The 57,671-nt window shown below is 66.8% G+C and carries 43 protein-coding genes, 2 tRNA genes and 3 rRNA genes (2 of these 48 only partly in view); 39 read left to right on the top strand and 9 right to left on the bottom strand.

Translation table 11 applies throughout. From position 1 onward, the window contains the following. The 5 genes from ACO07H_RS06165 to rrf form a co-directional block, all read left to right on the top strand. Positions 1-588: ribosomal RNA gene (locus ACO07H_RS06165) — 16S ribosomal RNA — on the top strand; it begins 936 nt to the left of the window's first position. A 190-nt stretch (positions 589-778) separates the two neighbouring features. Then, positions 779-855 (top strand) — tRNA-Ile (locus ACO07H_RS06170). Between the two features lie 28 nt (positions 856-883). Further along, a tRNA-Ala gene (locus ACO07H_RS06175) sits at positions 884-959 on the top strand. Between the two features lie 326 nt (positions 960-1,285). Then, positions 1,286-4,164: ribosomal RNA gene (locus tag ACO07H_RS06180) — 23S ribosomal RNA — on the top strand. A 214-nt stretch (positions 4,165-4,378) separates the two neighbouring features. Further along, a 5S ribosomal RNA gene (gene rrf, locus ACO07H_RS06185) occupies positions 4,379-4,491 on the top strand. The 16S, 23S and 5S rRNA genes sit together here with 2 tRNA genes alongside, the layout of an rRNA operon. A gap of 90 nt (positions 4,492-4,581) precedes the next feature. On the opposite strand, the gene ACO07H_RS06190 is transcribed toward rrf, so the two are convergent. Further along, on the bottom strand, positions 4,582-5,121 hold the full coding sequence (locus tag ACO07H_RS06190; RefSeq protein ID WP_422012203.1) for a hypothetical protein: 540 nt from the start codon (positions 5,119-5,121) through the stop codon (positions 4,582-4,584). Between ACO07H_RS06190 and ACO07H_RS06195 the strand changes: the two genes are divergently transcribed. The 4 genes from ACO07H_RS06195 to ACO07H_RS06210 all read left to right on the top strand — a co-directional run bounded on the left by ACO07H_RS06195 (position 5,120) and on the right by ACO07H_RS06210 (position 16,344). Next, complete coding sequence (locus ACO07H_RS06195) at positions 5,120-5,647, top strand: hypothetical protein (protein ID WP_422012205.1); 528 nt, start codon at positions 5,120-5,122, stop codon at positions 5,645-5,647. The two genes, ACO07H_RS06190 and ACO07H_RS06195, sit on opposite strands and share 2 nt — an antisense overlap. A 23-nt stretch (positions 5,648-5,670) precedes the next feature. Then, a complete protein-coding gene (locus ACO07H_RS06200) occupies positions 5,671-8,286 on the top strand; it encodes a beta strand repeat-containing protein (protein WP_422012207.1) in 2,616 nt (871 codons plus the stop codon). A 352-nt stretch (positions 8,287-8,638) separates the two neighbouring features. Further along, on the top strand, positions 8,639-13,636 hold the full coding sequence (locus tag ACO07H_RS06205; protein ID WP_422012209.1) for an SdrD B-like domain-containing protein: 4,998 nt from the start codon (positions 8,639-8,641) through the stop codon (positions 13,634-13,636). Beyond that, positions 13,633-16,344, top strand: coding sequence for a hypothetical protein (locus ACO07H_RS06210; protein WP_422012211.1), 2,712 nt, complete (start codon positions 13,633-13,635; stop codon positions 16,342-16,344). The genes ACO07H_RS06205 and ACO07H_RS06210 overlap by 4 nt, the downstream gene beginning before the upstream one ends. 43 nt (positions 16,345-16,387) lie before the next feature. Here the strand turns inward: ACO07H_RS06210 and ychF are convergent, their stop codons facing one another. Next, a complete protein-coding gene (gene ychF / locus ACO07H_RS06215) occupies positions 16,388-17,482 on the bottom strand; it encodes a redox-regulated ATPase YchF (RefSeq protein ID WP_422012213.1) in 1,095 nt (364 codons plus the stop codon). 137 nt (positions 17,483-17,619) lie between these two features. Between ychF and ACO07H_RS06220 the strand changes: the two genes are divergently transcribed. From ACO07H_RS06220 to ACO07H_RS06265, 10 genes are all read left to right on the top strand, one after another. After that, a complete protein-coding gene (locus ACO07H_RS06220) occupies positions 17,620-18,741 on the top strand; it encodes an FAD-dependent monooxygenase (RefSeq protein ID WP_422012215.1) in 1,122 nt (373 codons plus the stop codon). 24 nt (positions 18,742-18,765) lie between these two features. Continuing rightward, the gene (locus ACO07H_RS06225) at positions 18,766-19,503 is read left to right on the top strand and encodes a DsbC family protein (protein WP_422012217.1); all 738 of its coding nucleotides are present in this window, start codon (positions 18,766-18,768) and stop codon (positions 19,501-19,503) included. 4 nt (positions 19,504-19,507) lie between these two features. Then, positions 19,508-19,948, top strand: a complete 441-nt coding sequence (locus ACO07H_RS06230) for a DUF3429 domain-containing protein (protein ID WP_422012219.1) — start codon at positions 19,508-19,510, stop codon at positions 19,946-19,948. A gap of 162 nt (positions 19,949-20,110) precedes the next feature. Further along, complete coding sequence (locus ACO07H_RS06235; RefSeq protein ID WP_422012221.1) at positions 20,111-21,832, top strand: M61 family metallopeptidase; 1,722 nt, start codon at positions 20,111-20,113, stop codon at positions 21,830-21,832. Positions 21,833-21,839: 7 nt separating this feature from the next. After that, entirely contained in the window at positions 21,840-22,958 is a 1,119-nt protein-coding gene (locus ACO07H_RS06240) for a DUF3108 domain-containing protein (RefSeq protein WP_422012223.1), read from the top strand. Beyond that, positions 22,955-23,743 carry an enoyl-CoA hydratase gene (locus ACO07H_RS06245; RefSeq protein ID WP_422012225.1) on the top strand — a complete coding sequence of 263 codons (789 nt, stop codon included), beginning with the start codon at positions 22,955-22,957 and terminating at the stop codon, positions 23,741-23,743. Before ACO07H_RS06240 ends, ACO07H_RS06245 begins: the two co-directional genes overlap by 4 nt. A gap of 338 nt (positions 23,744-24,081) precedes the next feature. Beyond that, a complete protein-coding gene (locus ACO07H_RS06250; RefSeq protein WP_422012227.1) occupies positions 24,082-24,450 on the top strand; it encodes a DUF4148 domain-containing protein in 369 nt (122 codons plus the stop codon). 173 nt (positions 24,451-24,623) lie between these two features. Continuing rightward, positions 24,624-25,601: a substrate-binding domain-containing protein gene (locus ACO07H_RS06255; RefSeq protein WP_422012229.1), complete on the top strand. Its 978-nt coding sequence runs from the start codon at positions 24,624-24,626 to the stop codon at positions 25,599-25,601. Further along, positions 25,598-26,740 (top strand): sugar ABC transporter permease, encoded by a 1,143-nt coding sequence (locus ACO07H_RS06260; protein ID WP_422012231.1) that lies wholly within the window; start codon positions 25,598-25,600, stop codon positions 26,738-26,740. Before ACO07H_RS06255 ends, ACO07H_RS06260 begins: the two co-directional genes overlap by 4 nt. Further along, positions 26,737-27,483 (top strand): ATP-binding cassette domain-containing protein, encoded by a 747-nt coding sequence (locus ACO07H_RS06265; protein ID WP_422012233.1) that lies wholly within the window; start codon positions 26,737-26,739, stop codon positions 27,481-27,483. Before ACO07H_RS06260 ends, ACO07H_RS06265 begins: the two co-directional genes overlap by 4 nt. A gap of 27 nt (positions 27,484-27,510) precedes the next feature. Here ACO07H_RS06265 and lysS read toward each other — a convergent pair whose 3' ends face one another. Then, on the bottom strand, positions 27,511-29,028 hold the full coding sequence (gene lysS, locus ACO07H_RS06270; RefSeq protein WP_422012235.1) for a lysine--tRNA ligase: 1,518 nt from the start codon (positions 29,026-29,028) through the stop codon (positions 27,511-27,513). Between the two features lie 42 nt (positions 29,029-29,070). Between lysS and ACO07H_RS06275 the strand changes: the two genes are divergently transcribed. The 20 genes from ACO07H_RS06275 to ACO07H_RS06370 all read left to right on the top strand — a co-directional run bounded on the left by ACO07H_RS06275 (position 29,071) and on the right by ACO07H_RS06370 (position 50,146). Next, positions 29,071-30,300 carry a lipopolysaccharide biosynthesis protein gene (locus ACO07H_RS06275; protein WP_422012237.1) on the top strand — a complete coding sequence of 410 codons (1,230 nt, stop codon included), beginning with the start codon at positions 29,071-29,073 and terminating at the stop codon, positions 30,298-30,300. Then, a complete protein-coding gene (locus tag ACO07H_RS06280; RefSeq protein WP_422012239.1) occupies positions 30,297-30,893 on the top strand; it encodes an acyltransferase in 597 nt (198 codons plus the stop codon). The genes ACO07H_RS06275 and ACO07H_RS06280 overlap by 4 nt, the downstream gene beginning before the upstream one ends. Continuing rightward, on the top strand, positions 30,890-31,972 hold the full coding sequence (locus tag ACO07H_RS06285) for a glycosyltransferase (RefSeq protein WP_422012241.1): 1,083 nt from the start codon (positions 30,890-30,892) through the stop codon (positions 31,970-31,972). Before ACO07H_RS06280 ends, ACO07H_RS06285 begins: the two co-directional genes overlap by 4 nt. Further along, positions 31,969-33,231, top strand: a complete 1,263-nt coding sequence (locus ACO07H_RS06290) for a glycosyltransferase family 4 protein (RefSeq protein ID WP_422012243.1) — start codon at positions 31,969-31,971, stop codon at positions 33,229-33,231. Before ACO07H_RS06285 ends, ACO07H_RS06290 begins: the two co-directional genes overlap by 4 nt. After that, complete coding sequence (locus ACO07H_RS06295; RefSeq protein WP_422012245.1) at positions 33,231-33,938, top strand: class I SAM-dependent methyltransferase; 708 nt, start codon at positions 33,231-33,233, stop codon at positions 33,936-33,938. Before ACO07H_RS06290 ends, ACO07H_RS06295 begins: the two co-directional genes overlap by 1 nt. Beyond that, the gene (locus ACO07H_RS06300; RefSeq protein ID WP_422012247.1) at positions 33,935-35,104 is read left to right on the top strand and encodes a DegT/DnrJ/EryC1/StrS family aminotransferase; all 1,170 of its coding nucleotides are present in this window, start codon (positions 33,935-33,937) and stop codon (positions 35,102-35,104) included. Before ACO07H_RS06295 ends, ACO07H_RS06300 begins: the two co-directional genes overlap by 4 nt. 21 nt (positions 35,105-35,125) lie before the next feature. Continuing rightward, on the top strand, positions 35,126-35,713 hold the full coding sequence (locus tag ACO07H_RS06305) for a sugar transferase (protein ID WP_422012249.1): 588 nt from the start codon (positions 35,126-35,128) through the stop codon (positions 35,711-35,713). A gap of 13 nt (positions 35,714-35,726) precedes the next feature. Further along, complete coding sequence (locus ACO07H_RS06310) at positions 35,727-37,598, top strand: polysaccharide biosynthesis protein (protein WP_422012251.1); 1,872 nt, start codon at positions 35,727-35,729, stop codon at positions 37,596-37,598. A gap of 344 nt (positions 37,599-37,942) precedes the next feature. Further along, the gene (locus ACO07H_RS06315) at positions 37,943-39,409 is read left to right on the top strand and encodes a hypothetical protein (protein ID WP_422012253.1); all 1,467 of its coding nucleotides are present in this window, start codon (positions 37,943-37,945) and stop codon (positions 39,407-39,409) included. 562 nt (positions 39,410-39,971) lie between these two features. Next, positions 39,972-40,421, top strand: coding sequence for a type II secretion system major pseudopilin GspG (gene gspG / locus ACO07H_RS06320; RefSeq protein ID WP_422012255.1), 450 nt, complete (start codon positions 39,972-39,974; stop codon positions 40,419-40,421). An 11-nt stretch (positions 40,422-40,432) separates the two neighbouring features. Further along, the gene (locus tag ACO07H_RS06325; protein WP_422012257.1) at positions 40,433-40,867 is read left to right on the top strand and encodes a prepilin-type N-terminal cleavage/methylation domain-containing protein; all 435 of its coding nucleotides are present in this window, start codon (positions 40,433-40,435) and stop codon (positions 40,865-40,867) included. Next, positions 40,864-41,310: a hypothetical protein gene (locus ACO07H_RS06330; protein WP_422012259.1), complete on the top strand. Its 447-nt coding sequence runs from the start codon at positions 40,864-40,866 to the stop codon at positions 41,308-41,310. The genes ACO07H_RS06325 and ACO07H_RS06330 overlap by 4 nt, the downstream gene beginning before the upstream one ends. 16 nt (positions 41,311-41,326) lie before the next feature. Further along, positions 41,327-41,947 carry a type II secretion system protein gene (locus ACO07H_RS06335; RefSeq protein WP_422012261.1) on the top strand — a complete coding sequence of 207 codons (621 nt, stop codon included), beginning with the start codon at positions 41,327-41,329 and terminating at the stop codon, positions 41,945-41,947. Positions 41,948-42,087: 140 nt separating this feature from the next. Then, a complete protein-coding gene (locus ACO07H_RS06340) occupies positions 42,088-42,984 on the top strand; it encodes a hypothetical protein (protein WP_422012263.1) in 897 nt (298 codons plus the stop codon). 4 nt (positions 42,985-42,988) lie between these two features. After that, positions 42,989-44,050, top strand: coding sequence for a hypothetical protein (locus ACO07H_RS06345; RefSeq protein WP_422012265.1), 1,062 nt, complete (start codon positions 42,989-42,991; stop codon positions 44,048-44,050). Further along, the gene (locus tag ACO07H_RS06350; protein ID WP_422012267.1) at positions 44,050-44,670 is read left to right on the top strand and encodes a GspMb/PilO family protein; all 621 of its coding nucleotides are present in this window, start codon (positions 44,050-44,052) and stop codon (positions 44,668-44,670) included. Before ACO07H_RS06345 ends, ACO07H_RS06350 begins: the two co-directional genes overlap by 1 nt. Next, positions 44,667-45,116: a hypothetical protein gene (locus ACO07H_RS06355; protein WP_422012269.1), complete on the top strand. Its 450-nt coding sequence runs from the start codon at positions 44,667-44,669 to the stop codon at positions 45,114-45,116. The genes ACO07H_RS06350 and ACO07H_RS06355 overlap by 4 nt, the downstream gene beginning before the upstream one ends. Further along, positions 45,052-47,265 (top strand): secretin N-terminal domain-containing protein, encoded by a 2,214-nt coding sequence (locus ACO07H_RS06360; protein ID WP_422012271.1) that lies wholly within the window; start codon positions 45,052-45,054, stop codon positions 47,263-47,265. Before ACO07H_RS06355 ends, ACO07H_RS06360 begins: the two co-directional genes overlap by 65 nt. A 3-nt stretch (positions 47,266-47,268) precedes the next feature. Further along, positions 47,269-48,933: a GspE/PulE family protein gene (locus tag ACO07H_RS06365; protein WP_422012273.1), complete on the top strand. Its 1,665-nt coding sequence runs from the start codon at positions 47,269-47,271 to the stop codon at positions 48,931-48,933. A 7-nt stretch (positions 48,934-48,940) separates the two neighbouring features. Then, positions 48,941-50,146, top strand: a complete 1,206-nt coding sequence (locus ACO07H_RS06370) for a type II secretion system F family protein (RefSeq protein WP_422012275.1) — start codon at positions 48,941-48,943, stop codon at positions 50,144-50,146. On the opposite strand, the gene ACO07H_RS06375 is transcribed toward ACO07H_RS06370, so the two are convergent. The 6 genes in view from ACO07H_RS06375 to ACO07H_RS06400 are tightly spaced (at most 23 nt apart) and all read right to left on the bottom strand, a layout consistent with a single transcriptional unit that may run on beyond the window. After that, positions 50,123-51,610 carry a sulfatase-like hydrolase/transferase gene (locus ACO07H_RS06375; protein WP_422012277.1) on the bottom strand — a complete coding sequence of 496 codons (1,488 nt, stop codon included), beginning with the start codon at positions 51,608-51,610 and terminating at the stop codon, positions 50,123-50,125. The genes ACO07H_RS06370 and ACO07H_RS06375 overlap by 24 nt on opposite strands. Continuing rightward, positions 51,607-52,980: a class I SAM-dependent methyltransferase gene (locus tag ACO07H_RS06380; protein ID WP_422012279.1), complete on the bottom strand. Its 1,374-nt coding sequence runs from the start codon at positions 52,978-52,980 to the stop codon at positions 51,607-51,609. Before ACO07H_RS06380 ends, ACO07H_RS06375 begins: the two co-directional genes overlap by 4 nt. Next, entirely contained in the window at positions 52,980-53,186 is a 207-nt protein-coding gene (locus ACO07H_RS06385) for a hypothetical protein (protein ID WP_422012281.1), read from the bottom strand. Before ACO07H_RS06385 ends, ACO07H_RS06380 begins: the two co-directional genes overlap by 1 nt. Before the next feature lie 10 nt (positions 53,187-53,196). Then, the gene (locus ACO07H_RS06390) at positions 53,197-55,101 is read right to left on the bottom strand and encodes a glycosyltransferase family 4 protein (protein WP_422012283.1); all 1,905 of its coding nucleotides are present in this window, start codon (positions 55,099-55,101) and stop codon (positions 53,197-53,199) included. Beyond that, positions 55,098-57,038, bottom strand: a complete 1,941-nt coding sequence (asnB, locus tag ACO07H_RS06395; RefSeq protein WP_422012285.1) for an asparagine synthase (glutamine-hydrolyzing) — start codon at positions 57,036-57,038, stop codon at positions 55,098-55,100. The genes ACO07H_RS06390 and asnB overlap by 4 nt, the downstream gene beginning before the upstream one ends. A gap of 23 nt (positions 57,039-57,061) precedes the next feature. Beyond that, a protein-coding gene (locus ACO07H_RS06400) for a glycosyltransferase (RefSeq protein ID WP_422012287.1) crosses the window boundary here: on the bottom strand, positions 57,062-57,671 show its 3' portion. Its footprint extends 512 nt past the window's final position; the window shows 610 of its 1,122 coding nt (coding positions 513-1,122); its start codon lies off the right edge, out of view; the stop codon is at positions 57,062-57,064.

Here is a 57,671-nt window from a genome sequence, read left to right on the forward strand (position 1 = left end):
GTGGTTTAATTCGATGCAACGCGAAAAACCTTACCTACCCTTGACATGTCTGGAATCCTGAAGAGATTTGGGAGTGCTCGAAAGAGAGCCAGAACACAGGTGCTGCATGGCCGTCGTCAGCTCGTGTCGTGAGATGTTGGGTTAAGTCCCGCAACGAGCGCAACCCTTGTCATTAGTTGCTACGAAAGGGCACTCTAATGAGACTGCCGGTGACAAACCGGAGGAAGGTGGGGATGACGTCAGGTCATCATGGCCCTTATGGGTAGGGCTACACACGTCATACAATGGCCGGGACAGAGGGCTGCCAACCCGCGAGGGGGAGCTAATCCCAGAAACCCGGTCGTAGTCCGGATCGTAGTCTGCAACTCGACTGCGTGAAGTCGGAATCGCTAGTAATCGCGGATCAGCTTGCCGCGGTGAATACGTTCCCGGGTCTTGTACACACCGCCCGTCACACCATGGGAGCGGGTTCTGCCAGAAGTAGTTAGCCTAACCGCAAGGAGGGCGATTACCACGGCAGGGTTCGTGACTGGGGTGAAGTCGTAACAAGGTAGCCGTATCGGAAGGTGCGGCTGGATCACCTCCTTTCTAGATAGATCGAGCCTCGTTTGTTCTTCGGGACAGGCAGAGCGAGATCGCTAAGAGCGAAAGCTCAAGCACTTTGCTTTAAGCGCCCACACTTATCGGCTGTCATACAACAGTGAGTGAAATTGCGTGAGCCTGTTGAGCTGGCCTCGACAGGCTGACGATAAACAGAGTTCATGCGCACGGTTCGCGTGGGTCTGTAGCTCAGTCGGTTAGAGCACCGTCTTGATAAGGCGGGGGTCGCTGGTTCGAATCCAGCCAGACCCACCACGGCTTCAAAGCGATTTGAAGGTACCCCGGGGGATTAGCTCAGCTGGGAGAGCACCTGCTTTGCAAGCAGGGGGTCGTCGGTTCGATCCCGTCATCCTCCACCAGTTTCACTCATTCAAGTTGGTAAACCTTAGCGAATAGGAATGTTTGCTGAGGTTTACCAGCTCTTGATCTGCAAAGATCGGCTGTTGTTCTTTAACAATTTGTAGAGTCGAATCAGCGCTGCTAGCGGAAAGCGACGAATCGTAAAGGGTTCGAAGCACCGTGCCGCTAGTAGCATTTTGATTGCGTCAACATAGAACTTCAACTGAGCAAGAAATTGTTTAGGTATGAAGAACGGCGTAACGCGTGAATACTCAAAAACAGTTTGGATCTGCGGATCTGAATTGAGTCCTTGACGACACTGCGGTCAGCGGTGTCAAAGTTATAGGGTCAAGTGACTAAGTGCATGTGGTGGATGCCTTGGCGATTACAGGCGACGAAGGACGTGATAGCCTGCGATAAGCTTCGGGGAGCTGGCAAATTAGCTTTGATCCGGAGATTTCCGAATGGGGAAACCCACTCCGCAAGGAGTAACTCTGACTGAATACATAGGTCATTGTGGCGAACCGGGTGAACTGAAACATCTCAGTAGCTCGAGGAAAAGACATCAACCGAGATTCCGAAAGTAGTGGCGAGCGAAATCGGAGTAGCCCTCGCGTTTTAGCATCATGTATATCAGAACGGAATGGAAAGTCCGGCCACAGCGGGTGATAGCCCCGTATGAGAAATGCAAGGTGTGGAACTAGGCGCGAATAGAGTAGGGCGGGACACGTGAAATCCTGTCTGAATATGGGGGGACCATCCTCCAAGGCTAAATACTCGTAATCGACCGATAGTGAACAAGTACCGTGAGGGAAAGGCGAAAAGAACCCCGGGAGGGGAGTGAAATAGATCCTGAAACCGCATGCATACAAAAAGTAGGAGCCCGCAAGGGTGACTGCGTACCTTTTGTATAATGGGTCAGCGACTTACATTCAGTGGCGAGGTTAACCGAATAGGGAAGCCGTAGAGAAATCGAGTCCGAATAGGGCGAATAGTCGCTGGGTGTAGACCCGAAACCAAGTGATCTATCCATGGCCAGGATGAAGGTACCGTAACAGGTGCTGGAGGTCCGAACCGACTAATGTTGCAAAATTAGCGGATGAGCTGTGGATAGGGGTGAAAGGCTAAACAAACTTGGAAATAGCTGGTTCTCTCCGAAAACTATTTAGGTAGTGCCTCAAGTATTACCATCGGGGGTAGAGCACTGTTTAGGCTAGGGGGTCATGGCGACTTACCAAACCTTGGCAAACTCCGAATACCGATGAGTACAGCTTGGGAGACAGAGCACCGGGTGCTAACGTCCGGACTCAAGAGGGAAACAACCCAGACCGCCAGCTAAGGTCCCTAAAATTGGCTAAGTGGGAAACGAAGTGGGAAGGCTAAAACAGTCAGGATGTTGGCTTAGAAGCAGCCATCATTTAAAGAAAGCGTAATAGCTCACTGATCGAGTCGTCCTGCGCGGAAGATGTAACGGGGCTAAGCCAGTTACCGAAGCTGCGGATGTGCAATTTATTGCGCGTGGTAGGAGAGCGTTCTGTAAGCCTGTGAAGGTGGGTTGTGAAGCCTGCTGGAGGTATCAGAAGTGCGAATGCTGACATGAGTAGCGTTAAAGGGGGTGAAAAGCCCCCTCGCCGAAAGCGCAAGGTTTCCTACGCAACGTTCATCGGCGTAGGGTGAGTCGGCCCCTAAGGCGAGGCAGAGATGCGTAGCTGATGGGAAACAGGTCAATATTCCTGTACCGATCAATAGTGCGATGTGGGGACGGAGAAGGTTAGCTCAGCCAACTGTTGGATATGTTGGTTCAAGCGTGTAGTCGTGCCCCTTAGGCAAATCCGGGGGGATTAGATGAGGCGTGATAACGAGTCTGCTTGCAGACGAAGTGAGTGATACCCTGCTTCCAAGAAAAGCCACTAAGCTTCAGCTATTGACGACCGTACCGCAAACCGACACTGGTGCGCGAGATGAGTATTCTAAGGCGCTTGAGAGAACTCTGGAGAAGGAACTCGGCAAATTGACACCGTAACTTCGGAAGAAGGTGTGCCTTTATTAGGTGATCCATTGACTTGGTGAGCCGAATGAGGCCGCAGAGAATCGGTGGCTGCAACTGTTTATTAAAAACACAGCACTCTGCAAAGACGAAAGTCGACGTATAGGGTGTGACTCCTGCCCGGTGCTGGAAGATTAAATGATGGGGTGCAAGCTCTTGACTGAAGTCCCAGTAAACGGCGGCCGTAACTATAACGGTCCTAAGGTAGCGAAATTCCTTGTCGGGTAAGTTCCGACCTGCACGAATGGAGTAATGATGGCCACACTGTCTCCTCCAGAGACTCAGCGAAGTTGAAATGTTTGTGATGATGCAATCTCCCCGCGGAAAGACGGAAAGACCCCATGAACCTTTACTGTAGCTTTACATTGGACTTTGAACAGATCTGTGTAGGATAGGTGGGAGGCTTTGAAGTAAGGTCGCTAGATCTTATGGAGCCAACGTTGAAATACCACCCTGGTGTGTTTGAGGTTCTAACCTTGGCCCGTTATCCGGGTCGGGGACAGTGTATGGTGGGCAGTTTGACTGGGGCGGTCTCCTCCCAAAGTGTAACGGAGGAGTTCGAAGGTACGCTAGTTACGGTCGGAAATCGTGACGATAGTGCATTGGCATAAGCGTGCTTGACTGCGAGACTGACAAGTCGAGCAGGTACGAAAGTAGGACAAAGTGATCCGGTGGTTCTGTATGGAAGGGCCATCGCTCAACGGATAAAAGGTACTCTGGGGATAACAGGCTGATACCGCCCAAGAGTTCATATCGACGGCGGTGTTTGGCACCTCGATGTCGGCTCATCTCATCCTGGGGCTGTAGCCGGTCCCAAGGGTATGGCTGTTCGCCATTTAAAGAGGTACGTGAGCTGGGTTTAAAACGTCGTGAGACAGTTTGGTCCCTATCTTCCGTGGGCGCTGCAAGATTGAGAGAGCCTGCTCCTAGTACGAGAGGACCGGAGTGGACGCACCTCTGGTGTATCGGTTGTCACGCCAGTGGCATTGCCGAGTAGCTAAGTGCGGAAGAGATAACCGCTGAAAGCATCTAAGCGGGAAACTCGTCTCAAGATGAGTCTTGCCGGGGCCTAGAGCCCCCTGAAGGGTCGTTCGAGACCAGGACGTTGATAGGCTGGGTGTGGAAGCGCAGTAATGCGTTAAGCTAACCAGTACTAATTGCCCGTGAGGCTTGACCCTATAACTTTGACAGCTGTGAGTCACATCAAGTGAACGCAGCAAGTCAAGGTGGGTGTTCAAGTTATGTCGTTCTTCGAAGTGACGAAGACGCAATCAAATAAGCTGATTCCGCTGCAGGTATGATTGACCTGCAGTGTGCAGATTGGGTAAAACCAAGTTCTGCTGACTCTACGAATTGGGTTTGTTGACCTCGTCAACAAGCCAACCAGTCAAGTCTGACGACCATAGCGACTTGGTCCCACTCCTTCCCATCCCGAACAGGACAGTGAAACGAGTCAGCGCCGATGATAGTGCGGATTCCCGTGTGAAAGTAGGTCATCGTCAGGCTATTTATTGAAGCCCAGCGCCCAATCTCGAAAGAGATTGGGCGTTTTGCTTTGCGCGACGTCAATTGCGCGCCACCGAAACTCCGGAGAGTCACGGCCGGTGTCGATCTGCCATCAAGATCACCTCTGAACGCATATGCGGTCCGGTATCGAAACTGCGCACTCGTGGTGAGGCAGGCGTAATCGCAACCAGTATTGCGCCCGAACTTGCGCCGGTAGCCAGTTTGAGTATCGGAACTGCTGACAGCGCACGAAGCCTCATCAGATGTTCAAGAGATCGGCGAATCGCCGACAGGTTTCGCCTTACCGGGGGTGAACCTGAATTCGCCGGCTGGCTGTTGAGGAGAGGCTCGCGGCGCAATATCTCTTGCAACGCCCTCAAACAGACGATGCCGTGGTCGATGCGCCACCGCACGGCAGCGACCGTCAAGTTGATGCGGCCGTCCGTTCGCCGGTCATCGCCGCGTACACCCGCAAAGGCTGTAGGCAATTCCCCTTCAGCAACTTCGGGAGTTTGACGGCACGCTGCGCCTCGATCGCCTGATTTCCCACCAAGGCGGCCTTTTCTATTCTTCGCTCGCTGAATCGAGCAGCCCGGTCGGCTGCCGACAACCAGGGAATCGAGCGACATGAAACCCCTCATCATCTTCATGGCTTGGCTGCTGGCCACGCTGTTGCCGGCAGCAGAGGCGCACGCAGCCGATGCGGCATCGTCCGCACAGCCGCAGATCCTGCTTCAGGCTTGGCAGGTTCAGAGCCACGTCGAGGCCGGCATGACCCAGGAGCGGCTGCAGCCGCTGAACCAGGTCCGCCCTGGCGACGTCATCGAGTACGAAGCGCACTACGTCAACGGCAATGCCGGGGCGGCGCGGGGCGTGCAGTTGACGCTCCCCGTGCCCGATGGCGGTTTGCGTTACTTGCCGACCCCGGGCTCCGCCACGCCGGTGCACAGCGCCAGCGTTGACGGCGTGCACTTCGAGGCGGTGCCGCTGCGCCGCGCTGTCCGCACCCCGGACGGTGGCTTGTTGATCAAGGACGTCCCGGTCTCGGAATACCGATTCCTGCGCTGGAACCTGGGTGACCTGCCGGCGGGGGCCAAGCGCGTTGTGCGCGCCCGCATGCAGTTGCCGCCGGTCTCGGTTGCCAGCCGCCCCTAAGCCCCAATGCCAGGTCCATTCGCATGATTCACCTCATCCATTCAGCCGTGCGACGCATCGCGCTGTCGTTCGTTCCGCTGCTCGCCTTGCTGGCCGCATGGCCGGCATGGGCCACGGCGCCTGCGGGCACCGTCATCGGCAATCAGGCGGCCGCCACCTATTCCGATGGCTCCGCCGTCGTGCGCACGGTCACCTCCAACACCGTGGTCACCACGGTGCAGCAGGTGGCCAGCCTGAGCCTGGGCGCCAATGGCGCCAAGACCATCTCCATCGGTGGCCAGGTCTACTACCCGCAGACGCTGACGAACACCGGCAACGGCACCGACACGTTTGCGCTGACCACCGCCAACACCGGCGGCTTCACGTTTGCCAGCACGGCCATCTATGCCGATGCCAACGGCGACGGCGTGCCCGACAACAACGTGCCCATCACCAGCGCCGGGCCACTGGCAAGCGGCCAGATCTTCCGGTTCGTCGTCGCCGGCGTCGTGCCGGCCACGGCCGTTGCGGGCAGCACCAACACGATGACGGTCACAGCCGCGAGCGCCTTCACGCCCGCCACGACAGCCAGCGTGACCGACCAGACCACGATCACCGCGCAAGCCGTGCTGAATGTGACGCAGGTGCTGGACGTCACCAGCGGCCCGTCACCGTCCAGCGGCAGCCGCACGATCACGCTCACCTACACCAACACGGGCAACAGCACCGCGACCAACCTGACGCTGGCCGAGCTGATCCCCGCCGGCATGACCTATGTGGCGGGCAGCGCCCGCTGGAGCGGCAGCGGCGCGACGGTGCTGACCGACGCCGACGCGACCGACAGCCAGAGCGGCATCATCTACGACCAGAACGTCACGGCCACCAACCGGGTGACGGCCGTCATCGCCTCGGTGGCGCCCGGCGCCAGCGGCACGCTGAGCTACAAGGTCAACGTCAACGGCGGCCTGCCCGCGGGCGGCAACGCGGCCACGGCCGCCACTGCGACGTTCAGCTACAACGACGGCGCTGCCAACGTGCCGTCCAGCAACACCAACACGGTGCAGTACACCGTGCAGGCGGCCGCTCAGGTCGGCATGACGGGTGCCACGGTGCCTGCCGCCGCGCAAGGCGGTGTGGTGAGCTTCACCGACACCATCACCAACAACGGCAGTGCCACGGACACCTTCGACCTCAGCACGCTGGCGTCGACCTTCCCGGCCGGCACCACGTTCCAGTTCTTCCTGGCCGATGGCGTGACGCCGATGGTCGACCATAACGGCAACGGCATCCCCGACACGGGTCCGGTCGCCGCGGGTTCGTCGATCAACATCGTCATCAAGGCCATCCTGCCGCCCGACGCGACGGGCGGTCCGTACACCGTGACCGGCAAGGCCACGTCGACCATCGACAGCAGCAAGTCCGCCACTGCCGCCAACACGCTGACGGCCATCACCGCCAACACCGTCGACCTGACCAACGCCATCGCCGGCAATGGCGCGCCGGGCTACGGCCCCGGCCCCGAGGCGCAGCCCGTCAGCACCGCCACCGTCGCGGCCGGAGGCACCACCCGCATCACGCTGGTGGCGGCCAACGGCGCCGGCGTGGCCGACAGCTTCGCGCTGCGCGCCAGCATCGACAGCACCTTCGCCCTGACGGCGCTGCCCAGCGGCTGGTCCGTCGTCTTCCGCGATGCCAATGGCACCGTGCTCGACAACACCGGCGTCATCAATGCCGGTGCCAACAAGACGGTCTACGCCGACGTGACCGCGCCGGCCAATGCCAGCGCAGGCACCCTGCTGCTCTACTTCCGCGCCCAGTCCGCCACCACCGGCGCCAGCGACGTGCTGCACGACGCCGTCACCATTGCCACCGTGCGCAGCCTGGCGCTCACGGCCAGCAACAGCGGCCAGCTCACACCGGGCGGCACGGTGGTCTACACGCACATCCTGACCAACACCGGCAATGTGCCCGAAGGCGACGGCGTGGCCAGCACGGGGGCCATCTCCGCCAGCGACTCCGCAGCCGGCTTCACCTCCGTCGTGTACTGGGACAAGAACAACGACGGCGTGCTCGACGCCAGCGATCCGGTCGTCACCGACCTGTCGCAGCTGACGGGCGGCAGCAACGGCGCCAACACCAGCGCGGGCCTGGCGCCGGGCAAGAATGCCAGGCTGTTCGTCAAGGTCACCGCGCCTGCAGGCGCACCCAACGGCCAGGCCGACGTGACCACGCTGAGCGTCACGCTGTCCGGCACCAATGGCGGCGTCGCGGCGCCGGCCGCCACGACCGCCACAGACACCAGCAGCGTCATTGCCTCGCAGGTCACGCTGGCCAAGACGCAGGCCATCGACGTGGCCTGCGACGGCACGGCCGACACCGCCATGTCGCCGGTCGCCATCACCACCGGCGCGGCTCCGGGCGGCTGCCTGCGTTACGAAATCACGGCCACCAACATCGGCCCCGTGACGGTGACCAACCTGGTCATCAGCGACTCGACGCCGGCCTACACGACGTACAGCGCCGCGGTGCCGGCCGCGGCGACCGCGGGCACCGTCACGGCGCCGGCAGCCGGTGGCCGCGGCACCGTGCAGGTCACCGTGCCGTCGCTGGCGCCCGGTGCCCTCGTCGTGCTGCGCTTCGGCGTCCGTATCGACCCGTGAGCTGAGGCCTGCGCCACCCGTTCCCCGCCCGGCGCGGCGCCTCTGGGCCCGCGCCGGGCGCAGCCTTGTGCGCACGACCTCGGCGTCAGCCCGCACCGAGCGCCCGGGGCGGCGCCCTGCATGGCAGCCCGGCTCCCGGCCTCGCGGTGGGCACGGCAGGCACGGCAGGCGGCAGCCGTGTAGGCAATTCACTGCCAGCACTTTCCCGATTTCCACCGCGCGCGCCGGTGCGATTCCCTGGTTCTGTGCTGCCCGGGCGTTTTTTATTCTTTCGCGGCTGATTCGTGCGGCCGCCGTGGCCGCCCAGCCGCCAGCGCCAACCCGCCCCTCACCCGCTCCGCCCCCTGCGCCCATGATTCGTTGCACCGTCCGTTCACTGCTGCGCCGTTCCACGCTCATCGCGTGCCAGGCCGTGGCGCTGCTCGGTGCGGCTTCGGCGCATGCCGCCGAGGGCGTGTTGACCATCGTGGCCCAGGCGCGTGCCACCTATGTCGGCAGCGTCGACGGGCGCAGCGAGCAGGCGGGCTCCAACATCGTCAGGGCCATGAGCCCCGAAGTGGACGCCTCGATGGCCTTCTACCGCGACGACCAGTACCAGCAGCAGACCCTCACCACCGTCACCGGCCATCGTCTGTTCCCGCTGGTTCGCGCCAGCGGCTGCAACGCCGACCCGCTGCGCGCCGACACCCTCACGGTGCAGTTGCGCGCCGTGCGCTCCGGCCAGAGCGGCGCCTATACCGCCATCGAGACGGCGCCCAACACCGGCGTCTTCGTGTTGCAGCAGCCGCTCACCAACCGTGACTGGCGCGCGTCGGCCCGGGCCATCGCCGGCGCTTTCGACGTGATGCCCGGCGACGTCATCGAAGCCACCGCGTCCGACTGCAAAGGCGGCACGCTGAACGCCAAGCTCCGGCTGGACAGCCGCGCGTTCATCTTCGACACCAGCACCGGCCAGCCGCTGGCCGGTGTGCGGGTCTGGTTGATCGATGTCAGCGGCGACGGCAACGGCGGCCGTGCGGGCGGTGCCGCTGCCGTGTTCGGCCCGGACGGCGTCACCCCCATGCCCAACGTCGTCATGTCCGACGCCGACGGCGGCTACAGCTTCCCCTTCCTGCTCCCCAGCCAGTACCGGCTGATGGTCGCGCCGCCGACCGACTACGCCTACCCGTCCAGCCGCACGGCCGATCTCGCCGCCGGCTGGTCGGGCAGTTTCCCGGTCGATGCCGCGTCCTACGGTGCGGTCTTCCGCGTCACCGCGGCCACCGACAACGCCGTCGTCAACCTGCCGCTGGACCCCATCCCCGGTGCGCTGCTGGTGCAGAAGATGGCCTCGCGCAACACGGTCGAGATCGCCGAGACGCTGGAGTACGCCGTCTCGGTGAAGAACACCGGCCAGGCCGCGCTGTCGCAGGTGCGCCTGCTGGACACGCTGCCGCTGGGCTTTCGCTACGTGCCCGGCAGCACCCGCATCGACGGCCGCGCGGCCGCCGATCCCACCGGTGGCGCCGGCCCGCGCCTGACCTGGACCTTCGCCGGCGCCCTGCAGGGCGCGGCCGAGCACACCGTGCGTTACCGCGTGCGTGTCGGCACCGGTGCGCTGCAGGGCGACGGCGTCAACCGCGCTCAGGCTGTCGCCGACGGCGCGGCCGACGTGCGCAGCAACATCGCCACGGCCAAGGTCAAGGTCGAGGCCGGTGTGTTCGCTGACCGCGCCATCGTCCTGGGCACCGTGTTCGCCGACTGCAACGCCAACGGCCTGAAGGACGAAGGCGAACCCGGCGTGCCCGGCGTGCGCCTGTGGCTGGAGGACGGCACCTCGGTCACCACCGATGGCGCCGGCCGCTACAGCCTGTACGGGTTGACGCCGCGCACCCACGTGCTGAAGCTGGACCCCGTCACGCTGCCCACCGGCGCCCTGCCGCTGGCGATCTCGCAGCGCCATGCCGGCGACGGCGCCAGCCGCTTCGTCGACCCACGCGCAGGCGAACTGCAGCGTGCCGACTTCGCACTGGGCGGCTGCAGCGACGCGATGCGCGCCCAGATCGCCGAGCGCGTGCAGGCCGCCCGCGCCCAGGCCGGCGAGATCACCGGCGCACTGCGCGCTTCGCTCACGCCCACCGCGACGGCGGCGGCACAGGACCTGCGTGCACTGCCGGCCAGCGGCCGCATCGGCGACAAGGCGGGCGATGTCGACGCGGCGCTGCCCGTCGCCGCAGCCCCTGCCGGCCCGGTCGTCCCGCTGCAATCCGACGCCGACGGCGACACCACGCTGCCGCGCTTTCTGCGCGTGACGGACGGCCAGGTGATGGCCGCCACCGACAGCACGCTGCGCGTCATCGGCCACCTGGGTGCGGTGATGTCGCTGCGCGTGAACGGCGAGCCGGTCGGCGACGAGCGCGTCGGCGAGCGCGCCGAGTCCGCCGCCGAGCAGACCGAGACCCGCACCTACATCGGCCTGCCGCTGCGCGCGGGCGACAACCGGCTGACGCTGCAGGAGCGCGACGCGTTCGGCCAGCTGCGCGCCACGCGTGAACTGACCGTGCGCCTGGCCGGCACGCTGGCCCGCATCGTCATCGAGGCCCCTGCCCGCGTGGATGCCGGCGCCTCCGTCCCCGTGCGCCTGCGGCTGGAAGACGCCCGCGGCCTGGCGGTCGATGCGCGCCTGCCGGTCACGCTGAATCTCGCGCCCGGCCGCTGGGCCACGCCCGACCTGGATCCGCGCACGCCCGAGCTGCAGACCTTCATCGAAGGCGGCGAGGCCGTGCTGCAGTGGCAGGCGCCCGATGTGCCCGGCGAGGCCCGGCTGCAGGTCGCCAGCGATGGCATCGCGGCCGATGCCCGCGTGGCCATCGTCGCCGCGCTGCGCCCGCTGATGGCCGTCGGCGTCGTCGATGCCGCCTTCAACCTGCGTCGCCTGAAGCGCAGCCAGGTGCAATCCGCCAGCAGCGCCGACGGTTTCGAGGAGCAGCTGCGCGCCTTCTCCACCGGCGACACGGGCCAGGCCGACACCCGCGCGGCGATGTTCCTGAAGGGCAAGGTCCGCGGCGACGCGCTGCTGACCGTGGCCTACGACTCCGACAAGCGCACCCGCGAACGCCTGTTCCGCGACATCCAGCCCGACGCGTTCTACCCGGTCTACGGCGACTCGTCGGAGCGCGGCTTCGACGCCCAGTCCACCGGCCGCCTGTACGTGCGCATCGACCGCGGCCAGTCCTCGCTGCTGTACGGCGACTTCACGACGCAAGGCGACGACCCGACACGCCAGCTCGGCACCTACCAGCGCAGCCTCAACGGCATCAAGGAGCACCTGCAGGTCGGGGGCCTCAACGCCAACGTCTGGGCCTCGCGCGACAGCACGCGCCAGCAGATCGTCGAGCTGCGTGCCAACGGCACGTCCGGCCCGTTCGCGCTGGCGGGCAACGTGGCCGCCAACAGCGAGAAGGTCGAGATCCTCGTGCGCGACCGCAACCAGCCCGCGCTCATCGTCCGCACGCTGGCCATGACCCGTTTCGCGGACTACGAACTGGAGCCCGTCACCGGCCGCCTGCTGATGCGCGCGCCTGTGGCCAGCCTCGACGCCGACCTCAACCCCTTGTCCATCCGCGTCACCTACGAGGTGGAGCAGGGCGGCGCGGCGTTCTGGGTGGCCGGCGCCGATGCGCAATGGCAGGCCACCGAGGCGCTGCAGGTCGGCGGCACGCTGGTGCGCGACTGGAACCCGCTGGCGACGATGCAGATGGGCAGCGTCAACGCGCGCTACCAGGTCGCCGAGCGCACCGTGCTGAGCGCCGAGGTCGCCCGCATCGAACGCGGCCCGGCGCTCGACGGCGGCGGGGACGGCGCGGCCGCTCACAGCGGCGACGCGCAGCGCGTGGCGCTGACGCACGAAGGCAAGCAACTCAAGGGGCGTGTCTACGCCGCGCGCAGCGACGTCGGCTTCGACAACCGCTCCGCGCAGATCAACAGCGGCCGCAGCGAAGGCGGCGCCCAGGGCACCTACAGACTCGACGAACGCACCCGCCTGACCGGCGAGGCGCTGTCCTCCGGCGACCTCGCCAACCACAGCCGCCGCAACGGCGTGCTGGTGGGCGTGGAGCGCAGCTTCGAGGGGGGCAGCAAGGTCGAGCTGGGCGCGCGCCACGTGCAGCAGCACGGGGCCACGGCCGACGCCGGCGCGGCCGGGCAGACCACCACCACGCTGCGCGCCAAGGCCAGCATGCCGGTGCCCGGCCTGCCCACGGCCTCGGTCTTCGTCGAAGGCGAGCAGGATGTGCGCGACAGCAGCAAGCGTCTCGTTGCCGTCGGCGGCGACTACCAGCTCGCCGGCCGCGGCCGCCTGTATGCGCGACACGAGCTGATCTCCTCGTTGACCGGCCCCTACGCGCTGGACGCCACGCAGCGCCGCAACACCACCGTCGTCGGCCTGGACATGGGCACGGGCCTGGCCGGTGGCGAAGGCCGTGTGTTCAGCGAGTACCGTGGCCGCGAGGCCTTTTCGGGCCGCGAGACCGAGGCGGCCATCGGCCTGCGCAACCAGTGGCTGCTGAGCCCGGGCCTGCGCGTCAACGCCAGCCTGGAGCGCGTGCAGGCGCTGGCCGGTGCCCCCGGCGACGGCAAGGCCAGCAACGACAGCGCCGCCGTGACCGGTGCCATCGAGTACACCGCCGACCCGCGCTGGAAGGGCAGCGCCCGCCTGGAGCTGCGCGAGAGCGCCGGCAGCACCGGCGTGCTGTCCACGCTGGGCCTGGCCGTCAAGCTGGACGAGCGCTGGACGCTGCTCGGCAAGAACGTGCTGGCCGGCACGATCGCCCACGGCACGGGCACCGACCGCTGGCAGGAGCGCTTGCAGCTCGGCGCCGCCTACCGCGACGACGCCCAACGCTTCAACGCGCTGGGCCGCTACGAGTACAAGGACGAGCGCGGCGGCGTGACCGATGCGGACAGCCGCCGGGCGCACATCGTCAGCCTGCACGCCGAACGCCAGGTCGGCCGCGGGCTGGAGGTCACCGGCCGCTACGCCGCCAAGCTGCTGACCGAAGTGGTCGCCGGCCTGCGCAGCCGCACCGCAGCCCAGCTGGTCAGCGGCCGCGTCACGCAGGACATCGGCGACCGCTGGGACGTGGGCGTCAACGCCAGCGTCATGGGCGACGCCCGCCTGCGCAGCCGCCAGACCGCCGTCGGCGCCGAGCTCGGCTACCGCGTGCGGGACAACATGTGGGCGTCGGCCGGCGTCAACCTGCGTGGCTTCAAGGACCGTGACCTGTCGGGCGACGACGCGACGGCGCGTGGCGTTTATGTCCGGCTGCGGTTCAAATTCGACGAGCGCCTGTTCGCGCGCATGAGCTCATGACCCTGCTTCTCCGTCTCATGAAGGCCTGGCTGCTGGCCGCCGTGCTGCTGTCGTGCGCCACCGCCCACGCCGCCTGCAGCGGCCTGGGCTGCGTGTCTGCCGGCCCGCGCCTGGCCAGCGTGGACTCCACGCGCGGCGCGCTGCTGAATGCGCTGCTGGGCAGTCTCACCAACTCCACGCTCAACGTCAGCGTGGCCGACTGGAACACGCTGGCCACCGGCGACGTGAGCCTGCTGCGCACCGTGGGCGCGCTGCAGGCGCAGGTGAACGCCTCCACGCCCGCGTCCACGCTGGCGAGCAACGTCACTGTGCTGGACCTGCTCACCGCGGCCACCACCGGCGCCACGGCCGAAGGCAAGACCCAGCTCGCCGCCGCGCTGAACTCGCTCAGGCTGCCGCTCAGCGGCCTGAGCACGCCCATCCAGCTCGGCCAGCTGCTGCAGAGCAACGGCGTGCTGGGCACCACGCGCGTCAACGCGCTGGAGCTGGTCACCGGCGTGCTGCAGCTCTACAACGGCCGCAACCTGGTCAGCACCCCCAGCGCCATCACGCTGTCGGGCAGCAGCCTCGGCCTGGGCTCGCTGCTGGGTGGCGTGACGCTGCAGGCGCAAGTCATCGAGCCGCCCGTCATCGTCTGCGGCGCGGTGGGCAGCACGTTCCACTCGGCCGCGCTGCGCGTGAAGCTGGGGGTGGACCTGGTGTCGGTCAACCTCGACATCTCCGCGCTCACCGCGCTGCTGGGCGGCGGCGTCTCTGCCAGCATCGGTCATCTCGACGTGTACGTGGAGGTGGCCCGCACCGACGGCGTCATCACCGCGATCAACACGATCAGCAACGCCGTCACCGTGCAGGCCACGCCGGGCGTGGCAGCGCTGTACCTGGGCAGCATCGACGACGCGCTGTTCTTCAACCGCAACCACCCGATCAGCGTCGCCAGCGACCTGGACTGGGGCGTCATCGGCGCGCTGAAGGTCGGCGCGCTGAGCATCGACATCCGGGCCAAGGCCGCGGCCGTCGGCAGTGCCAGCGGCAGCAGCTCGGTGACGCTGACGCCGGGCAGCCCGTCGGCCACGGTCTACGCCAACGCCGGCTTCGCCACCAGCCTGGTCGGCTCACTGGTCGGCAACCTGCAGCTCGACCTCGGGCCGGGGCTGCTGAGCGGCGTGACCAACGCGGTGCTGAACCTGCTCAAACCCGTCATGCAGGGGGCGTTGACCAACACCGTCGGCAACCTCGTCAGCGGCCTCGTCAACCCGGTGCTGAACCTGCTGGGCATCCGGCTGGGGGAGACCGACATCAACACGCAGGGCACGGTGCTGGCTTGCGCCGTCACCGGCACGGTCTACGAGGATGCCAACCACAACGCCAGCCTGGACGGCGGCGAGGCGGGCACCGGGCTGACGCTGTACGCCAAGCTCGTGCCCGCCACGCAGCCCGCCGGCCCGGCCATCGCGGTCGTGGCCGTCACGCCGTCCAGCGGCGCGTTCAGCTTCCCCAGCGTGGCCGCGGCAGGCTATGCGGTGGTCGTCAATGCCAACGCCAGCGCCACCGACGTGTCGCCCGCCGTGCCGGCCGGCTGGCTGGGCACCGAGGCGCCCACGTTGAGCCGCAGCTTCACGCTGGGCGCGGCCGACGTGCCGGGCCAGCGCTTCGGGCTGTTCCACGGCAGCCGGCTCACGGGCCTGGTGTTCAAGGACAACGGCGCCGGCAGCGGCCTGCCCAACAACGGCGTGCGCGACGGCGCGGAGGCGACGCTGGCCGGCATCGCGCTGGTCGTGACCGACGGCAGCGCCACCGTGCTGGACCGCGCCACCACGGCGGACAGCGGCAGCTACACGCTGTGGGTGCCATCCACGGCCACCGGCGTCGTGAAGATCGCGCACGCGTCGGTCGATGCCGCCTGGGTGACGGTCTCCGGCGCGCCGGGCAGCACGGGGGGCAGCTTCGCCGCCGCGGACGGCAGCATCAGCGCGACCCTCACTGCCGGCAACAGCTACACCGGCGTCAACTTCGGCGACGTGCCCGCCAACAGCCTGCAGCCGGACGGCCAGCAGAGCGTGCTCGCCGGTGCCTTCGCGGCCTACCCGCACACCTTCGTGGCTGGCAGCGGCGGCACGGTGACCATCTCGGCCAGCACGCCGCCGCCCAACTGGACGGTGACGGTCTACCGCGACGCCGACTGCAACGGCCGCATCGATGCCACCGACGACGTGATGCCCGCTGCCGTGGTCCTGGCCGCGGACCAGAAGCTGTGCCTCATCGTCAAGGTCGGCGCACCGGCCGGTGCCGCCGATGGCGCCAAGCAGGCGCTGACGCTGACGGCGCACTTCGTCTACGCCAACAGCACGCTGTCGCGCGACCAGCAGCGCAACGACGTCACCACCGTGGGCACCGCCACCGCCGCGGGACTGCAGCTCGTCAAGGCCGTGGACCGCGCCGCCGCGAAAAGCGGCGACCTCATCACCTACACCATCACCTTCGCCAACCTCAGCAGCGACGTGCTGGCGACACTGAAGATCGCGGACGCCACGCCGGCCTACACGGTGTTCGAATCCGCCAGCTGCGGCACCATGCCCAGTGCGCAACTCAGCTGCAGCGTCACGGCGCAGCCGGCGCAGGGCGCCAGTGGCCGCGTCGAATGGAGCTTCGGCGGCACGCTGGGCAGCGGCCTCACGGGCCAGGTCGTGCTGGTGGTGAAGCTGCAATGACAAAGGCGGCCCGCGGCCGCCTTCGGTGCCAGCGCCTGGACGGTCAGGTCGGGCTGAACAGGAAGTGCAGCACGTCGCCGTCCTTGACGACGTACTCCTTGCCTTCCGCGCGCATCTTGCCCGCGTCCTTCGCGCCCTGTTCACCGCGGTGCTTGATGAAGTCGTCGTAGGCGATGGTCTGGGCGCGGATGTAGCCCTTCTCGAAATCGGTGTGGATGACGCCGGCCGCCTGCGGGCCGGTGTCGCCGATGTGGATGGTCCAGGCGCGCACCTCTTTCACACCGGCCGTGAAATAGGTCTGCAGGCCCAGCAGCTTGAAGGCGGCGCGGATCAGCCGGTTCAGGCCCGGCTCGTCCTGGCCCATCTCGGCCAGGAACAGTGCGCGGTCCTCGTCTTCCATCTCGGACAGCTCGGACTCGGTCTTGGCGCAGATCGCCACCACCGGGCCGTTCTGGGCCGCCGCGTACTCCTTCAGGCGGTCCAGGAAGGGGTTGTTCTCGAAACCGTCTTCCGAGACGTTGCCGACGAACATCGCCGGCTTGGCCGTGATCAGGCACAGCGGCTTGAGGATGGCCAGCTCTTCCTTGCTGAAGGCGATGGTGCGCACCGGCTGGGCCTGGTCCAGCGCGGCCTGGCACTTCTCCAGCACCTTGACCAGCGCGATGGCTTCCTTGTCACCCGCGCGGGCGACCTTGTTGTAGCGGTGCAGGCTCTTCTCGACGGTGCCCAGGTCCGCCAGGCACAGCTCGGTCTGGATCACCTCGATGTCGGAGATCGGATCGACCTTGCCGTTGACGTGGATGACGTTCGGGTCCTCGAAGCAGCGCACCACGTTGACGATGGCGTCCGTCTCGCGGATGTGCGACAGGAACTGGTTGCCCAGGCCCTCACCCTTGCTCGCACCGGCCACCAGGCCGGCGATGTCGACAAACTCCACCACGGCCGGCATCACGCGCTCGGGCTTGACGATCTCCGCCAGCGCCGCCAGGCGCGGGTCGGGCAGCTCGACGATGCCCACGTTGGGCTCGATGGTGCAGAACGGGTAGTTCTCGGCGGCGATGCCGGCTTTGGTCAGGGCGTTGAAAAGCGTGGACTTGCCGACGTTGGGCAGGCCCACGATGCCGCATTTGAGGCTCATGGCGGGGCTTTCTGGGGTGGGCGGCGTCCGGCGGCGGGCCGGGGCCGAAGCACGGGATTTTAGTCGGCCGGGCGGACAGCCTCTCACCCGCATCCCGGGGCGGCGTGCGGGCAACCCCCCCTGCCTACAATCGCCGCATGCAAAGTGTGGACGTGTTGGTCAAGGGCCGCGGGGCGGTGGGCAGCAGCCTCGCGCTCAGCCTGGCCGCCCAGGGGCTGTCGGTCGGCCTGGCCGGCGCGCCCGAGGCGGCGCGTGCGGACGACGTGCGCACCTATGCGCTGAACGCCGCCTCCGTCGCGCTGCTGACCGAACTCAAGGTCTGGGACGGCCTGCCCACCGACGCCGTCTGCCCGGTCTACGACATGGTCGTCTGCGGCGACACGGCTGGTGGGCAGGCCGCCGGCCGTCTGAGCTTTTCCGCCTGGCAGCAGGGCGTGCGCGAGCTGGCGGTCATCGTCGACGCCGCGGCACTGGACACCCAGCTGGCGACGGCGCTGCGCTTCTCGCCGCACATCCGCAATGTCGACGCGGCCACGCCGGCCGCGCTGACCGCGCTGTGCGAGGGCCGGGAGTCCGCGGCGCGCCAGGCGCTGGGCGTGGCGTTCCAGCCCAGGCCCTACGGCCATCGAGCGCTGGCGACCCGCCTCGTCGCCGACCGGCGGCACCAGGGCATCGCCCGCCAGTGGTTCGGTGCCGGTGGCGAGGTGCTCGCGCTGCTGCCGTTCGAGCGGCCCAGCCCGGCGCAGTCCTACGGGCTGGTCTGGTCCTGCGCCGACGAGCGCGCGCAGGCGCTGCTGGCGATGGACGCGGCCGACTTCGAACGCGAGCTCCATGCCGCCACCGGTGGCGCGGCCGGCGTGCTGGCGCTGGGTGGCGTGCGCGCCACCTGGCCGCTCGCGCTCGCGCGTGCCGGCGAAGTCAGCGGCCCCGGCTGGGCGCTGCTGGGCGATGCGGCGCACCTGGTGCATCCGCTGGCAGGCCAGGGCCTGAACCTGGGCCTGGCCGACGTGGCCGCGCTGTCCGCCGTCATCGCCGCGCGCGAGCCCTGGCGGCCGCTGGGCGACGAGCGGCTGCTGCGCCGCTATGCCCGTGAACGCCTCGCGCCCACGCTCGCCATGGGCGAGCTGACCGACGCACTGCAACGCCTCTTCGCCCATCCGTCCTCCGCCGCGCAGGGCCTGCGCAACCGCGGGCTGGACGCGTTGAACCAACTCGCTCCCGTCAAGCGCTGGCTGACCCAGCGTGCGCTCGGGCTCTGAACCTCTGCTCCGAGACTGTCCATCGTGCTCAACCGTGCCACCCTGTCCGCCCTCCTGCTCGCCGCGCTGAGCCTGCCCGCCGCGGCCAATGAAGGTGTCATCCGCAAGGCCTTCACCGAGCGCCTGCCCAGCGTGAAGATCGACGAGGTGCGCGCCACGCCCATGCCCGGCCTCTGGGAACTGCGCATGGGCAACGAGATCCGCTACACCGACGCGACGGGCAGCTTCCTCATCGAAGGCGGTGAGCTGCTCGACCTCAAGTCCCGCAAGAACCTCACGGAGGAACGCGTGGCGCAGCTCAACCGCGTGGACTTCGCCAGCCTGCCCTTCAAGGACGCCGTGGTCTGGAAGAACGGCAGCGGCAAGCGCCGCATCGCCGTCTTCGCCGATCCGAACTGCGGCTACTGCAAGCGCTTCGAGAAGGGCCTGCAGGAGATGAAGGACGTGACGGTCTACACCTTCCTCATCCCCATCCTCGGCGGCGACTCGCCCGAGAAGTCGCGCGGCATCGTCTGCGCCAAGGACAACGCCGGCGCATGGCTGAACTGGATGCTCAAGGGCGAGGCGCCGCCCAAGTCGCCGGTCGGCTGCGACGACGGCGTGCTGGAGCGCAACCTGGCGCTGTCGCGCAAGATCCACGTCAACGGCACGCCGGCCATCGTGTTCGAGGACGGCAGCCGCATCCCTGGTGCCGTCGGCCCGGTCGAGCTGGAGAAGCGCCTGCAGGGCCTGACGGTGGCGCCCGCCGCAGCCAAGTCCTGATCCGATGAGCGCCGCAGACCCGCGTGGAGTCGCCCACCGTCTGGCCTATGCCGGCCTGATCCCGTTCGTCGCGGGCTGCGCGCTGATCTGGCTGATCGGTGGCCGCGACCTCGACCAGCATGCCTTCGTCAGCCTGGCGCTGTCGGCCTACGCGGGGCTGGTCATCGCCTTCCTGGGGGGCATCCATTGGGGCCTGTCCTTCGCGCGCGGCCTGCCGGGCCGGCAGCCGTTCGTCTGGGGCGTCAGCGCGGCGCTGCTGGGCTGGCTGGGCGTGCTGATGTCGCCCTACGCCGGCCTGGCCCTGCACGGCGGCGTGCTGATCGCCTGCTACGCGATGGACCGGCGCATCTACCCGCAGCTCGGCGCTGCCGACTGGCTGACGCTGCGCTTTCGGCTCACGGCCGTCTCGTCGTTGAGCTGCTTCCTCGCTGCCGCGGGCAGTTGAAATGAAGCCCCTCGTCCAAGGCGTACCTTGGCCGGTCCCCCGAGGGGACGGCGATGCTTGCGGCATTGAGCCGCAAGCACATCGCCCAAGCGGGCCGGCTCGGGAGCGGCCCAGCGCTCGGCCCGCGATACGGTGCCGCGCAAGCGAAGTGGATCGTTGGGTATGACCGTTCCGCGCTACCGCATCGAGCTGGCCGACCTCGCGGCCCACCGCTACCGCGTCACGCTGACGCTGCCGGCGCCCGCTGCCGAGCAAGAGGTCAGCCTGCCGGTGTGGATCCCCGGCAGCTACCTGGTGCGCGAGTTCGCCAAGCACCTGAGCCGGCTGACGGCCACGCAGGGCGGCCGCGAACTGCCCATCGAGCAACTCGACAAGGCCAGCTGGCGCGTGCGCTGCACCGGCCGCGCCGCGCTGGTGCTGAGCTACGAGGTCTATGCCTTCGACGCCTCGGTGCGCACCGCCTGGCTGGACAGCCAGCGCGCCTTCTTCAACGCCAGCAGCCTGTGCCTGCGCGCGCTCGGCCACGAGGGCGGGGTGCACCGCATCGAGCTGGCGCGTGTGCCCAAGGGCTGGCACGTCGCGACCGAGATGCGTGCCGTCGCGGGCGGCTATGAAGCGGCCGACTACGACGAGCTGCTGGACCACCCCTTCGAGATCGGCCCGCACTGGCAGGGCGAGTTCGTCGCCGCCGGTGTGCCGCACCGTGTCGTCGTGGCGGGCGCCTGGCCCAGCTTCGATGGCACACGGCTGCTGGCCGACGTGCAGCGCATCTGCGAGGCGCAGATCGCCTTCTGGGGTGACGGCAAGCACGGTGCGCCGTTCGAGCGCTACAGCTTCCTGCTGTGGGCGCTGGACGAGGGCCACGGCGGGCTGGAGCACCGCGCCAGCACGGCGCTGATCTGCGCGCGCCGCGAGCTGCCGACGGCCGCGGAAGGCGCGGCGCCCAGCGAACCCTACACGCGGCTGCTGGGTCTGTTCAGCCACGAATACTTCCACGCCTGGAACGTGAAGCGCATGCGCCCGGCCGAGTTCGCGCGCTTCGACTACCAGCGCGAGAACTACACCGAGCTGCTGTGGTTCTTCGAAGGCTTCACCAGCTATTACGACGAACTGATGCTCAAGCGCGCGGGCCTCGTCGACGCGCCGCGCTACCTCAAGCTGCTGGCGGCGTCGGTCAACGGCGTGCTGGCGTCGCCCGGCCGCCGCGTGCAGCCGTTGGCGCAGGCCAGCTTCGAGGCCTGGACCAAGTACTACCGTCCCGACGAGAACAGCGTCAACGCGGCGAGCAACTACTACGCGCAGGGCGCCCTCGTCGCGCTGTGCCTTGACATGGGGCTGAGGGCACGCAAGTCCAGCCTCGACGCACTGATGCAGCGGCTCTGGCAGCGCAGTGCGGGCGGCCCGATCAGCGAGGCCGACATCCTCGCCGCGGTGAAGTCGCTGGGCGATGACGAGCTCGCGGCTCAGCTGCTGGGCTGGGTCCACGGCACCGGTGAGCTGCCGCTGCGCGAGGTGCTGGAGGCCACCGGGGTGGCCTGGCGCGAGGAGGGCCGCGCGACCGTGGCCCAGCGCCTGGGGTTGCGCGTGCGCGAAGGCGCGCTGACGGGTATCGGCGTGACGCATGTGCTCACGGGCGGCGCGGCCGAGGCCGGCGGCGTGAATGCGCGGGACGAGATCCTGGGCTGCAACGGCTGGCGGCTGCGCCGCCTGGACGATGCGCCGGGTCTGCTCGAACCTCGCCAGACGCGGCTGCGCCTGCTCGTCAGCCGCGACCAGCGCCTCGTCGAGCTCGACGTGGACCTGCCCGCGCCGCAGCCTGCAGCCGTCGCCTTGACGCTGGCCGACGGCACCCACGCCGCGCGGCGCCGCTGGCTGGGCGCCTGAGCCCGGCATGAAGGCGCCCCGGCCACCGGCGCTGCTGGTGCTGGCCGTGCTGGCCCTGCACCTGCTGCTGGGCCACGAGGTGCAGCGCATCCACGACGGCTGGGTCAGCGAGGGCCCGCCGCCCATGCCCGAGCGCCTGCAGGTGGCGCTGGTGCGCGAGATGACGCTGCGCGAGCCGCCGGCCGCGCGCGCAGGAACGCGACCTCAGCCACCGGCCAAGGCTGCCGACGCTGCTGTTCGCGTGCCCGACGCACCGGCTTCCTCACCTGAGCCCGCGCCTGAGCCCCCCACTGAACCCGCACCAGCGCCGGCACCGCCGCCCGAGCCCGTGACCATGGCCGACGCCGCGTCGTCCGCCCCCGCCGCCGAGCCGGCATCGGCGGCGCCATCGGCCTCCCAGCCGGCCGACGGCGAGCCCGGCCCCGAATGGCCGCTGTCGACGCGCCTCACCTACGTGCTGACCGGCAACTACCGCGGCCCGGTGAGCGGCCAGGCGCAGGTCGAGTGGCTGCGCCAGGGGACCCGCTACCAGGTCAACCTGGATGTCGGTGTCGGCCCCAGCTTTGCGCCGTTCGTCTCGCGGCGCATGAGCAGCCAGGGCATGTTGACGCTGGAGGGCATCGCGCCGCAGCGCTACGACGAGGAGACCCGCGTGATCTTCGGCGAGCCGCGCCGCGCCAGCGTGCTGTTCCAGCCGGGCGAGGTGCAGCTCGCCAGCGGCCAGCGCGTGCCGGCCGTGCGCGGAGGGCAGGATGCGGCCAGCCAGTTCGTGCAGCTCACCTGGCTGTTCCTGACCGGGCGCGAGCCGCTGCAGGCCGGCCATGTGGTGCGCTTCCCGCTGCTGCTGCCGCGCCGGGCCTACGACTGGCAATACGAGGTGCTCGGGGAGGAGACGCTGGACACGCCGCTCGGTCCCGTGCAGGGCTGGCACCTCAGGCCCAGCCGCCCCGCGGGCAACGGCGACCTGACCGCCGAGGTCTGGCTGGCGCCGGCGCTGCAATACCTGCCGGTACGGCTGGTGATCCGCCAGGACGCGGACACCTGGGTCGACCTGATACTCAAGAGCGCGCCGCTGCAAGCCGCGCCAGAATCCGCCAACAACCTCCCCCGGAGACTGACCCGATGACCTATGAATGCATCCTCACCGCTCAGCACGGCGACGGTCCGCGCAAGACCGGCCTCATCACGCTGAATCGGCCCAAGGCGCTGAACGCGCTCAACGACCAGTTGATGGATGAACTGGGCGAGGCGCTGCTGGCCTTCGACGCCGACGACGGCATCGGCTGCATCGTGCTGACGGGCTCCGAGCGCGCCTTCGCGGCCGGTGCCGACATCCCGACCATGCTGCCCCACACCTTCGCCACGGCGTTCAAGAGCGGCCTGATCTCCAAGAACTGGGAAACCATCCTGCAGGTGCGCAAGCCGGTCATCGCGGCCGTGGGTGGCTTCGCGCTGGGCGGCGGTTGCGAGCTGGCGATGATGTGCGACTTCATCATCGCGGCGGACTCGGCCAAGTTCGGCCAGCCCGAGATCAAGCTGGGCATCGTGCCAGGCGCCGGCGGCACGCAGCGCCTGCCGCGTGCCATCGGCAAGAGCAAGGCCATGGACATGCTGCTGACCGCCCGCATGATGGGCGCGGCCGAGGCCGAGAGCGCGGGGCTGGTGTCGCGGGTGGTGCCGGCGGACAAGCTGCTGGACGAGGCGCTGGCCGCGGCCGAGACCATCAACGGCTTCAGCGGCCCGTCGGTCATGCTCATCAAGGAGCTGGTGAACCTGGCCTACCAGGCGCCGCTGAGCGACGGCGTGCAGGTGGAGCGCCGCTACTTCCACGCGCTGTTTGGCAGCCATGACCAGCATGAAGGCATGGAGGCCTTCCTGGCCAAGCGGGCGCCGAGCTTCGAGCACCGCTGAAGTCGCCGCGGCAGGCCGGCGGCCTGCGTCGGGCGAACGGCCCCGTGTCACCGCCAACGCGCGCACAGGAAGAGCGGCCGGCGCGGCGCAGGGGCCTGGGCGGCGCTGTTTGGTGCGTGACGCACCGGCCCATTCCCGGTTTTGCAACGAATTGCGCTTTTTTCGTGCATGACGAAATTGCATCCGGCTCGATTGTTTTTGATTTCTGAATAGCTCATTGATCTGTAACTAGTGTTTCTACTGAGTCCCCCTGCCTACAGTTCAACCCATGGACACCGCGGTCGCGATGCCCAAGTGAACCAGGCGGCAGAGCCGCCGAGGACTTGAAGGAAATCATCATGAGCAAGCTGTCTACCGTTGTCGCCGCCACCCTGCTGATCGCCGCTGGCGCCGCTTCGGCCCAAACCGCCGCCCCGCTGACCCGCGAAGCCGTCATCGCCGAACTGGTGGCCGCCCGCAACAGCGGCGAACTCGCCGCCATCCAGGGTGAAAAGGGCATCGACGTGACGACATCCGCTTCGGCGAAGGCCAGCGCCGTCGCCACCACCAAGCTGCCCCGCCAGGCCGTGCTGACCGTGAAGCCGACCGAACTGCGCAGCGAGCAGTCCGCCGCGCTGGCCGCCGACCACGGCGAGAACGCCGCCCGCGAACTGGGTGACTTCCCCGCGCCGGTCATCCGCCGCGCTTCCGCGCTGGCCGCCAAGTAAATACCCGAACCGCCTGCAACAAGGCGGTTTCAAACTGACAAAAGGCGACCCGCGAGGGTCGCTTTTTTGTTGCCGGCCTTCCTAGAATCCGCCGCCCGCCACTGATAACGGGCGTTGGAGACACGATGGGAATGCAGGGAACGTGGACGGCCGGCGCATTGTTGTGCCTGTCCTTGAAAGCGCTTGCAGCGGTGCCGGTGGTCGGCGTGAGCTGGTCCAACTTCCAGGAAGAGCGCTGGAAGACCGACGAGACCGCCATGAAGGCCGAACTGGGCCGCCTGGGCGCCGGCTACGTCAGCGCCGACGCGGGCGGCTCGCCCGAGAAGCAGCTGGCCGACATCGAGTCGCTGCTGGCCAAGGGCGCCAAGGTGCTGGTGATCCTGGCGATGGACAAGGACGCCATCGCACCGGCGCTGGCCAAGGCCCGCGCGCGCAAGGTGCCGGTGCTGGCGTACGACCGCCTCATCGAGTCGCCCGAGGTGTTCTACCTCACCTTCGACAACCGCGAGGTGGGCCGCCTGCAGGCGGCCGCCGTGCTGGCCGTCAGGCCGAAGGGCCGCTACGTGATGATCAAGGGCTCGGCCGCCGACCCGAACTCGGATTTCCTGCGCGCCGGCCAGCAGGACGCGCTGGCCGAGGCGGTCAAGCGGGGCGACGTGCAGATCGTGGCCGAGGAGTACACCGACGGCTGGAAGCCCGAGGTGGCGCAGAAGAACCTGGAGCAGATCCTGACCCGCACGAAGGGCCAGGTGGATGCGGTCGTGGCCGCCAACGACGGCACGGCCGGCGGCGCGATCGCCGCGCTGGCCGGGCGCGGCCTCAAGGGCGTGCCCGTCAGCGGCCAGGACGCCGACCATGCCGCGCTGAACCGCATCGCGCTGGGCACGCAGACCGTGTCCGTGTGGAAGGACTCGCGCCTGCTGGCCAGGGAGGCGGCCATCGCCGCCGTGCAACTGGCCAACGGCCAGAAGGTGCAAGGCGCCGCGCCCTGGGCCGGTGGCGAGCGCAAGGTCAGCCTGCCGGCCAAGTTCCTGGCGCCGGTGGCGATCACGCAGGCCAACCTGGACCAAGTCATCACGGCTGGCTGGGTGAGCAAGGCGGTGGTGTGCAAGGGCGTGGACCCGGCCAAGGCGCCGGCCGCCTGCAAGTGAGCGGCGCGACGCAGCGGCTGGCCGTCATGGCGGCCGTGCTGGTGGCCATCGCCACCGGCTTTCACCTGCTGACCGGCAGCTTCCTGACCGCCGAGAACCTGTCCAACCTCGTGCAGCAGACGGCCGTCGTGGGCATCATCGCCAGCGGCATGGCGCTGGTCATCGTCGCGCGCCAGATCGACCTGGCCGTCGGCTCGCTGCTGGGCGCCGTGGGCGTGCTGATGGCCTGGCTGCAGTACACGCACGGCTGGGGCGTGCCGGCGGCGCTGGCGGCGGGCCTGGCCTTCGCGCTCGTGATCGGGCTGTGCCAGGGCGCGCTGTCCGCGGTGGTGGGCCTGCCGTCCTTCGTCGTCACGCTGGGCGGGCTGGTGTCGCTGCGTGGCGTGGCCTTCCTGATCGCCGATGGCAAGACGCAGCCGATCAGCGACCCCGGGCTGCTGGCGCTGGGCGGCGGCATGGACGGCACGCTGGGTGAGGGCTGGAGCTGGGTCGTGGGCCTGCTGCTGGTGGCGGCGTGCCTGGGCTGGCAGGCGGCGCAGCGCCGGGCCCAGCGGCGCGCCGGCCTGGCGCCGCGCAGCCTGTCGCGCGAGGCACTGCAGGCCGCATTGACGGCGCTGGGCGTGCTCGGCGCCGTGGCGGTGTTCAACGCCTACCGCATCGAAGGCCAGGAACAGGGCCAGGGCCTGCCGCTGCCGCTGCTCGTGTGGGGCGCGGTGGTGCTGGCCTTGAGCTTCGTCGCCAGGCACACGCGCTTCGGCCGCTACGTCTATGCGATCGGCGGCAACCCGGACGCCGCCCGGCTGGCCGGCATCCCGGTGCGCCGCGTGCTGATCCAGCTGAACCTGCTGCTCGCGGCGCTGGTCGCGCTGGCGGCGGTCGTCGCCATGGCGCGGCTGAACGCGGGCACGAACTCCATGGGCACCGGCATGGAGCTGACCGTCATCGCCGCAGCCGTCATCGGCGGCGTGAGCCTGGCGGGCGGCAGCGGCAGCGTGGCGGGGACGGTGCTGGGCGCGCTCATCATCCAGAGCATCGACAGCGGGCTGCTGCTGACCGACGTGGGCATCGGCTGGCGCATGGTGGTGCTGGGGCAGGTGCTCGTCGCGGCCGTCGTGTTCGACCGGGTGGTGCAGCGATGAGCGCGACGTCCCTGCTCGAAGTGCGCGATGCCCGCAAGTCGTTCGGCGGCGTGCACGCGGTCGACGGCGTGTCGCTGAGCCTGGCGCCGGGCGAGGTGCTGGCGGTGCTGGGCCACAACGGCGCCGGCAAGTCCACGCTGATGCAGATGCTGGCCGGTGCGCTGCCGTTCGATGGCGGCGAGCTGCGGCTGAACGGCCGGCCGGTGACGTTCGCGAGCCCGGCCGCCTCGCGCGCCGCCGGCATCGAGACCATCCACCAGAAGCTGGCGCTGGCCGACAACCTCGACGCGGTGGCCAACCTCTTCCTCGGCCGCGAGCTGCGCACGCGCTTCGGGCTGCTGGACGACGCGGCCATGCGCGCGGCCGCCGTGCCGCTGTTCGCGCGGCTGAACCCCAACTTCAGGAACCTGGGCGACCCGGTCGCGTCGCTGTCCGGCGGGCAGCGCCAGGTGGTGGCGATCGCCCGGGCGCTGCAGTTCCAGGCCCGCGTGCTCATCATGGACGAGCCCTGCGCCGCGCTGGGCCCCAGCGAGACCGCCCTGGTCCACGACCTGATCCGCCGGCTGCGCGCCGAGGGCGTGGGCATCCTGCTGGTCACGCACGACATGCCCGATGTCTTCGCGCTGTCGGACCGGCTGATGGTGATGAAGAACGGCCGCCTGGTCGGTGTGACGCAGACGGCCGCGGTGACCGAGGACGAGGTGCTGGCGATGATCATCGCGGGCAAGGCACCCGCGCGCTGATCAGGCCCGGGTGCAGCGCCGGCGAGATCAGGATTCCCGGCGCAGCGCCGGGAACAGGATCACGTCGCGGATCGACGGCGAGTCGGTGATCAGCATCATCAGCCGGTCGATGCCGATGCCGCAGCCGCCGGTGGGCGGCATGCCGTACTCCAGCGCGCGGATGAAGTCGGCGTCGTAGTACATCGCCTCCTCGTCACCGTCGTCCTTGTTGGCGACCTGGGCCTGGAAGCGCGCGGCCTGGTCCTCGGCGTCGTTCAGCTCGGAGAAGCCGTTGGCGTACTCGCGGCCGGTGATGAACAGCTCGAAGCGCTCGGTGATCTTGGGGTCGGCGTCCGACGCGCGGGCCAGCGGCGAGACCTCGACGGGGTAGTCGATGATGAAGGTCGGCTCCCAGAGCTTCTCTTCCACGACGGCCTCGAACAGGCCGAATTGCAGCTCGGCCAGGCTCCAGCGGGCCGGGGCCTCTTCGCCGGCGGCCACGATCCGGGCGCGCAGCACCTCGGCGTCGTCGGCCTCGTCACTGCTCAGGCCCGCGAACTGGATCAGCGAGTCGCGCACCGACAGGCGCGTGAACGGCTTGTCCAGCGCCACCGGCTTGCCGGCGTAGGTCAGCGCCGCGCTGCCGGTCGCGGCGATGGCCGCGTGGCGCAGCACGGCTTCGGTGAAGTCCATGATGTCGTGATGCGTCCAGTAGGCCGCATAGAACTCCATCATCGTGAACTCGGGGTTGTGGCGGACCGAGATGCCTTCGTTGCGGAAGTTGCGGTTGATCTCGAACACGCGCTCGAAGCCGCCCACCACCAGGCGCTTGAGGTACAGCTCGGGCGCGATGCGCAGGAACATCTCCTGGTCCAGCGCGTTGTGATGCGTGGTGAACGGCTTGGCGTTGGCGCCGCCGGGGATGGGATGGAGCATGGGCGTCTCCACTTCCAGGAAGCCGTGCTCGACCATGAAGCTGCGGATGGCCGACACGCCGTGGCTGCGCGCGACGAAGCGCTTGCGCGCCTCCTCGTCGGTGATCAGGTCCACATAGCGCTGGCGGTACTTCTGCTCCTGGTCGCTCATGCCGTGGAACTTGTCCGGCAGCGGGCGCAGGCTCTTGGTCAGCAGGCGCAGCGTCGTGACCGCCACCGACAGCTCGCCGGTCTTGGTGCGCATCAGCGTGCCCTCGGCGCCCAGGATGTCGCCCAGGTCCCAGTGCTTGAAGGCGTCGTAGACCTCGGGGCCCACGTTGTCGATGGTCACGCGCAGCTGGATGCGGCCGGTGGCGTCCTGCAGCGTGCAGAAGCTCGCCTTGCCCATCACGCGCTTGAGCATCATGCGGCCGGCCACGCTGACCCGGACGGCCTGCGGCTCCAGCACCTCGTTGGGCACCTCGCCGTACTGGGCCTGCAGCGGCACGGCGCGGTGCTGCGGCTTGAAATCGTTGGGGAACGGCACCGGGTTGGCAGCCCGCAGCGCGGCCAGTTTTTCGCGGCGCTCGGCGATCAGCTGGTTGTCGTCTGCCTGAGCGGGGAGGGCGGGGGTCGTAGGGGCTTGGGTCATTGCGGGCCTTGGTGAATCCGCGATTTTAGAATCGCGCGCCCCATGCCGCCCGTCACCAGCTTCTCCCGCGCCACATTGACCTTGCTGGTCGGCAGCGCGCTGGCCCAGGCGCTGCCCCTGCTGCTGGGGCCGTGGATCGCCCGGCTGTACACGCCGGCCGAGTACGGCCAGTTCTCGCTGGTGTGGACGGTGGCCGGCAACCTGGCCGTGGTGGGCTGTGCGCGCTACGAGTTCGCGCTGGCGCTGCAGACCGACGACCGGCGTGCCGCAGCACTGCTGGCGCTGTGCCTGCGCGTGCTGCTGGCGGTGACGGCCGTGGCCGTGCTGGCGGGCGCGGTCTGGCGGGTCTGGGCCGGGCTGTCCGTCGCCGCTGCGCTGCCGCTGGCCGTGCTGGCGCTGGCGGCGAGCCAGGCGCTGGCCCAATGGGCGGCGCGGGCCGGCCGGTTCGCAGCACTGGCCTGGGCGCGCGTGGTGCAGTGGGGCGGCGGCGCGCTGGCGCAGGTCGGGTTCGGCCTGATGCAGGCGGGCCCGTGGGGCCTGGTCGGCGGCGCGGCACTGGCCGCGGGCGGTGCCGCGCTGCTGCAGGCCCGGCCGGCACCTGCGGGCGGCTGGCGCGGCCTGCTGGCGCCGCAGCCGCTGCGCGAGCTGGCGCACCAGCACCGCGACTTCCCGCTGCTGAACACGCCGCACGCCTTTGCCGGCGCGCTGCAGGACACGCTGGCCATCGCGCTGCTGGCGGCCTGGCTGGGCGAGCCGGCCGCCGGCGTGTGGGCGCTGGCGCTGCGCTACCTGAAGGCGCCCGCCAGCCTTGTGGGCGGCGCGCTATCCCAGGCCCTGTACCCTCAGCTCGCTCGCGCCACCCAGCCTGGCGAAGCGCTCGCGCTGGTGCGCCGTACGCTGGCGCTGCTGACCCTGATCGCCGTGCCGCTGGGCATCGGCATCGCGCTCGCTGGCCCGTGGCTGTTCGAAACCTTCTTCGGCGTGCAGTGGCGCGCTGCCGGCCTGCTGGCTCAGGCGCTATCGCCGTACATTGCGCTGCACTTCGTCGCCGCGCCGCTTTCGGTCGTGACGATGGCCTGGGGCCTGCAGGCCTGGAGCCTGAAGCTGGCCCTTGTCGGCCAGTTGCTCTTTGTTGGCGGCTTGGCTGCTGGGCTCTGGCTCGGTGGGCTGGTCGGTGCAGGCTGGGGCGTCTCGGCCGCCACTGCGTGCTACTTTGGCTATTTTTTTGGGGGGCTGCTGCGGCGCGCCCCGTCTCGGGAGAGCCTACCGTGAAAGCAAGCCTGCCCCGCCGGGCCTGGCAGCCGCTCAAGCGCCTGATCTCGCGGCTGTGGGGGCCGCGCATGGTCTATGGCTTCGTGCGCGGGGACGGCGACTTCCTGCCGAACACGCGCATCAGCAACAGCACCGCGGTGTTCGCGCGCGACCGGCTGGACGTGGCCGACCATGTCTTCATTGGCCATTTCAGCGTGCTGGACGCCACCTACGGTCTGCGCATCGGCGAGGGCTGCCAGATCGGCTTCTTCACCGGCGTGTTCACGCACTCCAGCCATGCCGCGGTGCGCCTGTACGGCCGCGAGTACCTCAACGTGGCCGACAAGCAGGCCTACTTCACCGCACGCGTGGAGATCGGTGCCTACAGCTTCATCGGCGCCCATGCCACGGTGCTGCCCGGCACAAAGCTGGGCAAGGGCAGCCTCGTGTCGGCCTACAGCCTCGTGCAGGGCGAGTTTCCGGACTATGCGATCCTGGCCGGCCAGCCCGCCCGCGTGGTCGGCGACACGCGCATCAAGGACGCCGAGCTGCTGCGCCGGCACCCCGAGCTGGCGGTGCACTACCAAGCCTGGGCCGGGGAGCTGCCGCGATGAGCAAGACGGGCCTGTCCGGCGGCCTCAAGCTCGTGCTGATCGGCGACGGCGAAAGCCCGCACCTGCTGAAGTGGGCGCGGGCGCTGCAGCCGCGCGTGCAACTGCATGCCATTTCCTCGCGCGGCTTCCTGCCCGAGTTCCGCCAGCTGCTGCCCGACGCGCAGCGGCTGGCGCTCAACACCTCGCCCGACCACGGCGGCGGCAACATCGCGCTGCTCAAGCAGCTGCCCAAGGTCGGGGCCTGGCTGGCCGAGACCGACGCCGACTGGCTGCACGCCCACTACCTGACCTCGCACGGCACGCTGGCCTGGGCGTCCAAGGCGGGCTGGCGGCTGCGCGCGCAGATCGCCGGCTCGGCCTGGGGCAGCGACATCCTCGTCACGCCGCAGCGCGGGGCGAGCTGGCGCTGGCTGACCCGCAAGGTGCTGCGCGCCTGTGCCGTGACCACGTCGGACTCCGCCTTCATGGCCCAGCGCATGCGCGAACTCGGCGCGAGCGACGTGATGGTGTTCCCATTCGGCCTGGAGTCGATGCCCAGGCAGAACGCGAAGAAGACGCCCTGGCTGTGCTTCGCGAACCGCGGGCTGGAGCCGATCTACCGGCCGCAATGGGTCATCGATGCATTTGCTCGCATCGCCGCCGCGCAGCCCGAGGCGCGGCTGGTCGTGGCCAACGACGGCTCGCTGCGCGCGGCGCTGGAGGCGGATGTGGCCGCTCGCGGCCTGTCTGCCCAGGTCAGCTTCGTCGGCCGCCTGGATGCGCAGGCCCAGGCCGGCCACTACGCCCGTGCGACCTGGTTCCTCAGCCTGCCGGAGAGCGATTCGGTGTCCGTGTCGGTGCTGGAGGCCATGGCCCATGGCTGCGTGCCGCTGCTGTCCGACCTGCCGGCCAACCGCGAACTGATCGGCGACTCCGCGCGCGGCCTGATCGTCGGTTCGCTGGACGACCTGCCCGCGCGCATGGCCGTGCTGGACACGACCCGCATGGCCGCTGGCAACCGCGACTGGGTCGCCGCAAACGGCCTGTTCGAGCCCGGTGTGCAGCGCTTCCTGACCCGCCTGCGCGAGCTGTCGCCGTGAAGATCCTGCTCGTCAACCACTACGCCGGCTCGCCCGCGCACGGCATGGAGTTCCGGCCCTACTACCTTGCGCGCGAATGGGTGAGGGCGGGGCACGAGGTGCTGATCGTCGCGGCGTCGTACTCGCATGTGCGTGCCGTGCAGCCCGAGGTCGGCAGCGAGCCGCGCGAGGAGCGCATCGACGGCATCCGCTACCGCTGGCTGCCGACGCCGCATTACGCCGGCAACGGCGTGGGCCGGCTGCTCAACATCCTGTCCTTCCTGCGCCAGCTGCGCGCCGATGCGTGGCGGCTGACGCGCGAGTTCCAGCCCGACGCCGTCATCGCCTCCAGCACCTACCCGATGGACGTCTGGGTGGCCAGGAAGCTCGCGCGCCTCGCGAAACCTGAGCGAGCGCCGGGCGCTGTCGCGCCGTCGCGGGCCAAGCTCGTCTACGAGGTGCACGACCTGTGGCCACTGTCGCTGATCGAGCTGTCCGGCATGTCGCCGCGCCACCCGTTCGCGATGCTGTGCGGCAAGGCCGAGGCCGATGCCTACCGGGACGCGAACGTCGTCGTCTCCATGCTCCCCTGCGTTCACGAGCATATGGCGTCCCGGGGCCTGGATCTCGCGCGGCTGCGCATCGTGCCCAACGGCTTCGCGCCCGAGGAGTGGCAGGGCGACTCGGCACCGCTCGAGGCGGCGCTGGCGGACCACCTGGCGGCTGAGCGTGCCGCGGGCCGCGTCGTCGTCGGCTATGCCGGCTCCATGGGCCTGCCCAACGCGCTGGACGTGCTGCTCGACGCCGCCGCCAAGGTGCGGGACAAGCCGCTGAGCTTCGTGCTCGTCGGCAGCGGCCACGAAGCAGCGCGGCTGGCCGGGCGCGTGCAGTCCGAGGGGCTGGCGAACGTGCGCTTCTTCCCGCCCATCCCGAAGGCGCAGATCCCGACACTGCTGGCCCAGTTCGACATCGCTTACATCGGCTGGCAGCGCACGCCCATCTACCGCTTCGGCATCGCGCCCAACAAGCTCATCGACTACCTGATGGCCGGCCGGGCGATCCTGCATTCGGTCGAGGCGGGCAACGACCCGGTCGCCGAGGCCGGCGCGGGCCTGACGGTGCCGCCAGAGGACGCCGAAGCCGTCGCCAAGGGGCTGCTGAAGCTCGCTGCCTTGGCGCCCGACGAGCGCGCCACGATGGGCCAGCGTGGCCGTGCCTTCGCGATGGCCCACCACGCCTACCCCGTGCTGGCCACGCGCTTCATCGAGGCGCTGCGGTGATGGAGCTGGAGCGCATCGCCCAGCGCTACGCGCGCCGCGCGGCCCGGGGCGAGGGCGACCGCTACAGCCTGCTGCGCCCGGAGGTCTGGCAGATGTGGCAGGAGCGCCAGCGCGCGCTGCTGCGCCTGCTGTCCACGCGAGCCGGGCAGCCGGCCGACTGGCGCGCCGCCGAGGTCGGCTGCGGTGCCGGCGGCAACCTGCTGGACCTGCTGCGCCTGGGCCTGATGCCGGCCCACCTGACCGGCATCGAGCTGCTGCCCGACCGCCTGGCTGCGGCGCGCGCGGCGCTGCCCGAGGCTGTGCGGCTGCTGGCGGGCGACGCGTCCACGGCCGACGTTGCGCCCGCCAGCCAGGACCTGGTGCTGCAGTCCACGGTCTTCTCGTCCATCCTCGACGACGGGCTGCAGCAGCGCGTGGCCGAGTCCATGTGGCGCTGGCTCAAGCCGGGCGGCGCGGTCGTCTGGTACGACTTCACCGTGAACAACCCGCGCAACCCAGACGTGCGCGGCGTGCCGCTGGCCCGCGTGCGCGCGCTGTTCCCGCAAGGCGATTTCACGGCCCGCCGCGTGACGCTCGCACCGCCGCTGGCGCGCGCGCTGCCGGCCGCCTACGGCCTCTTCAACCTCGTCCCCTGGCTGCGCACGCACCGCCTGGTGCTGATCGAGAAACCCCAGGATCCCGTGATCCCCGAAAATCCCGCCCGATGAGCGACCAGCCTCCCCTTCCTTTTCTGCCCTTCGCACTCCCGGACCTCGGCGACGACGAGATCGCCGAAGTCGTCGACACGCTGAAATCCGGCTGGATCACGACCGGCCCCAAGGCCAGGCGCTTCGAGCAGGCCTTCGCCGAGTTCCTGGGGGACCCCCAGATCGAGTGCATCGCCGTGAATTCGGCGACCGCCGGCCTGCACCTGGCGCTGGAAGCCATCGGCCTGGGTCCCGGCGACGAGGTCATCACGACGACGCACACCTTCACCGCCACGGCCGAGGTGGTGCGCTACCTGGGCGCCGACGTGGTGCTCGTCGACATCGACCCGGCGACGCTGAACATCGACGTCGCCGCCATCGAGGCCGCCATCACGCCCCGGACCAAGGCCATCCTGCCGGTGCACTATGCCGGCCTGGCGGTGGACATGCTGGCCATCCTCGACATCGCCCGCCGCCACGGCCTGCGGGTCGTGGAAGACGCGGCACATGCGCTGCCGACCACGCTGGAGAAGGAGCTGATCGGCACGCTGGGCAGCGACGCCACGGTCTTCAGCTTCTACGCCAACAAGACCATGACGACCGGCGAGGGCGGCATGCTGGTCACGCGCAACGCCGAGCTGGCCAAGCGCGCCAAGGTCATGCGCCTGCACGGCATGAGCCGCGACGCGTTCGACCGTTTCACGGCCAAGGTGCCGAGCTGGTACTACGAGATCGTGGCGCCAGGCTTCAAGTACAACCTGACCGACATCGCCGCGGCGCTGGGCCTGCACCAGCTCAAGCGCCTGCCCGCCTTCCAGCTGCGCCGCGAGCGGATCGCGACGCGCTTCAACGAGGCCTTTGCCGACCTGCCGCTGATCCTGCCGCCCTGCGCGCCCGAGGGCGACACGCATGCCTGGCACCTGTACGTCGTGCGGCTGGCCGACGGTGCCGCCATCACGCGCGACGCCTTCATCGAAGGCATGTACGCCGCCGGCATCGGCTGCAGCGTGCACTACGTGCCGCTGCACCTGCACCCCTACTGGCGTGACCGCTACGGCCTGACGCCCGAGCAGTTCCCGCAGTCTCAGAAGGCCTTCGAGCACACGGTCAGCCTGCCGCTGTACACGGCCATGAGCGACGCGGACGTGGAACGCGTCATCGCTGCGGTGCGTGGACTTCTCGCCTGAGACACGGCTCTGAGAGACGGCTTGAGCAAACGCCTGTTCGACGTGATCTGTTCGGTGCTGGGCCTGTTGCTGCTGTCGCCGCTGCTGTTGCTCGCGGCCGCGTGGATCAAGCTCGACTCACCCGGCCCGGCACTGTTCCGCCAGACCCGCGTGGGCCGCTTTGGCGTGCCGTTCACGATCCACAAGTTCCGCACCATGCGCGTCGAGGCGGGCGCCGCCCTCACGGTCGGTGCCGACCCGCGCATCACCCGAGCAGGCCACCTGCTGCGCCAGACCAAGCTCGACGAGCTGCCACAGCTTTGGGACGTGCTGCGCGGTGCGATGAGCCTCGTCGGCCCCCGGCCCGAGCTGCCGCGCTACGTGGCGTGCTATCCCGCGGAACTGCGGGATCGCGTGCTGGCCGTTCGCCCCGGCATCACCGACCCCGCCTCGCTCGCCTTCAGCCACGAGGCCGAACTGCTGGCCGCCGCCGCCGACCCGGAGCGTGAGTACCGCGAGGTCGTGCTGCCGGCCAAGCTCAGGCTGTCCGCCGACTATGCGGAGCATGCCAGCCTGGCGAGCGACCTGCGGCTGATCTTGGTCACGCTCGCCCGCGTCGCCCGCCGCTGACAATCCCCTCCTGATGAACTGGCAGCTTCTCGATACCCAGCTCACGCGCCTGCGCCCGCACCGCGAGGCGCTCGCGTTGGCGCTCGACGTCCTCGTCGTTGCGATCGCCTGGCAGGCGACCTACCTGTTCCGCCTGGGTTTCGAGCGCTGGTTCTCTGCCCGCCCGGGCTATGACGGCTGGGTGTTGCTGGGACTGCTCGCCATCTACGCCGCCGTGCTGTGGGTGCTGCGGGTGCCCAAGGGCATGTGGCGCTTCTCCGGCTTCGGCGAAGTCAAGCGCCTGGCCGTGGCCTGCGCCCTGGCCGGCCTGATCTGTGCCGCCTCTGTGCTGATGGCCCGCCTGCACGCGGTGCCTCGCGCCGTGCTGGCGCTGCACCCGCTCTTCACGCTGATGCTGCTGGCCATGATGCGCATGGGCTATCGCATGCTGTACGAGCACATGCGCAGCCGCATCAGCGGCAGCGCGCAGGAGCAGCGGCGCGCGCTGGTGATGGGCGCCGGTGATGCGGGGCGGCTGCTGGTGGCCGGCATACAGCACAGCCAGGGGTGGGTAGTCGTTGCATTCCTTGATGACGATTCTGCTAAGCGCGGTGGGCGGGTGGCTGGGCTGCCGGTGCTGGGTGGCCTCGGCGAGGCGCAGCGCTTCGCCGATCTGCACGGCATCACCCATGTCATCGTGGCGCTGCCGGGCGCCTCGCTCGCATTGCGTCGCCGAGCACTCGACATCGCCGCTCGTACCGGCCTACGCGTGCTCACCGTGCCGAGCAGCGCCGAACTGCTAGCTGGCCGGCGAGTCAACGAGGTGCGCGACATCGAGCCCGAGGACCTGCTCGGTCGCGAGCCGGTGCAACTCGACGAAGGCGGCATCAGCGAGGCGCTCAGCGGCAAGGTCGTGCTCGTCACCGGGGCTGGCGGCAGCATCGGCAGCGAGCTGTGCCGCCAGGTTGCCCGCTACGGCCCACGGCGGCTGGTGCTCTACGAGCTCAGCGAGTACGCGCTCTACGCCATCGAGCAGGAGCTCGCAGAGCATTTTCCGAAGATCCCGTTGGTGCGGCTCATAGGAGACGTGAAGGATCTCGCCCACCTGCGGGCAACCTTTGCCGAGCAGCGCCCCCAGGTCGTCTTTCATGCCGCTGCCTACAAGCATGTGCCGCTGATGGAGGTTGGCAACGCTGCGGCCTGCCTGCGCAACAACGTGCTGGGCACTCATCACGCCTGTCAAGCTGCGGCTGAGAACGGCGCTGAGCGCTTCGTGCTCATCAGCACTGACAAGGCTGTGAACCCCACCAATGTGATGGGTGCCACCAAGCGGGTGGCGGAACTGGTGATTGGCCACATGGCCGCACAGGGCCACCCGACGCGCTTCATGGCCGTGCGGTTTGGCAACGTTTTGGGGTCCAGCGGCAGCGTGATTCCAAAGTTCAAGGAGCAGATCGCGCGAGGCGGCCCGGTCACCGTGACCCACCCTGACATCACGCGCTACTTCATGACCATTCCTGAAGCGGCGCGCTTGGTCGTGCAGGCGGCGGCGATGGGGCAGAGTGGTCAGGTTTTCGTGCTCGACATGGGCGAGCCTGTGCGCATCGTCGACCTGGCGCGTGACCTGATCCGGCTCGCGGGTCACGAGGTCAGCGAGATCGGTATCGAGTTCACGGGCTTGCGGCCCGGCGAGAAGCTTTTTGAAGAATTGCTGGCAGCCGCCGATCAGAGCATGCCCACATCCATTCAACGCTTGCTAGTCGCCCGCCTGCGAGGCGGCGCCAGGCAGGCCCCGGTCGGCGCTTGGTTGCAAAGCCTGACTCAAAAAATCGATCTCGTCGATGATCGGCAGGTGCGCGCCGTGCTGGCCGACGTGCTCGGGGATGAATATTCGCCCTCGTCGTGACCGCGGCGCGCGCTGCCAGAGGAGGCAAGGCGCTACCCGCCTGGATGGTTGTTCCGTGGCCAATGCCTCACTTTTGGGTGTGCCTTGTCGTGTGTGGACAACGAAAGCTGTCGCCATGGCATCTTCTTGGCAAGTGCCGCGCTTACTATCCAGCGTGCTGCTGATCGGCCAGAGCGGCCCAGCTTGCAAGACGTCGCTTCATCTCAGGTGTTTACCCGGAACCGGCCTTTTCATTGACAGTCGCGCGAAGGCGTGGTCTAGAATGATTCGGCGTGATTTCTGTACACGTGTGATTCGCGAATCATCATTGAGTTTCTTTCCATAACCTTTGTGGAGTTCACCGAATGAAAAAATATGTGTTGAAGGCGACCGCTCTGGCGATCGGTGCGCTGGTTGGAGGTTCGGCGGTCGCTGATACCAACCTTGATACCGGCACCGTGACTGGTGGCACCTATGCCAAGGAACTGAACTACAACTCCATCTCGCCCAGCACCGGTACCGCCATTACGGCAACGCCGACTGTCACCTCGAAGCTCGGCTTCGGCGTGTCCGCTGGTCAAAATCGTTACATCCGCGTGAACCTGGTGGGTGCGAAGTTCCACGGCGGCCTGACGGCAGCTGACTTGGTCAACACGAGCCGGGCGTTTAACAACACGGTTCTCGCTGCGGGTGGCCAAGCCGGTGATTCCTATGCGATCTTCCAGGTCACGGCCGACACCACCAACGGCAACCAAGCCAGTGATGTTGTGACGTTCAAGCCTTTGCTCGGCTATGACGTCACCAGCGGCAATGCGAACGTTCAGGTTCAGTTCCGCCTGTTCGAAACCGCCACGGCTGCCGTGGCGAACACGGACAGCACTTGGCTGTATGCGGCGTCTGGTGACCTGCTCCAATTCGCAACGGGTCTGCAGTTCAGCGTTACCGGCGCGCTGAATTCGACGGCCGATGTGGCACAGTCCTTCACGAAGTTCAAGACTGTTGCGGGCAGCGGCAAGATTTCCGATACGCTGGCGAAGCTTGGTCAAGTGACTTCGTCCGCTGTGACCGGTGTGTTGAATGCAACGGGTGCCCAGGTCACCTACGCTCAACTCGTGGGCGCTGGCACGACGACGCCGACCGGTACCAAGGTTGTGCTGAAGGGCGACTTCTCGGCGGCAGCGACCAATGGTGTCTTCCTGGCGACGGACGCTGCTTGCTCGACGCTGGTTTCTAACGTTGCTGCTGCTGCCGCGCCTACGGCTACGGGTGCGGATATCGTGACGGGTGCCAACCCACTGACCGGTGCCTACGTTTGCTACGCGACCACAGGTACTACGCCGATTGTCGCTTCAAGCTACACGGCAGCCGTGGCGTACGCGAACGCGACCAACTCCACCACGACAAACCCTTCGGCTCAGAACCTGGGCTCGATTGATCGTGATGGCACGGAGTTGCTGGCGCCGTTTGCCACCATCAACAGCGACTACACCGCGCGCGTGTTCCTGACCAGCAGCCACACCGCTCCCGCGAAGGTGACGGTGAAGGCCTGGTTTGCGGATGGCAGCAGCTGTGCCGCCCAGGCTTTGCCCGACCTGAAGCCGGGTACGCAGCAAGAGTACCTGATCAAGGACATCTGCCCGACGATCACTGGCACTGCTGGCAGCAACACCACTCGCCTGTCGCTGCGCTTCACTATCGCTGCGCCGAAGAATACGGTCGTTGGCTCGTACAATCAGTACAACAACCGGATCGACGGTGCAGCTGCTGGCGCTTATGGCAGCAAGACGACCGACATGAACGGTTACGTCTTGGTTGCCCCGGCCGCCAACTGATTTTTTAGAGACACTGTCTACTGAGTTTAAGGCGCCCTTCGGGGCGCCTTTTTGTTGGCTCTTTGCCCGTTAGGTCGTGACGGACTCACACCATGAGCCACTGGCCGGGCATCGTGACGGGCATACGGCAGCAAGCCGGGTGCTCTGGAGAAGGCGATGCAGGAACGGGACTGGAAGCGGTGGCTGGAGCGGTTGCATGAGCTTAGCCCTCAGCAGCGCCAGGCGTTGGTGGAGCAACTGCACATGCCGGACGAGCGTGAGCGGGTGCTGGCGCAGATTGACCGGGCGAGCGAGGCCAAGCCGAAGTGCCCGCATTGCGCCGCAGAACGGGTGGTACGTAATGGTCAGGCCGATGGTTTGTGCACTACAACTTCAGCCGCCCGCACTCCGCCGTCTCCCACAATCCTCCCGCCTCCAGACTCGGCTTCGACGGGAACAACGTCCTGAGAAACTACAACCAGCGGTGGCGAAGACTAAGGCTAGCTAGCTAGAGATAGTTGGCCTCTTGCGCCTAGAATTTCCAGTCGGCATCGCTTTCCGGCCTAGCCCTACAATTTCACCCATGCCTAATCGCTTCCTTCCGTTTGCCCGTGGTTTCACGTTGCTTGAAATGTTGGTCGTTCTGGTCATCATTGGCTTGATCGCAGGTCTGGTAGGGCCAAGGCTATTCAGCAAGGTTGACCAGTCCAAGGTGATCACGGCTACCACGCAGGTCAAGATGCTGCGAGGTGCGGTGGAGAATGTACGGCTGGACATCGGGCGGTACCCAACGGCGGAGGAGGGGCTGAGCTTGCTCATCAAGCCACCCGCCGATGCCACCCTGGTGCCGCGTTGGCGTGGTCCCTACCTGGATGCAGACGTGCCGGCGGATCCATGGCAGCATCCTTATCTGTACGCGCTCGGCGGCGCAAATGGCCAACCGTTTGCGCTGTATTCCTACGGTGCGGACGGTCAGCCTGGAGGTACCGGAGATGCCGCTGATCTTGGGGTGCTGCCAGCGTCAAGCAACTGACATCTGTATTGATGCGACCTGCTGCTGAATCGCGACACGGTACAACTTCGCGTTCGCGCTACAGAGTCTCTGTAGGTTTTACGTTGCTGGAATTGCTGATCGTGTTGGCTGTCGTGGCCATGGCGACTGCGGTGGTTGTGCCGATCGCGGGTCGCTGGTTGACTGCTGCGCAGGAGCGGGCCTGGCGTGGGGATTTGAAGGTGCGGCTGCTCGAACTGCCAGTAATGGCTTTTGCGCGTGGACGCCCGATCGAGCTTGATGCGGACGCGTTGAGGGCGTTTCTGCCTAGTTTTCCGGCGGAGCTGGAGCTGCATCTCTCTGCGCCATTGCATTACGGCGCCACTGGCGTTGCCTCCGGCGGTATTGTGGAGGTGTACCGGCCCCGTGAACGGCGGCCTATAGCGCGCTGGCAGGTCGAGCCTGTCAGTGGTGACGTGACCCCATGATGCGTGGCCATCCCGACAGCCTTCGAGGTTTCGGTATCCTGGAGGCCATCGTTGCGCTGACCCTTCTCGCCGGCACGGGGGCGGCGCTCTATGCTTGGTTGGGCACGAATCTGCGCTCAGCCAGCGCGCTGTCGGAGGCGATGATTCGCTCGGAGCTGCAATTGCGCGCGCTGGAGCTGCTGGAGACAGTGAATCCCGCCAAGCAGGCCCAGGGCGCATTGACAGTAGGTCAGCTGAAGCTGCAGTGGCGCAGCCAAGAGACTACGCCGTCACGCTACAGCATGCCGTATGCGCAAGAGATCAACTGGCGCGTGGCGCTCTACCGCACGAAGGTCACGGCCCAGGACTTGCAAAGCAAGACTTCGGTTCATTTCGAGGTGACTCAGGCTGGCGTCGCGGACGCCAGTGCGGCGCAGGCCCCAGCCAGCTCGCCGGCGCCTTGATCCCACTGGAGGGCGCATGGTGACGGGCCAACGAGGCTTCACGCTGATCGAGACGTTGGTGACGCTTGTGATCGTGGCGATCATCACGGGTCTCGTAGCAGACGGCCTGTTCCAAATAACCCGCGTTGAACGCAGCCTGCAGGGCCAGCAGGCCGCGCCACGACTTGCCGCGCTTCATGAACAATGGGTGGTTTTGGCGCTGAAGGGGTTGATCGTGCCCGACCCGTTGATCGAAGAACCCCTGCATGCGAGCGCCACGGAGATCATCGGGCAGAGCACCATGGCGCCTGTGATACGGCCGCAGGGACCAACGCCATTGCGACTTGCGCTCGTGACCGAAGGTGACAGCACCAGCCTTTGGGCGCAAGTCGGCCCGTATGGTGCCGAACCCGCCACCCGTGCCAAGCTGGGTGAGTGGCCGTTCGCCGATGTACGTTGGGTTTATCAGGACAGGCGCGGGCAGGCGCACGCCGCTTGGCCGCCTGTGAACCCACCGGCCGACCAGCCTACCCTGCAGGCGCTGCCGAGCTTGATCAGACTGGAGGCTGACCAGGGTCGACAGCTTTTGCTGCTGGCTGCGCCTGTAAACAACTACGTGCTCTGGGTCAAGCCGCCCGCTGCGCAGGAGGCGCTTTGATGAGAGCACGGCGGCAAGTGCGTCGGCGTCATGAAGGCGGATATGTGCTGCTACTCGTTATGGCGGCTTTGGTGTTAATGGCCTTCGGAGCTGAGCGATTGGCGGCGCGTGTGGACCAACTCAGGCATCAAGCTCAGTCCATGCAGGACTACGCAGAGGGACGTCGCGCCGCGGCGTCTGCTCTGGCCACGACGATGTATTGGCTTTCGACGCGCCCGTTGGGTTATGCCCAGAGTGGCTTCGTCGACGAAGCTGTTCTGATGCTCGATGGCCGGCGCTACGAGGTCGAGTCCGGGGGATGGGCGTCGATCGTGGATGACCGTGGACTTTTTTCACTGAACGTGCCGGATCGCGACACGATGCTGCCTGCACTGACCAGCTTGGGGGCCAGCTTCGACCAAGCATCTCGGATGATTGCTGTGCTCGAAGACTATGTTGACCCTGACTCGCTGCGCCGGGTGAATGGTGCAGAGCGGGATGACTACCGAGAGTTGGGCCTTACGCCGCCGCGCAATCAGTGGCTGCTGACGACAGATGAACTTGCGCGCATGCCGGTATGGAGAGATATGCGCGAATTGCGCGAGCGCTTCCAGCCCTTCGCAGGTTTGAGGCGTGAGAAGGTGCTCAATCCGAACACCGCGCCGCTAGATGTGTTGCGGCTGGCTTGGCCTCGTGTCGCCGAAAGCCAGTGGCTATTGTTCGACGACATGCGCCGCCGCATGCCCTTTGCGAATGCGGACGCCGCACGCGCGGCGACCGGCATTCCCTTTGACGACGAACACACGTTGTTCCACGCCAGTGGCTCCTTGCGGGTGACAGTCGGTGCACCTGGAATGCCCCAAGCCCTCGAATACAATCTCTGGCTCGTGCCTGATGGCGAGCGAGCACCGTGGCTCATCCACGCGGTCGGGATGCGTAGCACGCCGACGGCCCCTGCGGCAAACAAGGGGCACCCTTCTCCAAGCGTACTTGAGCACTTTCCGAATCCGACCCCGAACCTCATTCGACCCTCAGAGCCTGCGCCAGAAGCGCCGTGATGGCTTGACGGCTGTCGAACAGGGGCGTGGTACCCAGGCCGTGTTGCTGGCCAGGTCGCTGTCGCGCTATCGCTTCTTCGACTTGCGCGGCATCCCACCTCAGGAACGCATTGCCGCCCTACACAGTCAGTTGGCGGCTTGGCAGCCGTTCCCTGAATCGCGTTTCTGGGTGCAGTGGCGGGATGGCTGCGCCTCGGTGCATGCATGCGCACGCGACAGCCTCGATGATCTGCCGCAACGGACCGTGATCTGGCCAGAGGCCAGCCTACATGTTCCCTTGGAAAAGGGTTTGCGCCTGGTGTCGTGCGTCGAAGGGTTTGAGGGTCAGTGCTGGGTTGATGGCCTGCTGCGCGCGAGTCAATGGTGGCCGACGACGCCGACGATCGCCGATTGGGTTAGTTTCGTGCGCGCTAGCGGGTCGCCCTCGGCCCCTATGCCGACCGCGCAAAGCCTCCGGTGGCAGACCCCCAAGAACAGGGTTCAGCCCTTGGAGCGGCTAGGTCAGGTCGCGCTTGCTCCCGCGCGCATGCTGGGCTCGGCGGTCCTCGCGGCGCTGCTTGGCCTCGCAGCATTTGCAGCTCATGCTTTTTGGGACGCGCAACAGGCGGCGGAAGCAGCTGCCGAGAACCTGAGGGCGCTGCGAGTCAAGTTGGAGCCGGTGACCAAAGCCCGCGGGCGCGCCGCGCATATTCGCGCGGACTTGGAGGCGGTGGTCAAGCCGCTGTGGTCCCCTCTGCCGTTGGACGTGCTCGAACACCTGGCGCGGCAATTGCCCAAGGGTGTGGTGCTGCGGGAGTTCGACCTGCAGGGGCTGGAGTGCCATGTGCTGTTGGAAACGCCACCGGATCTGGCGCGCAGCGAGCTGTTCAAGGCCTTGGAGTCCGGCGAATGGTTCACTAGCGTCACAGAGCAGGCTGGAGCACGTGGCGGCATCGCACTGCAATTTCGGCTGAACGGGCTTCGCAGCCCGGCAGCGACTCAAGGAGTCACCGGTGTCGCCCGGCGCTCCACAGATGATGTGCCGTCGTCAGCGCCGGTTGCCATTCCTCCTGGGCTGAAGAAATGATGCAGAGCGCAGCAGTCACCGTTCGCGCCCCTGCCGCCGTCTGGGCGACGCTCAAGCTGCAATGGCAGGGTAATCTCCGGCTGCAGATAGGCACCGCTGCCATCGCTTGGTTGGTCTGGCTGTGGGCTTGCCTCGTCGTGCTCGACCAGGCCAAGCTGCTGTCTGCGCAGGCCGCCGCCGATGTCGAAGCTGCAGCTCAGTTGCGACCCGCCTTGAGTCAGACCGAGTGGCCCGCACGTGCCGATGAAATGCAGCGGCTGCTGGAATCTGCTCGCGCGCTGCAATGGACAGCAACGAGCACCGGCGCGGCCGAAGCCAAGCTGCAGGATGATCTACGCGCCTGGGCGACGAAGGCCGGATTGAACGTCATAGAGCTCAGCGTGCTGCCTGGCGCGGCTGTAGATGCGGCACGCGGCGCAGCGGGAGCATCCGTTCGAGCCCGCTTGGTGACCGACCTGAATCGCAATGCGCTGATGGCATTCCTTGCGCAATTGCAGGGCGCTCAGCCCGTCGTCATTGTCGACACTCTGAAGTTGCGGCCTGCGCAGACGCCCGCTCGTGCCGAACTGGAGCTTCGTGTGCAGGTGCGTGTGCGGCCGAGCGAAGAGGCTGGCGCATGATGTTCGATCTCAGCTGGCGACGCCTTGTCGGGGTCTGCGCGGTGTCAATGATCGTGGGTTGGTTTGCGCTGCCGCTGCATGAGCCCCTTCCTGCCATTGCACAGGTCCGGCGCGACACGTGGCAGAGCCCGGATCTGCCGCGCCCGGAGTTTCCCGCCGGTAACACTGTGGCGTTGGCTGCGGCACCGATGTGGGGGCCTGACCCGAAGCCTGTTTCGCCAGCGGCGCCCGAAGATTTCCGCTGGCGCCTGGCCGGCCTATGGGGGCAGGGTAAGGTAGGAGGTGTGATCGTGATGTTCATGGACCCTGCTAAGCCCACGCAACGCTTGAAAGTCGGCGACATGTTGCCTGAAGGCCAGGTCATCCTGACGGTCGAAGGCCATGAACTGGTGGTTAGAAATGCGAAGAAAAAACTTGAACGCCTGCTTGTTGAACGCACTGAATAGCCGCTTGCCGCTGTCGTTGTTGACTGTCCTGCTGACGTCCTGCGGGACTGTGGCGCCCGATTTGCCGCCGTCGCTTGACATTGCCACCGGCGAGCGCACCCCTGCTGGGCAGCAGGACGATTCCAACCGGCCGAAGGAGCTCAAAATCAGCGCCTTGCCCGTCGCTGCCGGTGCGCCGCCCTCGAAGTTTGCCCAAGGGCGGGTTGCTGACGCGGTCAGGGCGAGTTCTTCGGAGGGCACGGCTGAAGTCGCGGCCATCAATCTTCAGCAAATTCCTCTGTCCACGTTCGTCCAGGTGGTGTACGCCGATATCCTCAAGCGCAATGTCTCCATCGACCCGGCCGTGCTTGCTCGCAAGGAGGCTGTCACCTTCCGCACCGGCGCAGCGCAGTCGGCGTCAGCGCTTGAAGCATCGCTGAAGCTGCTGCTCAAGACTTACGGCATCGCCGTGATCGATGCGGGCGGCTTGCTGCGGGTGGTGCCGGACAACGCCCAGTTGGGAGATCTGCCCGAGGTTCGTCGCGACGAGGTCGGTCCCGACACTCCGCTTCCTCTGCGTCCGGTGTATCAATTCGTGGAGATGAAGGTGGTGCGGCAGACCGAAGTGTCGAGCTGGCTCAAGACGCTTTTTGGCGACAGGGTGAAGATCCAGGAGGACATCACGCGTAACGCAGTCGTGCTGCAAGGCACGCCCGACAACGTGCAGGCCGCGCTCGAAGCAATCCGCGTGCTCGACCAGCCGCTGATGTCGGGGCGTAAGAGTGTGGCACTCACACCTGCCTATTGGTCGGCGGATGACCTGACCAAGCGTCTTACCGAAGTCCTGACAGTGCAGGGTTATGCGGTAGCGCCGCTCGGTCAGGCGGCGCTTGCGGGCGGTGTCCGTTATCCCGTCGTCCTCCTGCCGGTACTGGGCGTCAATTCGGTCTACGTGTTTGCTAGCAGCGATCAGGTGTTGAACCATGTCGTCACCTGGGCCAAGACCTTGGACAAGCCTAATGAGCGTGGTGTTGGCCGCAACTTTTTCACCTATCAGGTCCGTCATAAGGATGCAACTGATCTTGCTAAGACGCTGGATCAACTGCTGACGGGGCGCCGCAGTGTGTCGGTGGCGACGGCACCGGCCGCAACGACAGCGGGGGCATCGACATCGTCAGCCACAAATTCGGCCAGTTCTCAGCGGCTGACCAGTGTGGTCGTCGATCAGTCGAGTAACACATTGATCTTCCAGACTGATCCTGAAGAGTATTCCCAGCTCACAGCATTGCTGCAGATGTTGGACCGGCCGGCGAAATCAGCTCTGATCGAGGTGACCGTTGCGGAACTCAATCTGACCGATGAGAAAAGCAGCGGCGTTGAGTGGCTTTACTCGCGTGCCATCGGTGGCGGAAGCACGGCAAGCGTGGGGGTGAAATCGTACGCCGCAGACTCTTCGCCCCTGAACCTGCGTGTGCTCAACGGTGCCGGGGAGCTCCGGATTGCGTTGTCGGCACTGGCGGCCACGGATCGCGCCAGCGTGTTGTCCAGCCCGCGCGTTCACGCCCGCAATGGCGAACAGGCAGTCATACAGGTTGGTAGCGAAGTACCCATCCAGACCAGCACGGCGACTACGCCGATATCTGGCGGTACTACACCCTCACTAACGACCGTGTCGACAATCCAATACCGCACCACGGGCGTTATTCTCAAAGTCAAACCTGTAATTCACTCGGGTGATCAGGTCGACCTTGAAGTTGAGCAGGAGGTCAGTAGCGCGGACTCGACGAGCACCGGCGTCAACACCACGCCAACTTTCAGTACGCGCAAACTGCAGACCAAGCTGACTTTGAGGAATGGGGCAACGGTGTTGATGGGCGGTTTGATCTCGGACTCTGGGTCACGCGGGGGAGGCGGCATACCTTGGCTAAAGGACGTGCCGGTGCTGGGCAATTTGTTCGGGAGCCAAAAAGCGTCGACTAATCGACGCGAGCTCATCGTCCTGATCACTCCCTATATTCTCAGTGACAGCCGCGATGCAGAGTTGATGACCGACGCCTTCCGCAAGTTGCTCGGTCCTTGGGCAGAGAAGGCCGGTACGGTTGTGCCGTCTGGTGCTGTGCCCGACGCACCGGCAGCCCCGGCATCCTCGGCCTTGGTGCCAGGGAACTGAGGCATGGAGCAGCGGCTTCTGGGTCAGGTTCTGCTCGAGCGTGGCCTCGTCAAGCCGGCCGAACTGGACAATGCTCTGGCGCTGCAGACCTCGCGCGGTGGGCGTCTGGGCGCCATCCTGGTCCGACTGGGTGCGGTGTCGACGAGTTCGCTCTACCAGACCCTGGCTGAGCAACTTGGCACCCCGCTTTTGAGCGTTGGCGACATTGATCTGACGACCGTACGGCTTGGCATGGAGCGCCTGGTGACGCCGGCTACGTGGTGGTGGGATCGGCGGGTTCTGCTCTGGTTCGATGGCGAGCACTGGCAGATCGCCGGCGAGGATCCCTTGGACCTCGACGTGCGCGAAGCGTTGTCCAGCGAGCCTGCCGTTCAGGCCCCCAGGTGGAACCTGCTGCTGCCGTCCGACGCCGAGGCCTTAAGCGAACGACTGCACCAGCCCGGGGGGCGGCTGGACCAGACAGATGCGCGCGCGCTGCGCGAGCTGGCGGAGGACGCGCCCGTGGTTGCCTTCGTGAACAACACGTTGGCCCAGGCGTTGGAGGCGCGAGCGTCGGACGTCCACGTCGAGCCCGGTGAGCGTGAATGCGTGCTGCGCTTTCGCATTGATGGCGTGCTGCATCTGCGCACGACGCTGGGTATGGAACGCTACCCGGCCATCGCCTCGCGTATCAAGCTGATCGGCGGTCTCGATATTGCCGAGAGACGGCTGCCTCAGGACGGCCGCATCGGCACGCGGGTGGCAGGTCGAGAGGTGGACATCCGGATTTCCTCCATCCCGGCCGTGCATGGCGAATCACTGGTGCTGCGCCTGCTACCCAAGGAGCGCGGTGACGTGGGTCTGGGGCGTACCGGCATGGAGCCTGATCACAGGCAGCAGTTCGGCCGCTGGCTTGATCTGCCCAACGGCCTGGTGTTGGTGACCGGCCCGACAGGTAGTGGCAAAAGCACGACTCTGTACGGTGCGTTGTCGGAGATCAACGATGGCATTCGTAAGTTGATCACCGTCGAAGATCCGGTGGAACTGCGTCTGCCCGGTGTCGTGCAGATTCAGACCCAGTCCGATATTGGTTACACCTTCGCGCGAGCGTTGCGGGCGATCCTGCGCCACGACCCTGACGTCATCATGGTCGGTGAAATCCGCGACCGCGAGACTGCCGAGATCGCGATCCAGGCGGCACTGACGGGCCACCTCGTGCTGGCGACTTTGCATACCAACGATGCACTGGCGGCTGTCAATCGACTGGTCGACATGGGAGTCGAGCCATTCTTGTTGGCTGCCTCACTGCGTGCCGTGATGGCCCAGCGACTCGTGCGCCGCCTTTGCGATGTCTGTGCACAGCCTGCCGACGAGACCCAGGTGCTGGCCGAGCAGCTACAACAGCTCAGGGCGCGAGGTATCGCCCAGGTGCCAGCTGTCCCGCGCTGGCGCCGGCATGTGGGCTGCTCGAACTGCTCTGGCACGGGTTTTCGCGGCCGTATCGGCATCTACGAACTGGTCGACATCAGTCCGGCAATCCAGCACGAGATCACGCATGGTGCCCCACAGGAGACGCTGCTCGCGCGTGCTCAGGCCGAGGGACGGCGCTCTATGGTCGAGGACGGGTTGATCAAGTGCGCACACGGCATGACAACTTTCGAGGAAGTGCTGCGCGCCGCAGCCAGTTAGCAAGGGTATGACGGCCTTTCGCTATCGCGCTCTTGATGCTGGCGGCCAAGCGCTGGTGGGGCAGATTGAAGCGGCCACGGAGGCCGAAGCTGCGCGTCGTCTGATCCGCCAGGGCATGACGCCGCTCAGCTTGGAGGCGATCGGAGTGCCTGCAGCGCGCCTCGGTATTCGGCGTGGTGCCGTGACTGCCATCGACCGCATCGTGTTGCTGCGCGAGCTAGCGACGTTGCTGAAAGCTGGTGTCGCGCTGGACGAGGCTCTGGGCTCGCTGTCGTCAGGCCATGCGGCCGGCGGCGCCGGTGCGGGGCTGGCGCGAGTGCATCTGGAGGTGCGCTCCGGCAAGAGCCTGCACGACGCGCTGCGCGACAGCGGCCTGAACTTCGCACCTTACGTGCTGACGCTGGTGCGCGTGGGCGACATCAGCGGTCAGCTTGGCCAGGCGTTGGCGGACTCGGCCGAGCAGCTTGACGCCGAGCGCCGCCTACTCAGCGAGATGCGGAACGCGCTGATCTACCCGGCTGTGCTGGTCGTGGCGGGCGTGCTGGCCGTGCTGATCATTTTTCTGGGCGTGATCCCCAAATTTGCACCGATGCTGAAGAGTTCGCGCACTCAGGCGCCTGACTTTTCGATGTGGATCATTGAGTCGGCCGTGTACTTCAAGGTCCATCTGCTACCCATCGGGTTGGGCGTCATGGCCGTCGTTGGGGTCATCGGCGTGAGCCTGGCCCGGCCAGCGATCCGCCAGGCCATCGTCGACTTCTGTGGTCGTACCCGGTTGCTCGGACCGTGGCTGCGCGACGCCGAGGTGGGCCGGTGGGCCATGCTGACCGGCACGATGCTACGCAACCGCGTACCTCTGATCGAGGCGCTCAAGCTGTCGCGCGCCGCGACCCGCCTGCGGGACTTCGACACGTTGCTCGCTTCCGTCGTACGCTCGATCGAGGACGGCCGTAGCCTGCATGAGGCCATGAGCCATGGGCATTGGATCCAGCCTTCTCGGCTCAACCTCGTGCGTGTCGGCGAACGCGCCGGTTCGCTGGATGCGATGCTGCTGTCGCTCGGCGGCTTGCAGAGTGAGGCTGCGCGTGAACGTCAGAAGACGGCGCTGGCCTTGATCGAACCGGTGGCCATCCTGTTGATCGGAGCTGTCATCGGTGTGTTGATGATCTCCGTGATGTTGGCGATCACGTCAATGAACAACGGCGCCATCTGACAACGCCGTCGCAACGTCCGCTGGCGCGGCGATGTGGCCCGAGAGCAGGCCGGCCACCAGGTGGCGCAATTGAGTCGCGTCGCGTGGGCTGTGATCCACGAGTCCCCGGCCTTGGCCGTCACTGAACCACACCACCATGGGAACGCGCTGGTCAGCGGACTTGCCTGCCGAGGCGTGCCCCGCGCCGAGTTGCCGCAAGTACAACGGACCCCAGAATTCCTTCTCGCGCAGCCAGTGGTCGGAAATCAGCACGAACGCGGACGGCTGTGGCTGAGCTGCCAGCGCATTGCGTATGTCTCGGATCACGCCGGCCGCCACGCCGAGGTTGCGCCGGTAGTCACCCAGCAGGTCCGCCGCAGGCGCATCGATGACGCTGGGCGGATGGGGCAGGTTCAAGTGCAGCCAGGTGAACTGCAGCTGACGATCATTTACCGCCAGCATCGCCTCGCGGTGCAGGGTGGCATAGGTCTGGCGCCAGTTGCTCAGGAAGCTGGAGTTGCTGTCTTGCAGATCCTGCGCTGGCTTGATCGGTCGTATCAGCGCCGACCACCAGCCAGGGAAGAAGTGCATCGGCTCGACGGTACAGCGGCGGGCCTGCGGCGCCAGGCGGCAGTAGTCGTGATAGAAGCCGACAACGCCGTAAGGCAGGCTGGCGCGCTCCATGTCCTGGAAAAGCAGCGCTTGGCTGGCATCGAAGCGTTCGCCGACTTGACTGACTAGGTAGCCCACACCGCCCTTGTCAACCTTGCCGAAAGGTGTGCCGCGCAACATACCTGGGACGGAAGTCAAGGTGCTCGGGCCGGCCGCACGCATCGCAGTGTTGCGGTAGCTTGCGTCGAACACCGTCTGCAGTTCGGGCCGTTTGAAAAAGCCTTCGCGCTCGGAGACCTCCTGGTCCCATTCGTCCAGCAACAGCACGATGACCCGCCGCTGAGCGACCGCTGTGGGCAGCGCCGTTGACGACGCAGCATGTAGCCGATCTGAGCCGCTCGCCAGCAGCCAACCGATCATGCCGGGTTGTAGTGCGAAGACTGTGAAACACACAAGGCCTAACGCGCCAGCCAGCCGATGCAGCCAGAAGCCGCTCAGCCAGTTTGCGGCGGCGGCGGCCACAGCTGTGCATGCCGTCAATGCCGACAGCTTGGCCCAGCGTTGCGCCGTCCAGTTGGCGTCAGGACTGCGGCGTGCGATCTGGAAGACGGCGATGCACAGCAGCAGCACAAGCAGGAAGCGTGGCAGTTTGCGCAGCCAGTCCGGCTGCGGTGGATGATCCAACCCTGCGCCGACTGCGCCGGCGACCAGCAGGCTGGCCAGCAAGACCTGCCACTGCTGAGCGAACACGCCATGATCGAAGTGCAGGTAGACCGCATGCCCGCTCTGCAGCAAGGCCTCGCTGGCGGCAATGCCCAACAGGGCCGGCAGCGTCCAGAACGCGTAATGGAAGAACTGGCCCAGCCTGCTCATGGGGTGCGTCGCAACAGTAGCAATCGGCGATGGGCAGAGATTTCGTGCGTGGACCGCAACTCGAAATATGGCCGCGCGGCCTCGACGAACTGCTCGGATGACCAATCCTCGAATAACCCTAGGTTGGGGCCGGCGAGTTCGACAAAGCGAGGGTCCTGCCTGCTCACGAACTCCACCAGCACATGCCCGGTGCAGAGTGTCGAGATCTCTTCGAAGACCTGCGCCAGCGGCAGCCGCTCGGTAACGGCGAGATGATGGGCTACCGCCAGCATCAGCACGGCATCGAATCGACCATTCAGTCGATCCCGCAGCGACAAGGTCTCGCCGAGGCGCCATCCGGTCGGCGGGGTCGGCCGGGCGAAGTTGGCGTGGATGGCTTGCAGCGGTAGTGCCTCGGCAGTGGCTTGGCGTTGCAGCCGATCAAGCGCTCCGACATCCTCGTCGATGGCGACGACTTCGGCTCCTGCCTCTATAGCCAACCGGCTGAATTCGCCCGTGTTGGCGCCAAGGTCTAGCACTTTCGCGGGTTTTAGCGTCTGCAGCAAGTCGCGCAGGATGGTGCGCTTGCGCTCAAGGGCCGCAGCCTCGTAGTGGTCGCGATTGTCGACGTAGTTGCCCCAGGAGGTTTTTGCTGTGGTTGCGCGGCCGAGGCGGCGCATTGAGCGGCCGAGACTGTTGAGCAGCCATGGCGTGCTATCGCGGACAGCGCGGGCGGACTCAATGCGGGGTGCGGCTGGCGTGCGGCCTGTACGTCGTGTTTCCAACCAGCCAGGAATCCTGAAATGCAGCAGCGAGTCGAGGCCCCAATACCGATGCCAGGGCATGTGGGCCAGCAGATCGAGTGCACGAAGGCCGTCCCGATGAGCCAGGAAGATGTCTCGTGGCGTGCGGCCTTGTTCTCGGGCAGCGATCAAGGGTAGGAGGTAGTGCCGTACGAACTGGCCATAGGCATGCCATCCCATCCCTGGTGCGCTGTTGCGAACCTCCAGCGACAGCAGATCGCACAGCACCGGCTTGCTGCCGATGAAAAGCACGTTGAAGGCACTGGCATCCTTGAGCGTGTAGCCGTCAGCCCAGGCGCGGCGCTGAATCTCCAGTGTCAGCTCACCCGCGGCGGCCAGTTGCGCCACCGACCACTCGAAGGGGTAGCTCGGTATGGCGACGCGCGGGTGTTCCAGGCGGAGGCTGCCATCGGCTGCCGGCTGCCGGGCGATGACCGGGATCAGTAGTCCATCACGCGTCAGTTCGGTATACAGCCGGCTGGCCAGGAACGTGAGCGTCTTCGCCACATGCTTCGAGTGCACCGTACGCCATATCCGATCACCGTCGTCCTGCAGAGTGCCCGCCGGATCACGGAAACTGACCGGCATCAGGAACGGTCACGCCTGAAGCGACGTTTGATTGCCGCCCAGAGCTCGCGAGGATTGCGCACGAAATAGATGACGCCTGCCACGCCCGCAATCAACCCCTGGATGAGTAGATGCGCCGAGCCCCCGTCCACGTAGGCCCAGGCTGGTGCGCAGCAGGCGCTCCAGCAGAGCATGCAAACGATGAGGAAGCGAACTTGATTGCTCATGGGGGGAATTCTACGTGGCGGCGACACGCCGGGCTTTCCTGGAAAAGCGCCACCCCAGCACTGCCAATGCCGCTGGCACGATCCAAATCAGCACCCAGGACACACGTTCGGCCCAGACAGACTTCCAGGCAAATGCTTCGGCGCTGTCGAAAGGGCGCTTGAATGCCTGCCGCGTGAAGACGTACTGCGTGCGGCGCGCCGACACTTCGGGTCGGCCAGCATCCAGGTAGGCGCGATAGACGGTCTGCCCGTCGGTGAAAAGGCTGGGCATGGTGCGATCCAGATGCACGAGATAGTCGGCGTCGAAAACCTGCCAGCGGCCATCGATCCAGGCTTCGTTCAGCACATGGCCGTTCAGTGACCAGACGCGGTCGCGAATGCCGCCGCGCTTCAGCACGTGGTCGAGCAGCATCGCGTGGGCCGAGCAATACCCCGCTCCGACAGCCGCCGCGCGCGCGGGCGCTACCCATTCGTAGCCGCCTGCGGCCTTGGCCAACAGCCACAGCGCCCAGTTCTGCTGCAGCAGCGGGCCGGTATATTGCGGGTGCATCAGCAGGATACGGTCGTTGACGAGCTGGGTCATGCGCCATGTGAATTGCGCGTCGCTCTCGGCGGGCTCGCGCTGGCTTCGCTGCCAGAACACCTCCGCGGACATCGTGCGCGGTGACTTGTCGAGTATCCGCGGGTCGGTATTGGCGATTTCGGGATCGGCGAACCAGCCTGCTATGTTCAGCGCGGTCAGCGCGGTAGCGAGTGTCAAGCAAAGCGTGGACAGCCACCCGAGGCGAGCAGGCCTGGCAGGTGGGCTGATCGGCCGCGCCAGCCATCGACGGTAGTTGTCGAGCACGATGCGCTCGTCGAAGTCGGCCTCGACGAGCGTGCGTCCGGCCCGGCCCATGGCCTCACGTTCAGCCGGCGTCAGGGCGATGAACGCCCGCATGCTGGCGGCGAGCGACTTGGCCGAGCGGACGTCGCACAGGAAGCCGTTCACGCCATGCCGTACCGGCTCGCGGCAGCCCGGCGCGTCGCTGGCAATCACCGGGCGGCCGCATGCGGCCGCCTCGAGCAGGCTACGGGGCACGCCTTCACGGTAGCTGGGCAACACGACGCAGTCAGCCTGCCGCAGATAGGGCAGCACGTCGTCCACATGGTCCTGATGGCTGATGACGCCTTCGTCGATCCAGGCGCGCAACTGCTCTGGCGGCACGGCGCTGGGATTGGCGGCACGACCCTCGCCGAGCACGAGGAATTCGGCCTCGGGGTGTTCGTGTCGCACCTCGCGGGCAGCGGCGACGAACTCGCCAATACCCTTGTCCCAAAGCACACGGGCCACCATCAGGAAGCGGATGCGTTTGTGATCTTGCCCGGTCCGCTCCGCAGGGTGGAAGCGTTGCAGATCGACGCCGGAACCTGGAACCCGCAGCGTTCTCGGCTCATCCACGACCTGCAATTGCACGAGCGCTTTGCGGTCGTCTTCGTTCTGGAAGATGACGCCTTCAGCGTGTGCGAATGCGATCCCGTAGAGCCTGGTCACGATCGGTGTGACCCAGTTGCGCCGAATGAAGCTGCGCCCAAGGCCTGAGACATTGGGCAAGAAGCGGATCCCCAGGCCTCTGACGGCCAGCCCGCTGTAGATATTGCCCTTGGGCGTATAGGACAGCACAGCGCCCAGCCCTTGCTGCCTCAACAGCTGCCGCAACTTCAGCACGCTGGCCAGTTCGGACAATGGATTCAGCGAAGCGGCCTGCAGGTGCCAGTCGTGGTGCGGGAATCCCGCATCGGCCAGTTTGACCTCGTGACCATCCTTGGGGCTGATGAAGCAGACATCGTGGCCTGCGGACCGCAGCGACCGCGCCAGCGACAGCCGAAAGTTCACTTGATACCAGGCCGAGTTGGCGACGATACCGATTCTCATGGCTGCTGTGCTTCCAGCCAGGACTGCAGCATCAGGACATCCCAGAGCTGGTACTGCCAGTTCCTGCGGCCGCTCAGGTGCTCCCGCCACGTGCGCTGCACGGTCGTCGCATCAAGCAGGCCTTGCTGCCTCAGCCGGGATTCATCCAGCAGATGTTCTGCCCAGTCGCGCAGCGGCCCTCTCAGCCATTGATCCAGCGGGATGCTGAAACCCTGCTTGGGGCGTTCGATCATTTCGCGGGGGACGTAGCGATACAGCACCTGGCGCAACAGCCACTTGCTCTCGACACCAAGCGGGCCCTGGCGCAGTTTCTGGTGCATGGGCACACGCAGCGCAAACTCGACGATGCGGTGATCGAGCAGCGGTACGCGGGTCTCCAGGCTGTGGGCCATGGCGGCGCGGTCCACCTTGACGAGGATGTCGTCGGGCAGATAGGTGATCTGATCCAGCAGCGTCATCTGCTCGGTGGCATCCAGCCCCGGGCCTTCCAATGCGAGCCGCTGCAGTGCCGTGCGAGGCTCGGTGCTGCCCAGCACCAGTGCCTCGGGCTGCTGCCAGTGCGAGACCAGCGCGCGGTACATCTCTGACCGCGACGCCACGGGCAGCACACTGGTGGCGAGCTTGTGCAGTTTGTCGCCCAGGTTGGCGTGACCTGGCGCGGCCCAGCGGCCAAGCCCCGTCCACATGGCCGGGCTGATGGCCAGCGTGGCACTCGCCGCGAGGCGGCGCAGCGGCAGCGGCACGCGAGCCATCTGGCGCCAGACCCGATTGGCGAGCAGGTAGCGGTTGTAGCCGGCGAACAACTCGTCGCCGGCATCGCCCGACAGGGCCACGGTGACGTGACGTCGCGCCATCTGGGCGACGAGCAGGGTCGGAAGCTGCGACGAGTCGGCGAACGGCTCGTCATAGACATGAGGTAGGCGCGGGATCAGATCGCGTGCCTGCTGGGCGGTGACGTAGAGCTCGGTATGGTTCGTGCCGAGATGCTTGGCCACCGCCTTGGCGTGCTCGGCCTCGTTGAAGCCCGGCTCTTCGAAGCCGATGGAGAAGGTCCGCACCGGCGAGGCCGAGCGGCGTGCCATCAAGGCGACGATGGTGGACGAGTCGACCCCGCCACTCAGGAACGCGCCGAGCGGCACATCGGCCAGCATCTGACCCGCGAGCGCCTGATCCAGCAGGCCTTCAAGCGCGTCGGTGGCGGCTGCATCGTCCAGGGTGCTCATGTTCCCGCGCGCCTGGGCTGCGTGGGACTCCAGCGACCAGTAGCGTTCAATCACGGGCTCGGTGTCGACGCCTACGTCAAGCCAGCATCCGGGCTCGAGCTTGTGGATGCGCTGGTAGACCGTGAAAGGGGCGGGTATGGCGTTATGGCGCATGTACAGCGCCAGCGCATCGCGATCAATGTCTGCCCGCCACATGGGGTGCGCTCTGAGGGCCTTGAGCTCGGATCCGAACAGCAACTCGCCGGACGCCAGGCGGCCCCAGTACAACGGCTTTTCGCCCATGCGGTCGCGCGCGAGGATCAGTCGCCGACGTTCGTGGTCCCAGACGGCGATCGCGAACATGCCGACGAGCAGGTCAAGCGTCGCCCGGACGCCGTAGCGGCTGAAACAGGCCAGCATCGACTCGGTGTCGGAATGGCCGCGCCAGACATGCCCTTCGAAACGGGCCCGCAATTCGTTGTGGTTGTAGATCTCGCCGTTGAACACGAGGGTGTAGCGCCCGCATGGGGAGGCCATGGGCTGCAGCCCGGCCGGCGACAGATCGACGATCGCCAGGCGACGATGCCCGAGCGCGATGCCCTCCCGAGCGTCCACCCAAGCCGCCTGCGCATCGGGGCCGCGGTGGGCGATGGCCTCGCACATCGATTCGGTGATCTGCTTCAGCGCGTCGGCGCTGAGCTGGGGCCTGGACAAACTGCCTGCGATTCCGCACATGTCTGCAATGGATAAGGGGTGATTTACTGACCCGCGTAGACGCGGACGTAGGCCTGCCACACGGCGGCGATGTCGAATTCTCGGCGCACACGCTCACGCATCTTGCTGCCAACCGCCGTTCGTGCTTCGGCGGGTAGCGCGGCGAGGCTGAGTACGCGCTCAGCCAGCGCTTCGGGGTCCGCAACCGGCGCCACGTGCGCTGTGTCGCCAAGGATGAGCGCGGCATCGCCGCAGTTCGTGCTGACGGCGGGCACACCGCAAGCCATCGCCTCGGCCAACACGTTGGGAAAGCCTTCGGAGCGCGAGCTCAGGCAGAACACATCCATCGCGGACAGCACCGTTGCCACGTCGCTGCGCTGCCCTAGCCAGCGAAAGCGCTCCGCCAGCCCGAGCTGGTCGACCTGCGCGTGCAGATTGGTGGCGGTATCGAGGCCCCGGCCGACGAGCATGAAGCGAGCGTGGGGCAACTGCGCCGCCGTGCGCGCAGCCATGGAGATGAAATTGGCGTGATCCTTCTGCGGATCCAGACGTGCCAACAGGCCAATCACGATCTCATCCTCGGCGATGCCCAGTTCCCGCCGCAAGGCCTGACCGCCTTGCCGGTCGGGCTTGAGGCTCGAGGTGTCGAAACCG

Source organism: Roseateles sp., assembly GCF_965229315.1.
Lineage (GTDB): Bacteria > Pseudomonadota > Gammaproteobacteria > Burkholderiales > Burkholderiaceae_C > Pelomonas.

Coding starts and splice junctions, on each gene's coding strand:
- ACO07H_RS06195 (WP_422012205.1), top strand. CDS start 5,120: ATGAAACCCCTCATCATCTTCATGGCTTGGCTGCTGGCCACGCTGTTG.
- ACO07H_RS06190 (WP_422012203.1), bottom strand. CDS start 5,121: ATGTCGCTCGATTCCCTGGTTGTCGGCAGCCGACCGGGCTGCTCGATT.
- ACO07H_RS06200 (WP_422012207.1), top strand. CDS start 5,671: ATGATTCACCTCATCCATTCAGCCGTGCGACGCATCGCGCTGTCGTTC.
- ACO07H_RS06205 (WP_422012209.1), top strand. CDS start 8,639: ATGATTCGTTGCACCGTCCGTTCACTGCTGCGCCGTTCCACGCTCATC.
- ACO07H_RS06210 (WP_422012211.1), top strand. CDS start 13,633: ATGACCCTGCTTCTCCGTCTCATGAAGGCCTGGCTGCTGGCCGCCGTG.
- ychF (WP_422012213.1), bottom strand. CDS start 17,482: ATGAGCCTCAAATGCGGCATCGTGGGCCTGCCCAACGTCGGCAAGTCC.
- ACO07H_RS06220 (WP_422012215.1), top strand. CDS start 17,620: ATGCAAAGTGTGGACGTGTTGGTCAAGGGCCGCGGGGCGGTGGGCAGC.
- ACO07H_RS06230 (WP_422012219.1), top strand. CDS start 19,508: ATGAGCGCCGCAGACCCGCGTGGAGTCGCCCACCGTCTGGCCTATGCC.
- ACO07H_RS06235 (WP_422012221.1), top strand. CDS start 20,111: ATGACCGTTCCGCGCTACCGCATCGAGCTGGCCGACCTCGCGGCCCAC.
- ACO07H_RS06240 (WP_422012223.1), top strand. CDS start 21,840: ATGAAGGCGCCCCGGCCACCGGCGCTGCTGGTGCTGGCCGTGCTGGCC.
- ACO07H_RS06245 (WP_422012225.1), top strand. CDS start 22,955: ATGACCTATGAATGCATCCTCACCGCTCAGCACGGCGACGGTCCGCGC.
- ACO07H_RS06250 (WP_422012227.1), top strand. CDS start 24,082: ATGAGCAAGCTGTCTACCGTTGTCGCCGCCACCCTGCTGATCGCCGCT.
- ACO07H_RS06265 (WP_422012233.1), top strand. CDS start 26,737: ATGAGCGCGACGTCCCTGCTCGAAGTGCGCGATGCCCGCAAGTCGTTC.
- lysS (WP_422012235.1), bottom strand. CDS start 29,028: ATGACCCAAGCCCCTACGACCCCCGCCCTCCCCGCTCAGGCAGACGAC.
- ACO07H_RS06275 (WP_422012237.1), top strand. CDS start 29,071: ATGCCGCCCGTCACCAGCTTCTCCCGCGCCACATTGACCTTGCTGGTC.
- ACO07H_RS06285 (WP_422012241.1), top strand. CDS start 30,890: ATGAGCAAGACGGGCCTGTCCGGCGGCCTCAAGCTCGTGCTGATCGGC.
- ACO07H_RS06295 (WP_422012245.1), top strand. CDS start 33,231: ATGGAGCTGGAGCGCATCGCCCAGCGCTACGCGCGCCGCGCGGCCCGG.
- ACO07H_RS06300 (WP_422012247.1), top strand. CDS start 33,935: ATGAGCGACCAGCCTCCCCTTCCTTTTCTGCCCTTCGCACTCCCGGAC.
- ACO07H_RS06310 (WP_422012251.1), top strand. CDS start 35,727: ATGAACTGGCAGCTTCTCGATACCCAGCTCACGCGCCTGCGCCCGCAC.
- ACO07H_RS06315 (WP_422012253.1), top strand. CDS start 37,943: ATGAAAAAATATGTGTTGAAGGCGACCGCTCTGGCGATCGGTGCGCTG.
- gspG (WP_422012255.1), top strand. CDS start 39,972: ATGCCTAATCGCTTCCTTCCGTTTGCCCGTGGTTTCACGTTGCTTGAA.
- ACO07H_RS06325 (WP_422012257.1), top strand. CDS start 40,433: ATGCGACCTGCTGCTGAATCGCGACACGGTACAACTTCGCGTTCGCGC.
- ACO07H_RS06330 (WP_422012259.1), top strand. CDS start 40,864: ATGATGCGTGGCCATCCCGACAGCCTTCGAGGTTTCGGTATCCTGGAG.
- ACO07H_RS06335 (WP_422012261.1), top strand. CDS start 41,327: ATGGTGACGGGCCAACGAGGCTTCACGCTGATCGAGACGTTGGTGACG.
- ACO07H_RS06340 (WP_422012263.1), top strand. CDS start 42,088: ATGCAGGACTACGCAGAGGGACGTCGCGCCGCGGCGTCTGCTCTGGCC.
- ACO07H_RS06350 (WP_422012267.1), top strand. CDS start 44,050: ATGCAGAGCGCAGCAGTCACCGTTCGCGCCCCTGCCGCCGTCTGGGCG.
- ACO07H_RS06355 (WP_422012269.1), top strand. CDS start 44,667: ATGATGTTCGATCTCAGCTGGCGACGCCTTGTCGGGGTCTGCGCGGTG.
- ACO07H_RS06360 (WP_422012271.1), top strand. CDS start 45,052: ATGAACTGGTGGTTAGAAATGCGAAGAAAAAACTTGAACGCCTGCTTG.
- ACO07H_RS06365 (WP_422012273.1), top strand. CDS start 47,269: ATGGAGCAGCGGCTTCTGGGTCAGGTTCTGCTCGAGCGTGGCCTCGTC.
- ACO07H_RS06370 (WP_422012275.1), top strand. CDS start 48,941: ATGACGGCCTTTCGCTATCGCGCTCTTGATGCTGGCGGCCAAGCGCTG.
- ACO07H_RS06375 (WP_422012277.1), bottom strand. CDS start 51,610: ATGAGCAGGCTGGGCCAGTTCTTCCATTACGCGTTCTGGACGCTGCCG.
- ACO07H_RS06380 (WP_422012279.1), bottom strand. CDS start 52,980: ATGCCGGTCAGTTTCCGTGATCCGGCGGGCACTCTGCAGGACGACGGT.
- ACO07H_RS06385 (WP_422012281.1), bottom strand. CDS start 53,186: ATGAGCAATCAAGTTCGCTTCCTCATCGTTTGCATGCTCTGCTGGAGC.
- ACO07H_RS06390 (WP_422012283.1), bottom strand. CDS start 55,101: ATGAGAATCGGTATCGTCGCCAACTCGGCCTGGTATCAAGTGAACTTT.
- asnB (WP_422012285.1), bottom strand. CDS start 57,038: ATGTGCGGAATCGCAGGCAGTTTGTCCAGGCCCCAGCTCAGCGCCGAC.